Below are 57,671 nucleotides of genomic sequence, written 5' to 3'. Positions count from 1 at the left end.
TCATTATGAGTACTAGATCAATATAAGGTAGAAGAGTTTCTAAAGCAGAAACTGGAGTCCCAGGGTTCAAAGAAACTCCCACTTTCGGTCCATTCTTCTTTATTTCCTGAGCGAGACGAATCGGGAAACGAGTTGTTTCCGCATGGAAAGTAATGCAGTAAGGATTCAGTTCATAGTATTTAGGAACATGATTCTCCGGTTTCTCCACCATCAGGTGAACGTCCAGAGGGATCTGGGTCATTGCTTTGATCTCTTTATTGACCGCTTCTCCGAAGCTGATCTGAGGCACAAAATTTCCGTCCATCACGTCCATATGGACTAGATCTATTCCTTCTTTTTTAAAGTTAGGAACCGTATTTGCGAGTGCTGTAAGTTGGGTGGCTAAAATAGAAGCGGAAATTTTCAAAATTCGTTCTCGTAGTCTTTGGATTTTACTTTCGAACCTTTCTCGTCCAAAAGAACCAGTGTCACGTCCCCTGTTCTGTAAAAGACGGTCTGGATTTTTTCTCCCTCTTGGTAAGTAGTGGGAGCGCTGATTTCCATTTGTTTGGTTTCGTCGTTTTGGTCTTTTACGATTAAGGAATACGTTCCGTTTTCAGGAGCCTCATACACGAAACTTTCGTATCCGCTTTCTACCCTGTCTTCCGGCTCGAAATAAAATACCTTAAACTTGTATTCGTTTCCCACTTTTTGGACGGATTCAATTTTTCCATTATCAGGACGAAATTTGGTAATAACTACTTCTGCCTTGGAAGAAATTTTTGCTCTTACTAGGGCTCTTTGAGCGAATGCAAAAGAATCACCCGGTTTAAACTCTAATCCTGCCTGAGGCTCCCCTTCTTTTTTCTTGGTAGAAGGTTTGGTAACTAGTAAGAATACTTTTTCGCCGGCGGTGATGTTTTTACCTGCTTCCGGGATTTGATCCACTACAGTGTCAGGTTGTTCTCCTTCTTTCACTTCCACATAGGTGATCCCACCTAAAGTTAAAGAAACGTAAGTTTCTCCTGAGAGAACTTTTTCCATGGAGTTTTTAGCGGAGACCAAACTTTGGCCTTTTAGGTTAGGCATATCAATTCGATCTAAACCGATATTGACTGTAAGAGAAACTTTGGAACCTGCCTCCACTTCTCTTCCTGGACGAATGGATTGGTAGATGATAATTCCATCTGTTTTGTCCGGATAACGTTTGGACTCCAATCTGACTTTCAACTGGAGACGCATTAACTCGTTATGGACTTCGTTATACGGTTTGCCTACCACATCCGGCATTACTACCATTGTGGAGCTTTTAGTACGAACGAATACAACTAAGAAGGCGGCTATGAAGAAGACTACTAAGCCGAATGCGATGAAAAAAAAGTAACCCCCGATAGGGAGATATTTAGAGCGGAGTTCTTCCTTGGTCACTCGAAACGATCCTCGTCCGAAATACGGAAACCGTTCATGAAATCTGCCACAGTCATTCTGTTTTTATTTTCCGGTTGAACGGAAAGGATCTCTAAAAAACGGCCATCTCCACACTGGAAAAGAAGGGCCTTTTTGTCCATTCGTTTCAATTTGCCTGGTTGGATGGGTGCTTCAGAAAAATCTACCGGTCTTGTTTTCCATAAGACCATTCGTTTATCTCTAAACCGGCAATACCCGCCCAGATCCGGACTTAAAGCACGAATTCGATTATGTATATCTATGGCGGAAAGTTTTAGATCCAGGACCCTATCTTCTGCAAGGATTTTAGTACAATAAGTTGCCTTGGAATGATCTTGAGGAGAAGCCTCGAAGGCAGAAGTTCTCTCTCCTTTCAAAAGTGGGATTAGGCTTTGGATCCCTGCTTGGGTGATCTTTTCCATGAGGGTTCCGGTATCATCTTCTAAATCCACATCCACTTCTTGGATGCGGATAATATCTCCCTCATCCATTTTTTCACCCAGGTATTGGATGCTGATCCCTGATTTTGTATAACCTTTCCAAAGAGAAGTTTGGACCGGAGAAGCACCCCTTAAGTCGGGAAGAATGGAACCATGCAGATTGATAGAACCGAATTTAGGATGAGAAAAAATTTCCTTAGGTAGAATCGAACCGTAAGCAAATACAACATAAAGTTCCGCATCGAACTTGGAAAGATCTGCAAGCGCAGTTTCTTTTTCCTTCTTTATGGATTCGTATTGGAATACAGGAAGATTTGCTGCAAGTGCAATATCTTTAACAGGACTTGGGACCGGGGTTTTACTTCTTCCCTTAGGACGATCCGGATTTGTGACCACGAATTGTACTTGGATATCAGGCTCTTTTAATAATGCCTGCAAAAGTTTGGCAGAAGGTTCCGGGGTCCCAAAAAATGCGATTTTCATCAGACAAGATCCAATGGATCAAAATCCAATTCCAGGTAAACGTTTTTAGAAATTTTAAGAGGCCGGATCTCTTTTTTTAGGATCTCTCTCCATTTGTTCTGCACAGTCGTTTTGATGAGTATATGATTCCTGAAATTTGCATCTATTTTATAAAAAGGACAAGGAGCCGGACCTAAAACGACTGTGTTCGGTTCAGGAAGATGTTTTTTTAAAACCTGATGAACTTCTTCAATCGTTTTGAGAGAAAGACTTTCGTCTTTGGATCTGGATAAGATACGAACTAAACGAGAGAATGGCGGATAAAAAAGTTCTTCTCTAGTTTTGACCTCAGAATCATAAAATCGAATATAATCTTGGTCCAATGCCATTCGAATGATCGGATGATCCACAGTGTTTGTTTCGATGAGAACCTCTCCGGCAAGATCCGATCTACCAGCCCTTCCCGCTACTTGTGTTAAAAGGGAAAATACTCTTTCTCCCGCTCTAAAATCAGGAAGTCCTAAACCGATCCCTGCATTTAAAACTCCTACAAGAGTGACTCGAGCGGCATCTAAACCTTTGGAGATCATCTGTGTTCCGGTGAGAATATCTATCTCTCCGTCTACCAATCTGCCGATCACATCAGTGAGAACACTTTTATCTTGGATGGAATCCTGGTCTAGGCGCTCCACTTTTGCACCTGGGAAAGTTTCTAAAAGGAATTCTTCCAGTTTTTGGGTGCCTGTTCCCATCATGACCAGTTTTTCTCCCAGCTTGGATTCCAATCTTTGGAAAGAATCGGAAAAGCCGCAGAGGTGACAGATAACGGTACCTTTTTTATGATAACATAAATGAGATGTGCAATTCGGGCAAGGGATGTATGTTTTTTCTTTTTCGGAATAGATTAAAGGACTGTATCCTCTTCTATTTAAAAGAAGAATGACTTGTTCTTTTTTATCCAATCTCTGTTTGATCGCAAATGTAAGTTCTGAACCTATCAGTCTTGTATCTTTTTTATTTTCTTCTATCCGGACCGTAGGAGGTTTTGCAGTTCCAGGTCTTTTGGTAAGGACTTGCAATCCAATCTTTCCTGTTTTTGCAAGATGATATACTTCTAAGGAAGGAGTTGCCGATCCTAAAACTAATACCGCTTTATTCTGCCTGCATCTTTGTAATGCAACCTGTCTTGCATGGTATCTTGGTGTAGAATGTTCCTTAAAAGATCCATCATGCTCTTCATCTATGATGACTAGTCCCAAATTTGCAATGGGCGCGAATACCGCAGATCTTGTGCCAACAGCGATCCTTTTTTTGCCTTGTAGAAGGTCCGTATATGCTTTAAATCTTTCTGATACTTTCAAAGCAGAATGTAGTAATGCGATCTCTCCCGGAAACACCGCTTCTAATTTGCGTATAATATGATAGGTCAAACCTATCTCAGGAACCAGAAGTAAAACTCCCTTGTTTGAGTTTTGTAGAATGTCCCGTATCAAGTGCAGATAAACTTCCGTTTTTCCGCTTCCGGTGATCCCGAATAGAAGATGGATGGAATCTTTTCCAAAATCGGCTTTGATGTTTTGGTATGCCGCCTCTTGTTCTTCGTTTAATTGAAACGGCTCGGAGGCGGTAATATTCTCGTTCAGTTTTACTTTAGAATGTCTTCTGCCTGAGGGAATCATCTTGTGGATACATTCCCCAAGAGAAGCGAGATATTGTTCTTTTACCCAATACGCGAGTTGGATCTGTTCCTCATTGATGACTGGAGTTTTATCTATAACCCGATCTACTTGTAAGACCTCATAGCTTGGTTCATTATGATGTAAGGAGAGTACGATCCCTTCTTCTTTTCTTCCTCTTAGTTTGGCTTCTACTCTCATTCCGACTTGGGTGCCTGGAGGTACCTCGTAAGTGAATGTGTCCTCTAAGATAGGAAGATCGAAGGCTAGTTCTGCGTATTGGATCAAATTTTTTCTTTAATCTCCTGATGAAAGATCCCTAGTTGAGATAGGATACTTTCTTTGACTTCTATTTCCTTCTTCTTGGCTTCTTGGAATTCAGTAGAATCCGCCTTGCTGGATTTTCTTTTCTGTTCTGCCGCCAAGATAGCTTCAGGAGAACGTAGCACTACCATAGGAGTCCCAGGTTGGAACTCTAAAGTTTTTCCCATTTGTTTGAGTGCTTCCTCTTTTCCGAAATAAAGCGTTGCGGCAGCGCCTAAAAGTATAATTCCTTGGATACCTTCTTCCTGGACGGTTTCTTGTACTTGGACCTTGCAGTTTTGGGTCCTTCTTTTCCAATCTTCTTCATTCGATCTGTCTTGGGAAAATAAACATCCAGGAAATTCTTGGAAATAGAACTCCTTCATAGTGAAGCCGAATACTTTTTGGATCATTCTATCGAATACATCTTCCGCTTCGCTGGTCCTGAAAATTTTCAAAGGAGAAGTTTTTACATACGATTCTTTTCCGGGGACGGTTTCACCAGTATAATGTAATACTAATATTTTCTTTCTGCCTCTGATGATAAAATGGCGTACAGCGCTGAGTCTATCGGAGCAAAGTTTACAGGAAAAGTTTCGGTCCTCTTTTTTAGGAGGGATCCTCATTTGGATCCCAGGGACGGAAGTTTCTTTTTCTTTTTTAGATCCGATAGAAGACCAGGCCCAAGAGTCTTTCCATTCCAGGTCCAGATCCTGGGGATCTTTTTCTCCCTGTCTTCGTATGATCGGGAATTCTCCGTTTTGGACTAAAAATTTGAAGTCCTGAAGAATTCCTTTCAACTCTTGAAATATTCCAGGCTTAGTCATGGATGTCCTCCGCCTGTATCCCTAAGGATTTCATTTTTCTGTATAAATGGGATCTTTCTATTCCAAGTGCCTTGGAAGTTTTGGAAACATTCCCTTCGTTTGTCTGTAATGTTTTTAGAATATACTGTTTTTCGAATTCTTCTTTTGCCTTTTTGAAGTCCCCTTTTTCGACCAGATCATTCGCTTTTACGAAACCTGTCATGGAATCCTTCACATCCTGGGCACGTATAATATCGCTTACAGTCATGATACAAAGTCTTTCGATCACATTCTTAAGTTCTCTGATGTTTCCCGGCCAGAAATGGTTTTCTAAAATAGAAACCGCTTCCTTTTCGATGATCTTAGGAGTAAGATTATTTTCTGCGATTGTTTGTCTGACGTAGTGATCTACAAGTAGTGGAATATCCGATTTACGATCCCTTAATGGAGGAATTACGATCGGGATCACATTCAATCTATAATATAGATCTTCTCTGAACTTTCCTTCTTTGATTGCTTCTTCCACTGGGATATTTGTGGCAGCTATAATCCTAACATCCACAGAGACCTGTTCTGTACTTCCCAATTTTTCGAATCTTTGTTCTTGTAGGATACGAAGTACTTTTGCCTGAGTGGATAAAGACATATCGCAGATCTCGTCCAAGAATAATGTGCCTCCGTTAGCAGCCTCGAATTTTCCGATCCTTGTGTCTGTGGCGCCTGTGAATGCACCTTTTACGTAACCGAATAGTTCGGATTCTATCAATTCTTCCGGAAGTGCGGCGCAGTTTACTTCTACAAAGGGCTGGTCCTTTCTTTTAGAGTTTTTGAATATAGTTTTAGCGACCAGTTCCTTTCCTGTTCCATTCTCACCGTAAATAAAAACTCGAGCGTTTGTAGCGGCTGCTTGTGCTATGGAAAATTTAACTTTTTGGATTGCGGGAGAATTCCCTAAAATTTCATCCGATTCCAGTTTGATTTCCGGAGCTTCCGTCTTTTCCGAATATACCAATGCTTCTTCCACCGCTTCTAAAACTTTTGCGATGGATAATGGTTTTTCTAGAAAGTCTAATGCACCTTTTTTGGTGGCTTGTACTGCGAGTTCTATTGTCCCATGTCCCGAGATCATTACTACCGGGACAGTCGGATAAATTTTTTTGATCTCGTCTAGAATGAGGAGTCCGTCTTCTTTTCCGAGCCAAACATCCAGTAATACCAAACTTGGTCTTTCTATCTTCAGATGTTTTAAGAAATTTTTGCCGGAAGAAAATTGTTCCGCCTCGTAATTTTCATCTTCCAAAATATCCTGGAGGGATTTGCGGATTTCCGGTTCGTCATCTACTATGAATATTCTCATCTAAGCTACCGGAAGTTCTATCCTAAATTTACATCCGCCTAATTCGGATGAGTCCACAGAAATATGACCGTTGTGATCTATTACCGTTTTTTGAACGATTGCAAGTCCTATCCCGGAAACATGCTCGTCTTTTGTGGAATAATAAGGTTCAAAAACCTTGGACTTATATTCGGAAGAAATTCCGATCCCATTATCTTCCACAAGTAAAACCACAGAACGTCTCATGATCCTTTTTTCTAATACGGTAGAAATTCTGACTTTTCCTTGAGTGAATCCGGATTCGCCTCTTTGCCTTCTCTTTTCTATGGCTTCCACTGCATTTTTGAAAAGATTATTCATGATCCCTAAAAACAGTTTTTTGTCCAAAAAGATTTCAGGCAAATTTTTTGCGAAGTTGAGTTCTATCTGGATCCCAGGTGTATGTTCGAAAAGTTTTGCACTTTCCAAGACCACCGGCTCCAGATGTTGGTTGATCAACCTAGGTGCAGGCATTCTTGCAAATTCGGAGAATTCATTTACGAGATGTTCTAAAATTTTTACCTGACCGACTATGGTTTCACTTCCCTTCGTTACGATCTCTTGGAATTCTTCCGGAACTTCCGAGTTTAGTTTTCTCCTGATCCTTTCTGCGGAAAGTTGGATAGGAGTCAGCGGATTTTTGATCTCATGAGCCATTCTCTGAGCCACTTCTTTCCAAGCTGCTATCCTTTGTGTATGCATCAATTCTTCGTTTTTGGATTTTAGATCTTTTACCATTTGATTAAAAGATTCTACCAATGCACCTATCTCTCCGCCTTCCGTAAGTGGAAGATTGATATCCGTATCTCCTAAAGAAACTTTTTGGGTGGCGTTTGCAAGATCTATGATCGGTCTTGAAATTTTTCGGGCGAATACAAGTGAGAAAAAGATTGAAAGTAAAAAAGCGAATACGGTCAGTAATGTAATAGTAAGCCTGACCTCGTAAGGAAGTTTTTCTTTGGCTAAATCTGCGGTGATATAGTTTTTTCTAGTATTGATAAAAGAATAGGCTCTGGACTCTTCTCCCTGAAAAACACGTTTTCCTAATATCAAAAATTTAGCCGGATTAGGTGAATCAATTTTAAGTAAGTAAAACCCTAAATTTTGGTTTAAGGCAAGTTTTTCGGAAATACCTTCTTCCGTTCCAAGGTTCGTAAATTCTTCCGGCGAAATTGTCAATTTTAAGGATCTGTTTTCAAGTGTGGGAACGTTATTCTCGTACCATCCCACATAATAGTTCGGATTGGAGATCAGATCCAATTCATTTGCACGATTTGTAAGCAGGTTCGGGTTCGGATTTTGTCTTTGGACTAAATTCCTAAATAATTTAGCTTTTTCTAATAGATTATTTTTTTCAATATCCAATTCCTTTCGGACAAAATGATCCCCCGCTTCCAGGGCTTGGGCGATATCCAAACCGTAAAATCCTTCAAATACCCTCCCTATCACATTGGAAGTGAGTAAAAATACGGGAAAAGAAGGAAGCATTGCGATGAACAAAAAGGAAAGAGAAAGCCTGTATCGTATGGAACTTTTTAGCCTTCCTGTTTCTAAATTCCTGCGATTCCTATAAAAATAGGAAACGATCAAGAATAGCACGACTAATGGAACAGTATAATATACATAGATAAGTATCCGATCTACTATATCTATATTTTCAGAATTTCTAAAATGAATGAGCTCTGCTGCAAGTACTGATAGAGAGATCACTCCGGATAAGATCAGAAGATCTCGAAGATAGTATCGATTCTCCTCCTCTATCCGGAATGGGAACCATTTCATATCGCAAAATCGCCTTCCACTAATTTGGCCAAAGCATCCGCCGCTTCTTCTTCCTGGGCGCCTTCTGTCTTAATGGAAAATTCCTGACCCGGAGCTAAGGCTAACATCATGAGTCCCATGATACTTTTACCGTTCACTTCCACTCCGTCTTTGGAGACTAGAACTTCGCAGGAGTATTTTGCCGCGCAATTCACAAAGACAGAGGCGGGACGAGCATGCATCCCTGCGCCGTTTTCGTTAATTTTGAGGTGGATTTCTTTCAACTTTTCCTTGCTGTAGATAAATATTTAATTTTTGGCTGAATTCTGCCGCTGCATTTTTTCCTAGTTTTTTCAATCTTTGGTTCATTGCAGCGGTCTCTACGATGATCGGAATATTTCTACCAGGTCGAACTGGAAGTTTGATTAGAGGAATATTTACCCCAAGAACTTCTTCCGTTCTGTTTTCGAGTCCGGTTCGATCGAATTCTTTTTCTTCCGTCCATTCTTCCAAATGAATTATGAGCTCTATGAGTTTATGATCTCTTACGGATCCGATCCCGAATATATCCTTTATATTCAGAATTCCTAATCCTCTGATCTCCATATGGTGACGAAGAAGGTCGGAACAAGTCCCTATCAGATAACTCTCGGAAAGTCTTCTGATCTCCACCATATCATCCGCGACTAGACGATGGCCTCTTTCTATGAGTTCGAGTGCCGTTTCACTTTTTCCTACACCGCTTTTTCCGGATAGAAGTATCCCAATCCCGAATACTTCTATCAAAACCCCGTGCCTCATCGTCCTAGGCGCAAGACTTCTGTCTAAAATTTGGGAGATTAAAGTGATAAATTTATGCGTAGAAACATCCGAACCCAAAAGAGGAATATTCAGTCTGTCGCAATATTCCACAAAAATAGGAGGAGGAACGTTTCCGTGAGTGAATATGATACAATTTAAATGAAAATGGAAAAAATCTGCGGCGAGTTTTTCCATATCCTCACCTTCTTTAGAAGTGATGTATGCCCATTCTCCTTTTCCAAAAATTTGGATACGGTCATGCGCAAAACTTTCATAAAAACCGGTGAGTGAAAGACCGGGTCTATTGATCTCGGAACTATGGATCCGATTTTGGAGCCCATTTTCTCCCGCTATAAGTTTGAGACCTAACTCAGGATGATCTTTTAGAATATTAGAAACATTGATACCTGGAACGGACATGAGTTACCTTGCTTCCAGAGATTTTACTTTTTTTCTTTGGTTGGATGGTAAAATTTTCAGTATTTTACGGTACTTTGCCACAGTTCTTCTGGCAATCTCTATCCCTTTACTTTCTATTTTTTCCACTATGTCCTGATCGGAGAGAGGATTTTCGGGATCTTCTTCTTTTACTAGATTACGTATAATATCATGAATGGTTTTAGAGGATTCCATTCCACCTTCGGAACTTTTGGATTTTAATCCGGAGGAGAAGAACCATTTTAACTCCAGAATTCCCCAGGATGTTTGCACATACTTATTGGAAGTGATACGAGAAACTGTGGATTCATGAAGGTCCAATCTTTCCGCTATATCTTTTAAAGTGAGAGGTTTTAAAAATCGAACTCCCTTGCGGAAAAATTCGGTCTGGAGTTCTATGATCGCCGAGACTACTCTATACAAGGTTTGTCTTCTTTGGTTTACGGAGCGGATCAGCCATTCTGCGGAATTCAGTTTTGCGGAAATATATTCCTTATCCGAATCCTTAGCACCGGCTCCTTTTTTGAGCATTCCCTTATATTCTTTATTAATTTTTAATTTAGGAAGCCATTCGTCATTCAGTAATATACTGAACTCACCTTCTATTTCTCTGATAATTACGTCTGGAACTATGTAATCCGGTTTTTGGGGAGTGTATAATGTTGCGGGGAATGGTTCTAATTTTTTGATCTCAGCCGCCATTGCCTCTATGGATTCGACCGGAAGACCCATTTTTTTGGAAATTCCCTTATAATCCAGTTTTTCCAGGTCTTTTAGATAATTTAAGATTAGATCGTGTAGATTTTTATCTTCCGGTTTTAGGATCTTTGCCTGAATATATAACGTTTCTTGAATGCTTCCTGCACCAATTCCTAAGGGATCCAATTGATGGATCTGTTCCAAAACTTTTTTGATCGTTTTTGCGGAAACTCCTATCTCCGCGGCAAGCTCGGCTTGGGTCTGGGATATAAATCCTCTATCGTCCAGCATGGAGATCAAAATTTCAGCGATCTCCATTTCTTTTCCTTTTAAGGAAGAGATCCTGAGCTGCCAAAGTAAATGGTCGGAAAGGGATTGTGCGTTAGGAGATGATTCGATGTATTTTTGATTTCTGTCGGAGGCGTCGGTGCCTCTATACTGAGGTTTATCTAAGCTGAATGAATCCTGCCATCCTTGGTCGGAATTTTTAAGAAAGTCGTTTTTCTCTTTTCTTTTTAGATCGTCCACTGAATAGAGTTCAGGGCTTTTACTTCTTTCGGAGCCTGGCTCCTCTTCCAGCATCGGATTTTCCACCAGTTCTGCGCTGATCCTATCGGCGAGTTCCAGAGTAGACAAAGGCAAAAGCTCTATCGACTGACGCAAATCCTGCGTCATGACAAGCTTTTGTGTCTGCTTCTGTACTAACTGGTGGTTCAGATTCACAGCTTGAAGTCCTCTCCTAGATACATTCTTTTTGCTTCTTTATCATTCACGAGTTCTTTAGGAGTTCCCGCGATCAAGATCCTACCACTATGCATGATGTATGCTCTGTCCGTGATCTTTAATGTTTCTCGAACATTATGGTCGGTGATTAAGATGCCAAGTCCCTTCTTCTTTAAACTATTTATAACAGTTTGAATATCTTTAACAGCTATAGGGTCGACGCCTGCGAACGGCTCGTCAAGAAGGATAAAATCCGGATTTGTGACTAAGGCTCTAGCGATTTCGCATCTTCTTCTTTCTCCGCCTGAAAGAGTAAAACCTTTTTGATTGGCGACTCGCATAATTTGTAATTCTAAGAGTAGTTCGTCTCTTCTGCGAACGATTTCCGATCTAGGAATGTTCAGGGTTTCTAAAATAGCTTCCAGGTTTTCCGCAACAGTAAGTTTACGAAAGATAGAAGCTTCTTGTGCAAGATAACCTACTCCTAGTTTTGCTCTAGTATGCATAGGAGCTTCCGTCACATCTTGGTCGTCTATGAATACATGACCTGAATCAGGTTTTACAAAACCGACGGACATATAGAAGGAAGTAGTTTTTCCGGCGCCATTCGGACCTAGTAGACCTACTACTTCTCCTTTGCGAACATCGAAACTGACTCCGTCTACAACCTTGCGCTTATTATATATTTTGATTAAGTTTTGGCACCGGATCCTTTGTCCCATTATGCAAGCCTAATTTCCTAAATGGACTCCTTCTGTCAGAATTGATCTTCCTTCTCTTGGATAAAAGACGATTTTTCCCGCTCTCAGTATCTTACCACTTCGATTAATCCTAGGATTTCCTTCTAAAAGTACGGATTCGTCGTTTTCAAAATAAGTGGCGTACTCACCTTGCGCCTCTGTGGACTTGGATTTGATCCAGATATTTCCTCGGATCACTGTTTCTTTTTGGTCTAAAAAACGTTCGAATTCCTGTGCAGTGATCGTACTCGTTACCTGATCGGAGTTTTTGTCTAAAAATTCCATTTTGCCTTCGTCAGTCAGGTGAAGATAATTTTCATTTCTGAAATAATCGAATACGTTACCCGAAAGAAGAAGATTATTCTCTCTATCGTGCACTTTGATATTTTTTCTGGCCTTGATGATATGTGAATCCTTTCCCACCGACTCGATATTATCCGAAGTGATCTTCATATCTTTTCTGAGAACTGTTGCATTTCCGCTGATCAGTACTGTGCGGTCGTTCTCTTCGTTCGGACGGCTTTCTATCTTATCCCCTTTTAGGATCGTGAGAACGGTTTGTTTTTTCTCATTTCCTTCCGGATCTTTTTTAGTCTCTTCTGAAGATTGGAATAAGACTGTGTTTTCTTCCAAAAGTATCCTGCTTTCATTTGTGTAGAAGGATAATGATTTACCGCTCAAATATCTGTTCTTAGAGATAAGGATCGGGTCCGGATCCGTGGTGATCAGATGTTCCGATTCTTTAAAAATCGCCTCTGCACAAAAAATAGTAACTTCCGGATGATTTACGATCACTCCGCCATGCAGCTTTGTGATCTTAGTGCTCAATTCCCTATCTATCTGTTTTGCGGAAATGACCGTTGTTTTGCCGGTTTTGTCCCGAAAGCTAAGCCTTGGTCTTTCTTTGATATAGACCATTTCGGAGTATTTATCATATTCTCCAATTCCAGCTCGCATCACGGTCCCGTTTTCCTGGTCTTCTATATGTACTCCGTTCTTTAAAAAAGCCTTATATGCTTCTTTTCCATATACTTCGATCTTGTTTGCGCCCAATTTTACTTTTTTATGTTGGATCCAGGCGCCGCCTTCTAAACTGAATATGGTGACTTTTAATCCTTGTACTTCTTTATCTTCTTGAGTAAGCGCGTTTGCTCCCCAAAAAGTAGGAAAACTTTCCTTACGTTTCGGATCTGCCTCTCCTATTCCTTGGAAACTTTTCGGATCCAATGTTTCCGCGGAAAATAAGAGAGGGGGTCTAGAATGAGATCCCAAATATGCGGGGAGCAAAAATAATAAACAGAAAAGGACTAGGATACGTTTCATTTTTGTTTAGGAGAAGAAGAGAGTGGATTTGCACCGTCTTGGGTGACTGCACTTGGTCTTAAAATTGTAAACTTGTTCAGGTCTTTGTCAGCTCTAAGACCTACACCTCTGATATGAGTCCCGTTTGCGTCTATGACTACTTCTTCATTGGAACTGAGTTCTTTGGTTTCGTCGTTATAATCCAATGATTTTGCTCTGAGAGTCCTATGTTCTTCCGTTCTAAGAAGAATATTCCCTGTGAGTTTCATCAGCTTTGTGAGTTGGTTGATCTCTCCTTTTTCTCCTGTGAGTTTGGACTTGAACTTTCCATTCTCATATTGGTCGAAATCAATTCCGTATAGAACGTATCTTTTTTCGTCAGCGTAAAGGTAGGCTTCTTTCGCTTTCAATTTCCATAATATAGTTCCGTTCCCGTCATACTGGTCCTTTGCAAAATTCCGGAAAGATACAGTGGAACCTTTTTCTTTTTCTTCTTCTACACGGGTGTATTTAGCGTCCGATTTTCCGCCTGAATAGAAGAAAAGAACTAAGAATAAAATTCCGAGTCCTACTCCCAGGCCCGGACCGTATTTTTTGGCGGTTTCCGGGTCTATTTTGAGTAGAGTGAGTATACGGGAATACAAGGCTCTTATCTGTTAGCGGTTTAGGATTTCCTGTTTAACGTAACGGTCTAAACCGACTAATTCCTTTAATAAGGATTTAATTTCGGAAAGTGGATACTGAGTAGTAGCATCCGAAAGTGCCTTTGCAGGATCAGGATGCACTTCCATAAAGATACCTTCTATCCCGAGTGCCACTGCACTTCTTGTCATGCTCGGAATGTACTCTCTTTGTCCTCCGGTGATATTTCCTGCGGCTCCGGGCAATTGAGCGGAGTGAGTCGCATCGAATACTACTGGAATATCATAACTATGTAATATAGGAACTGTTCTTCCGTCGAATACCAAATTCCCATAGCCGAACGTGGTCCCTCTTTCGGTAACCATATACTTTTCGGAACCGGATTCTTGGATTTTTGTTTTGATATGTCTACAGTCGGAAGGAGCTAAAAACTGTCCTTTTTTGACATTCACCCATTTTCCTGTTTTAGCGGATTCTGCGATCAGATCGGTCTGTCTGCTTAGGAATGCAGGGATTTGGTACATATCGATCACATCTTTAAGAGGACCGACTTGGGAAGTTTCATGAATATCAGTCAGAACAGGAACATTAAATTTTTTCTTAATATGTTCTAGGTGTTTGATCCCTTCCGTAAGTCCGGGACCTCTATAAGAAGTAACTGAAGAACGGTTCGCTTTATCGAAACTACTTTTGAAAACATAAGGGATCCCAAGTTCTGTGGTGATCTCTAACATTTCAGCACAGACTTTTTCAAGTAAGTCTCTGTTTTCCATCACACAAGGACCGGCGATCAGGAAGAATGGATTCTTTCCTCCTATCTTTTTACCGCTTAAAAAATCCCTTTCTTGGGCAGTCTTATCGCTCATTATGCCTTCCTTGCAAATTTGACCGCAGCACGGATGAATCCGGCAAATAATGGATGCGGTTTTGTAGGTTTTCCGGTGAATTCAGGATGGAACTGAACTCCTATAAACCAAGGATGATCCGGAATTTCTACGATTTCAATCAGGTTTTCATCCGGAGAAATACCGGAAAGGATCATTCCTTTCTCTTCGAATCTTTGTTTGTATTTGTTCGTAAACTCGAATCTATGTCTATGTCTCTCATAGATCAGTTCTTGTTTGTATTCATTGAATGCTAATGTGTTTTTCTTGATCTTACATGGATAAGATCCTAAACGCATTGTTCCACCCATTTGATCTATATCCATCTGCTCTTCGATGAGAGAGATCACAGGATCCGGAGAATCAGGTCTGAACTCTGTGGAGTTCGCATCTTTCATTCCCAATACGTTTCTTGCGTATTCGATCACCGCACATTGCATTCCTAAACAGATCCCGAAGAATGGAATGCCTTTGGTCCTTGCGTATTGGATTGCCGCGATCTTACCTTCTATCCCTCTGTCTCCGAATCCGCCCGGAACTAAAACACCATGCACGGATCTTAAAACATCCTTCACATTTGTTTTATCCAGTTTTTCAGGATCTACTTTTATAAATTCTACGTTTGCTTCGTTTGCAATTCCGCCATGAGATAAACTTTCATAAACGGAACGATACGCGTCATGAAGCGAAATATATTTTCCAACCACTGCGATCTGGACTGTATGTTTTGCGGATTGAAGACTTTTTATGATCTTCTCCCATTCCGTAAAATTGGATTTTCCAAGTTCTAGTCCTAATGTTTTTAGAACCACTTGATCCAGTTTTTCTTCCTTATACATTTTAGGAATTTCGTAAATGGAAGTGCTGATATCGGAAGCAGAGATCACATTTTCCTCTTTTACGTTACAGAAGGCGGAAATTTTTCCCTTCATTTCTTTTGGCATCGGTTGATTCACACGACAGATCAAAATATCCGGTTGGATCCCGAGTGCCAAAAGTTCTTTTACGGAGTGTTGTGTAGGTTTTGTTTTTGCTTCGCCTGCTACTGTGATGGTAGGAACTAAAGTAACATGGATGAATAAAACCTGAGTAGGTCCGTGTTCGTATCTCATCTGACGGATCGCTTCTAAGAATGGAATGGACTCAATGTCGCCCACTGTTCCACCGATCTCTACGATCACAAAGTCGGTTGCATTTTCTCTTGCAAGAGTATAGATCCTATTTCGGATCTCGTTGGTGATATGAGGGACAACTTGTACAGTTCTTCCCAGATAATCCCCTTTTCTTTCTCTTTGGATTACAGTATTATAAATTTGTCCCGTAGAAACGGAATTCTTACGAGTGAACCTGGACTTGGTAAATCTTTCGTAATAACCTAGATCCAAATCAGTTTCCGCACCGTCTTCGGTCACATACACTTCGCCGTGCTGGTACGGGCTCATAGTTCCCGGATCGATATTGATATAAGGATCCATTTTTTGCAGGGAAACGGTATAACCCCTGCTTTCCAAAAGGCATCCAAGGGCTGCTGCGGACACACCCTTTCCAAGGGAGGAACAAACACCTCCGGTCACGAAAATAAATTTAGTTTTGGACAAACCGAACTCCTACCTGCTGAACAGAGTTTTCTTCAGTCTCGGAAAATCCAACTCGGAATTTCGTAGAATCGAGAAGTAAATCTAGGGTTTTTGACGAATGCGTCGGATCAGATCGGTGCTGGAGAATCCCGGAACAAAGGGTAGAATTCTGACTTCTCCGCCTAATTTGCGAACAAGTGGAGTTTCGGGAAGAGCTTCCAAATCATAATCTCCCCCTTTTACGTGAATATGGGGCGCTACCTGAGAGATGAGTTCCAAAGGAGTGTCTTCGGTAAAAACGCTGATATAGTCTACAAAGGAAAGGCAGGAAAGAAGAAGTGCCCGATCTTCTTCCGGATTTACCGGACGTTCCGGACCTTTGAGTCTTTTGACGGAAGAATCGGAATTGATCCCCACCCAAAGAACATCACCCAAGTCACGAGCCTGGGAAAGATAAGTCAAATGACCTTTATGAACTAGATCGAATACACCGTTCGTAAAAACGATCTTTTGATTGGAGCGGACCTTCTCCGAAACATTCTTAACTTCCTGAAAAGGAATGATCTTCTCTATACAAGAAGAGAAAGAAGATTTCATTCAAAACTTCCTCTTTTCTCCAGAGCTTGTAAAAGTTCTTCCAAAGAAACAGTCTCCGCACCCAGTTTTCCGACAACTACACCCGCCGCTGCGTTAGAAACGATAGCGGCTTCCAATTCTCCGAGTCCTGCTGCCAAAAAAGAAGTGTAAACAGAGATCACAGTGTCCCCTGCTCCGGTTACATCGAATACTTCTTTAGCCACAGTGGGAATATGATAGGTTTTAGATTCGGAAGAAATATAAAGGCTCATTCCTTTTTCCCCACGAGTGATCATCATAGAAGGAGAATTTAGATTTTCTGCGATCTTCTTGGCCGCTTCTTCTACTTCCGCATTTGTCTCTAATTTTTTACCTAGAGCCTTTCCCGCCTCATGATGATTGGGAGTCATGACTGTAGCTTTTTCATATTGGAAAAAATGGGACACTTGCGGATCCACTGTTACAATTTTCTTATGTTGGACTGCGATATCGATCGTTTTACGGATCAAACTAGCAGTCAAAGTTCCCTTATCATAATCGGAAAGAACAACCGCATCCGCTTCTTGGATGATCTTGGAAAAACTTTCCAGAAGTTGTTTTTCTTCCGCGTCAGTAAGAGGAAATGTTTCTTCTCTATCGATTCTGCAAACTTGCTGGTGACCTGCGATCACTCTTGTTTTTAGAATGGTCGGGACTTTTTCAGAACGTATAATCGTATTTTTAGAAGAACTTGTGTTTTCGGAAGAAAGAAGATCATCCAAAGTTTTAGCAGCTGTATCATTGCCTGCTCTACCCAGCACAAAAGATTGGACCCCAAGGCGAGAAAGATTTTTTACCACATTCCCCGCTCCACCCAAAGTGGTCTTTTCATTGCGGACCCATACCACTGGAACGGGAGCCTCCGGAGAAATTCGGTTCACTTCACCTATCAGATACTCGTCCAGGATGAGATCTCCGATGACGATTATTTTAGTGGTTTTTAATTTAGAAGCCGCTTCCAAATATCGCTTTTTATCTAAGTAGTACAATTTTAAACCGGTCTTACAATTTGATTTGCGTTTTCACTTCAACAGGTTAGGATAAATCCTAGGTGTCAAGAACTACAATTCCGATCTTTCCTCTTCCCGAAGTCATCTTATTTCCAGGCACATTTCTTCCTCTTCATATTTTCGAGCCTAGATACAGGATGATGTTGGATTATTGTTCCGAGTCCGGCGAAGAAATGGCGATCGCACCTATCAAAATGGAACCGGGCAATTTAAAAAATCCTCAGCCTGAGATCGAAACTATTTTTGGCTGGGGAACGATCGTTAGAAGAGATCCACTTCCTGACGGAAGATCCAATATTCTACTCGAAGGTAAAGGGATCGCAAAATTAGAATCTTACGATACCATGGAACCTTTCCGGATCGGTGTGATAGAAAAATTAGAACCTGATTCCAAATATATCGAAGACAAACTATTCGTAGAGATCTTCGATCGGATCTTATATCTCACCAAACGTATCCTACTTTCAGAAGGCGCCAAAGAAGAACTCATCCTTAGAATGAACGATCTTTGGTCTCATCCTTTCCCGGTAGATTTTATATCTTCTATCTTAAATTTTAATTTTAAGAAGAAACAAGAAATCCTTTCCAGCACGGATCAAATTTTGAAAGCACAGTTGTTAGTTGGGATTGTAGAAGAAATGAATCTAGGAGAATAGGAGTAAGCAGAGACTCAGAGCAAATAACTCACGCAGAGACGCAAAGCCGCAGAGAGATTTTAGAAAAAATAAATAAGGAACCTCCGCGTCTTCGCGGCTCTGCGTGCCAAAACCCCCGCGGCTCTTAATACTCCGCGCCTCAATTTACAACTTTTTTAAATACTCTTCTTGATAGCACGAAACGATCTATCCACCATTTCATTCTGATCTTGTCGATCACCACTCCGCGTGTAGAAGAAGCATGTGCGAATTCTTCTCCATTTAGGACCATTCCGACATGAGTGACTTTGGATTGGTTGGGAGAAGCGGAGAAGAAGATCAAATCACCCGATCTCATTTCATTATGAGAAACTCCAGTGCCCATTTTGGTTTGTGCGCTGGAAGCACGAGACACCATTTTTTCAGGAACACCAATCCGACCGTCCGTCAAAACTCTAAAAGTAAAACCGGAACAATCCGTTCCTGTTTTAGCGGCATTGGCCCATTTATAAGGAGTTCCTACCCATTCTTTAGCAACTTTTTGTAATGTAGGTGCGGATAATGTTTCCCAACTTTCTTTAGCGGGTTTCTCCGGTTCAGTCGGTTCTCCTGGTTCAGGTAAATTCGGAACTAAAGGAGGATCAGGCAACGGTTCTATACGAGGCCTATCTCCAATCACGATCCCGCCGACTTCTTCCAGAGAAGTTTCCACAGCACGGGCGGATGCAAATTTCTGAGCGGATGTCACCTTCTCCCCTTCATGCAATTTTTTTAAATTACCAAGAAGAATATAAGAGGCTCCATCCATTTTGGAATCCAGCACCGCTTTAAAAGAACTTTCCGTTTTTGCAAAAGGGATACTTCTTCCTTTTGCCGGGAATTGGGCCAGGATTTTGGAAGCTAAACGGTTCTCAGGAAAATCCACAAGTTTCCCTGCGATAAGCGCTCTTCCTCCTGAGAGTACGGAAAAACCGTCCCATTTTTTTTCCATGGCGGCTTCCACAAAACGATTTCGGACTTCTTCTCTGATCCCTGCTTTTTTGGTTTCTTTAAAATACAAACCTATATAACTGAAATCTTCTTTGGAGAGTTCTCTTTTAGAAACAACCGGAATTGCATCTTCTGCTTCTTCGAATGTTAATCCTTCTTTGACTGCGAAGTCCAGATTCACTATGAGTTCTGCTGTTTTTTCCGGTGTCACCCCTTCTAAGATCGCCCAAGGGATCACATTTTTAGTGATTTTCAGCACTTCTTTGCTTGCGGCTCTCTGTCCTAATTTTTGGAACACAGAATTTTTGATAAGAAGTGTTTGGGATCTATCCCAATCCGATTTGAGCAAGTCTTCGAAAGGATCTGCAAATATGGAAGAAGAGAATAAAAGAAGAAGGCTAACTAAGATCCGAACTTTCATTTTACACCATGCATCCAAGATTCTAATTTTTTACGGAAAGAAAATAAACCGATCGCAGTGATCGTTGGCAAAAAGAAGAAGATCAGGAAAAATCCAGACAAAGATTCTCTTCCTCCCATATATCTGGTGAGTTCTCCAGCAAGAACATGAGCGAAGAAGTTTGCCAAAAACCAAAATCCCATCATCATAGATGCGACTTTTACGGGTGCGAGTTTTGTAACTAGGGACAAACCAACAGGAGACAAAAACAATTCTCCGATCGTTAAGAGTAAGATGGATAGAATGATCCAAATCGAAGAAAACTTTTCCGTAGATCCAAAAGTTACCAAGGAAAGAAGAAGGTATCCTAATCCTAAAACGATCAGTCCTAAGCAAAACTTAGTTACCGTGGAAATATGCCTGCCGGACTCTTCGAATTTTTTCCACATCCAGGAAACAACAAGAGCTAAACTCACCACAAAAAGCGGATTTAGAGATTGGTAATTTGCAGCAGGGATTTCCCAACCTAAAATATTTCTATCCACATATCTATCGATAATCAGGCTCAAAGAAGAACCGATCTGTTCATAAGAAGCCCAGAAAGTGATCGTAACCGCAGAGAAAACCATGATCGCAAAAATTCTTTCTCTATTTTGTTTAGGATCTTCTGTTTCCGAATCTGACGCTCCTTGGTTTCCATTCGCTAAGAACGCGTTTGGATTCACTCTTCTTCCTAAAAATCCGAAGATAATGAGACCGATCAACATTCCGACTGCTGCGATCCCGAATCCATAATGCCAGCCTTTATACTCCGCAAGATTGGCGCATGCCCAGGTCCCCAAAATCGCTCCCAGATTGATCCCAAAATAGAATATTGTAAAACCGGAATCTTTTAGTTCAGGCTTACCTTCTAATTCGTAAATTCTTCCTACAACAGTGGAGATACAAGGTTTGAAAAAACCATTTCCTGCGATCAGAAGTCCTAGACCCAAATAAAAAGTCCAAAGGCCATTGAATGCCAAGGAAAGATGACCGAACATCATAAGCACTCCACCTAAGAAGATGGAACGTTTGTATCCTAAAAATCGATCTGCGAGTAAACCACCGAGTATCGGGGTGAGATATACGAATCCATTATAAAATCCGTATATTCTGCCCGCTTGGGCATCTTGCATCAAAAGTTCTTTTGTCAAAAACAGAACAAGAAGTGCTCTCATTCCGTAAAAAGAAAATCTCTCCCACATTTCCACGAAGAAGAGAACATACAAACCTTTAGGATGGGTTATTTGCCTTTGGCTCTGGATTTCCATTCCGGTTCCGGGATTTTAGATTCAAAATTTGCGTATCTTGCTGCTACGAATAAATGATCGGAAAGTCTATTCAGGAACCGAAGGTTTTCTGCAAAGACCTCCTGACCTTCTTCCTTATAACGAACTAAATCTCTTTCTAATCTTCTGGCTAAAGTTCTAGCTACATGTAAAAAAGAAGAAGAGGAAGATCCGCCGGGTAGTATAAAATTTTTCAAAGGAAGAAGTGAATCCTGCCAAAGATCTATCTCCTTTTCCAATTGAGAGATATCCTCTTCTAGGATACAGGAAGAGTCATCCTTCTTCTTAAATCCTGCAAGTTCAGATCCCAACTCAAAAAGTAAATTTTGGATCCTCTCTAGTGAGTCCTTTAGTTTGGAATCTTTCGTTAAGAAAGAAATTGCTACTCCGATCGCGGAGTTCAATTCGTCTGCGGTCCCGTACAATTCTACCCTGGGATCTGATTTGGAGACCCTGGTCCCGGAAGCCAAGGATGTGGTTCCGGAGTCTCCCTTTTTGGTATAAATTTTCATGATTCGGCCTGAATTTAGGGGACAGAATCCGAAAAAGTTCTGAAAATTCCCGCAAGAAAAGCAGTTTTAACGGAAAAAAAGTTGCGAAATAGCTAAAGTGAATGGTAGAATGAGAGTAGACTTTCCCTCTTTTGGATTATCGTCGATTCCGACTTTAGTCTTTAGGAAAAAATCTAAAAAAATCTCCCCAACATATATAAGGGAGTGAAATTCGCAGTGGATATCCGGGTTGCCCGGGAGGTTCTCCCCTCCTAAAAGCCCGGCCTCATGGTTCGGACGGATCCGAACTCTAGCTACAGGGAGGTTGTTGATGATTATCAATCACAACATCAGTGCTCTTCGTACAAATAATGTACTGAAGACAGTCAATAACGAGCTGGACAAAACCACAGAAAAATTGTCAACCGGGATGAGGATCAATCGTGCCGGTGATGATGCATTGGGATTTGCAGTTTCCGAAAGGATGCGTACGCAGATCCGTGGTCTTGCCCAAGCGGAAAGAAACGTAATGGATGGAGTTTCATTTATCCAAGTCACCGAAGGGAACTTGGAACAAGTGAATAATATTCTCCAAAGATTGAGAGAATTATCCATCCAAACTTCCAACGGGATTTACTCGGATGATGATCGTAAACTCGTACAATTGGAAGTGGACCAGCTTATAGAAGAAGTGGATCGTCTGGGTAAATCAGCCGAGTTCAATAAAATTCGTCCTTTAAGCGGAGCCTACTCCAAGGATTCTAAAAATCCGATCCAATTGCATGTGGGACCGAATCAAAACGAGAAGCTGGAAATTTTCGTGGATGCTATGAATGCAGGCGCGCTTCAGTTGGAGAGTAACGGGAAAAAGCAGACTTTGTCTTCTCCCGCTTCTTCTAATGCGATGATCGGTATTCTGGACAACGCGATCCAAAAGGTGAATAAACAAAGATCCGATCTAGGAGCTTATTATAACCGTTTGGAAATTACAGCAGAAGGTCTGCAGGCAAACTATATCAATATGGTTTCCGCAGAAAGCCGAGTAAGGGACGCTGATATGGCGGAACATATCGTGGACTATACCAAAAATCAGATTTTGACTAAAAGTGGTGTCGCAATGCTTGCTCAAGCAAACATGAGACCGGAACAGGTGGTTAAACTTCTGAGTGAAAGATTCGGATGATCAGGAATTCAATTTTCTGAAAATTCGAAGAGACCCGTCCGATTGGACGGGTTTTTTATTTTGTGGGCGTAAAAGATTAGAATTTGTCAGCTTGTGCTTTGTAGGCTGCCGCTTCTTTATCCGCATGGTCGGCTAATTTTTTATACTTGTCCTTATCTGCAGCGTCCGAGGTAGCTTTTCCTCCGTGGGATTGGTTCGCTAAAGATTTGTATTTATCAGCCAATTCCTTATGGTCTTTTGCTTTTTTATTAAAATACTCTTTCGCGATCTTTTTCAGATCCGGAGTGGTTGCTTCCGCGATAAGCAGATTGTCCAACTCGGTAAATGCCGAAATATTTCCTGCCAGGATCAAGGAAAATAGAATGGTTGCTAAGGTCTTTTTCATACGAACTCCTAATATGCGCCCGCTAATTTTGCGGGCACCAGGTCCTACAGTCAATATTAAATTGATAGAATTTATATTAACATTTAGTGAAATGCGAATTGATTTATATCGTAAAGATTAGGATTTTTTGAATATTCCTTTTTTTGCATCGCATTCCTTTTTCGTTAAGGAGATCCAACCCTTTCCTTTGCATGAGTTTTGCCCGGAACAGGAATTTCCATTTGTATGGCAGTCGCTTTTTCCCTTACAGGAATTGATCCCGTGACATTCTCCTTTTGTATTATCCGAACCGGCTTCCTGTTTTTCGGAATATACTTCTCCCGATAAAAATAGTCCGGAGAGAGCCGCTCCGATGATCAGTTTTTTGGTAGTGTTGTTCATATTTTTTGTTCCCTCATTTAAAATGATTTCGTTTTTCTTTTCTTAGTTAAAGGAAGGACCGGAAGAATATTTTCCAGTTTTCCTTCTTTCCAGAGCATGTAAATAGGAGGATATACCAAAAGTTCCAGAATAAAACTGGTCACGAGACCTCCTACCATTGGAGCCGCAATCCTTTTCATCACATCCGAACCCGTGCTCGCAGACCACATGATCGGAAGAAGTCCCATCATAGCAGCAAGAACAGTCATGATCTTAGGGCGGATCCTATGCACTGCGCCGTGGATGATCGCTTCTATTAGATCTTCTTTGGTCCTAAGTCTTCCTTTTTTCTTGGCGTCCTCGTAAGATAGATCTAGATACAAGAGCATAAACACTCCGGTCTCTGCATCCAATCCCATGAGTGCGATCATTCCTACCCAGACTGCGACCGAGATCTGGTAATCCAGAATGTAAAGAAGCCCAACTGCTCCTATGAGTGAGAATGGGACCGCAAGAAGCACTATCAGGGTTTTTGCATAAGATTTGGTATTGAAGTATAATAACAAAAATATAATAAACAATGTCAAAGGAAGAATGTACATCATTCTTTCCCGGACACGTATCATATTCTCATACTGGCCGCTCCAAACAATGGAATAACCGGGAGGAAGAAGAATGGATTCTACTACTTTCTTTTTCGCCTTATCCACAAAACCTCCTATATCCGAGGTAGAAGGATCCACATACACATAGCCCGCCAAAAATCCGTTCTCGTCCCGGATCATAGAAGGACCTGTTTTTGTTCCTATACTTGCGATCTCAGAGATCGGAATATGACCGAATTCTTTTGTGGGGACTAGGATTGTTTTGATCTTGTCCAAAGAATCCCGTAACTCACGAGGATAGCGCACATTCACGGAAAAACGCTCCCTGCCTTCTATGGTCTGGGTGATCGGTTCTCCTCCTATGGCAGCCACTATGATCTGCTGTGCGGTCTCCACGGATATATTATATCTCGCTAATTTTTCTCTTCTTAAATTCAGATCTAGAAAATAACCGCCTGCAGTTCTTTCCGCAAATACACTTCTGACATTTTTATCCGTTTTCAGAAGAGTTTCAATTTTGATCCCGATAGATTCTATTTCCTCCAGAGAAGATCCTAAAATTTTGATCCCGATCGGAGTTCTCATTCCGGTGCTGAGCATATCGATACGAGTTTTGATAGGCATGGTCCAAGCGTTAGTCGCTCCAGGAAATTGCATTTGCTGGTTCATCTTCTCCACTAACTCGTCCTTGGTCAGTCTTTCCGACACAAAAGGAAGAAACGGATATTGAAAGATCCTAGGCAAATTAGAATAAAATCGATCCGCTTTTCTCCATTCATTCTGGGGCTTAAGGAGTATCACTGTTTCCATCATGGAGAATGGTGCAGGATCTGTAGCCGTATCGGAACGTCCTGCTTTTCCGAAAACCCGTTTCACTTCCGGAAAACTTTTCAGCTTTTTATCCATTGAGATCATTAGTTTTTCAGCTTCCGCTACTGAGATCCCAGGTAAGGTGGTAGGCATATATAGAAAAGATTCCTCATATAGCTGGGGCATAAATTCAGAACCCAAACTGAAATACACAGGGATCGTCAAAACCACTAATGTGAATGCCGAGACTATAATGGTTTTTGGCCTATGTAGAACGTAACGGCAAGCAGGTTCATAAAATCTGAATAGAATTTTACTGACCGGATGTTTCTCTTCGGGATAATATTTTCCTACAAATAGTGTAGTTGAGATCTTAGAAAGAAGTACGTTCTTGAATCGGAAAGGTTCCATTCTAGTGAATAACATTCTAACTGCGGGATCCAGAGTGATCGCCAAGAATGCCGCCACTGCCATTGCTATATTTTTAGAATATGCTAATGGACGAAATAATCTCCCCTCTTGGTCCACGAGTGTGAATATGGGGAAGAAGGCCACAGCGATCACAAGTAAAGAGAAAAATACGGATGGTCCTACTTCGAGAAGTGCCTCTAATCGAACTATATGATAGTCTCCAATTCTTCCTCCCGCTTCCCATTCTTCTAATTTTTTGTAAGCATTTTCAACTTCTACGATCGCTCCATCCACGAGCACACCGATGGAGATTGCCATTCCGGCCAAAGACATGATATTCGCATTTATATCCAGCAGGTTCATCGGGATGAATGCAATGATCACTGAAATCGGGATCGTAAGAATTGGAATAATGGCGGAAGGAAAATGCCATAAAAAGATTAAGATCACGATGGAAACGATGATCATCTCTTCTATCAATTTGAATTTCAAATTGATAATAGCATGTTCTATCAATTCGGATCGATCATAGGTGGTGATCAGTTCCGCACCTTTCGGAAGATTCTTTTTAATCTCTTCCAACTTGGTTTTTACTCTTTCGATTACTGAAAGTGCATTTTCCCCGTGACGCATGATTATAGTGCCTGCGACCACATCCCCTTCTCCATCTAGATCGGCGATCCCTCGTCGGATATCCGGTCCGAACTGGACTGAGGCTACATTTTTAAGAAGCACAGGAGTTCCGTTCGCATCCGTAGAAAGCGGAATATTTTCAATATCAGTTAAAGAAGAAAGATATCCTCTTCCTCTAACCATATATTCCGCGCCCGAGATCTCGAGCAGCCTCCCGCCGGTTTCCTGATTACTTTCTCGGACCTTTTGGATCACCGTTTCGAAATCTACATTATAAGATCTTAATGCGTTTGGATGTATCGTGATCTGATATTGTTTTTTGAAACCTCCTATTCCTGCTACTTCCGAAACTCCCGGAACTGAATTTAATAAGTATCTTAGATGAAAATCCTGGTAGGTTCTTAGATCCGCGAGGGAATTATTACCTGTTTGGTCGATCAATGCATATTGGTATACCCAGCCGACAGCGCTTGCATCCGGGCCTAATTCTGTTTTAACACCTGCTGGTAGAAGAGGCTGAATTCTGGAAAGATATTCCAAAACCCTGGATCTGGCCCAATATATATCCGTTCCGTCTTGGAAAATCACATATACATAAGAAAAACCGAAATCTGAAAATCCACGGACCACCTTGATCTTAGGAGCGCCTAAAAGAGAAGTGATGATCGGATAAGTAACCTGATCTTCCATGATATCGGGGCTTCTGTCCCAACGAGAATATACGATTACCTGAGTGTCCGAAAGATCCGGGATTGCATCCAAAGGTATCGTTTTCATAGACACATAAGAGGCAATCAAGACGGCCAAAGTGACTAGAAGGACTAAAAACTTATTTTCTGCGGAAAAACGAATGATAGATTGGATCATATTCAGTTTTCCTTAATGAGCATGAGAGTCTGAGCCGAATCTGATCTTCGCTTCAGAATCGATCAGAAAAGTAGACTCAGTTACTACTCTTTGTTCTTCTTTCAAACCGGATAAAATTTCGACCCAGGGTTCTATATTTTTACCTGTCTGAACGGAAACCGCTTGGAATCTGTCCGGAGCGGTTTGCACATAAGCGATCTTTTGTTTTCCTGTATCTAAGATCGCAGAAGTTGGAACAGATAGTATATTCGGAAGAGAAACCTGTATCACAGTGTCTCCGAACATCTGAGGTTTTAAAAGTTGTCCCGGATCAGAAACCTCGCTTCTAAGTCTGAGTGTCCTGTTGTTCTTATCCAAGATCACATCTATACTTTTGATCTTTCCTATAAATTCCTTATCAGGATAGACATCCGTTTTGAATTTAATAGGAAGTCCAACTTTAGCCGTAGTAAAATCGGATTCATAGATCTGAGAATAGATATGTGCCCTTCCGGATTTTCCTCCTAAGATCAACTCGGAAGGATCTCTTGCACCTGAGGTCCAAACTCTAATTTGGTCCTGACTTAAACCCAATTGTCTGAGCCTGAGCTGTAGATTTCGTAAAATTTCTGGAGAAAGAAATTCTGAAGAACGAGCCGCTTCCTTGTATTCACTCAATGCGGAATACAATTCAGGATCATAAGCAACGCTGGAATATGCGCTGATTTTTTTAACAAGGTTCCTTCTGCTTACCAGCTCGGTTTTGATCCCAATGGATTGTTGTTTTTCGAAGGAAATGATAATCTCTCTGGAGTTTTTGTCGGAAGAAGTTTCGGACAAGTGAGAAGAATGATCTTCTTCTTTAGATCCGGATCCTGCTGCTTGCAAAGAATTACTTATATTTGTATGATCCTTATGGTCGGAAGGATCTTCTTTTTTGACCAAATCCATATTACAGATAGGACAATTCCCAGGACGGTCCGAGGTATAATGAGGATGCATCGGACAATAGTAGATATCCTTTTTAGAAGAACAGTCTGCTACTAAGGCCAGAACTATCAGAACGGCCAAAAGTTTTCCGATCCATCCTATCAGAGTGGAAAGATCATTTGGCTTCATGTATGATCTCTCCGCAGTTTTTCATTTTTGGGTCGTATGGGTTTCGGATCTCTTTTCCGGAAGCGAGCCATTTTTTCTTAAGCATCGGGCAATAGAAAACGGAAACTCCTGATTTATCATGATGGCCGACAATCGATTCTAATTCTTTGGATAAACGTTCGAATAGATCCCTCTTTTTAGAAAGGTCCGAAGTTTTACCTAACTCCTCCGCGATCGGAACTGCCCTTCTGAATTTTTCAGTGTCCTTTTTGTGATCTGCGTTTTCCCTTAGATATTGAACTAATTTTTGAACGTCTATGTTTCCGGGAATTTCCGAATAGATAGAAGAATGGATCTTAGCAACTTCTCTCAAAACGAAAGTTTCCTTTCCTTCGTGAGAGAATAAGTTTCCAGTAGTTAGGATTAAAATTAAAAATAGATAATGTAATTTTTTCATCGGTTTGTCCTCAATTGTGTTTCTCATGTTCCGGAGTTTTATTGTCTTTATAGATAAAACTCAGTAACTTCAAAGTATTTAAAATGGATTCGTTCTTACGTTCTTTCAGATCTTCTAAACGAATTTTTGTATTTAGGATCTCCGTTTGGGCAAGAAGTGTATCCTGCACATTTACTTTTCCGGAAGCATATTGGAAGGAACCGGCTCTTGCGGATTTTTCCAATTCGGGGATCAGTCTTTTTTCCACCAAACGGATCTGGTTGGAAACACCTTTGATATAGGACAGATTTCTATTTAGTTCGGAAAGCATTTGTACTCTTGTTTTTTCTACGGAATCCTTTCCTACTTCTGCCAGATGTTCCGTTTCCCCGGTTATAGAATTCCATTTTAGAGCGGACCAGACAGGCACCCTCATATTCATTCCGAAACTGAAAAGATCTCCTCTATATTCTGTGGTGTCCATAATCCCGTAATTTAAGGGTCCTTGGTCCAAAGCGAAAGTCTGGGATCTACGTTTCATATAAGAGAAAAAAACTTCCGTTTGGGGGGCCAGAGAATACTTAGTAAGTTTTGCCTGTTCCTTTAAACGTTTTTCTTCTTCCGCTTGTATCTTATACTCCGGAGAATTTTCGATCAACGAAGTTTGAGCGGAGATCAATGCCTCCAATTCTTCATTTTTGATTTCTAAAAAAGAATCCAAATCTATAGAATATAGATCTGCGAAGGTAATCTTATCCGAAATCTGGTAGTATTCGAGCTGAGACTTTAAGTCTTTCAACTGAGTCGAATACTCCGTTTCTTTTTCCATTGCTTCCGTTTTGGCTACTGTAGCCTTTAAAACTCCTGATAAAGTGTTCTCCCCATAGGAATATGAGTTTTCACTAATAGACTTTTGAGCGCCAAGAAGGGTTAAAATTCTCTCATTGATAGTCTTCTTCTTTTCGCCGGATTTGTATTTGTTTAATCGGCTGAAAAAATCCCCTAAGATCCGATTCACTCCGGCTATATAAGCGAAGTTTGATTCAGTCTGCATAAGTTTGGAGATCTTTTTTTCAGTGCTCAATTTTCCCGGAAAAGGAAACTCTTGGGAGACGGATAATTCTATCCCAGTCATCGTAGGTGTATCCAATGCTCGATCGGAAGTGGAATAACCTCCTCGAGTAGGATAATTTCTGAATGCCACTCCTATTTTAGGATCAGGTAATATACCTGTTGCATCGGAATGAGATTTGTGAGCCTGGGAAAGTCCAGCCAAAGATTTGGATTCAGGATGTTCTTTTACCAATACATCCAGTATCTCTTCCAAGCTCTTTTTTTCCGCGTGTATCGCGGATGAAAATAATGTATAAATTGAAATTAAGACAATAAGTCTTGTGTTCATATTTCCTCCTAAAGATTAAAGAGAGAAAATATGGATTAAATCAGGAAAACTTGGAGAGTGCTTAAGCTAAGAGAATGTGAGGACTGGATCGGTTTATAAGAACCGTCTAGGATAACGTTCTCTAATACGATCTGCGGAGAATTCAGTTCGGAAATAAACAAAAAGATCAGAATTTTATGTAATCCTAATTTTTCCCAATCCAGAAGTTTAGAAAGATCCAAAGAAGCGACACTATTCTCTTTAGGACAACATTCATTGGAGGAGGATCCGCTCTTTTGTTCCGATTTTTCGGATCTATGGCAGGGTGGAACTTTAGAAGTTTCCTTTTGTTTTTCGAGATAGGACATGCTAACCGGACAATTTCCGGTTAAGTTATAAACGGATACGCAGGCGATTTGGAGAAGAAATCCGATCGCTAGTACGGAACCGATTGCCTTTTTAAACGCTAAGCGCATGACCTTTTTCTATCTGACTATATAAATTACGGAAAAGTCAAGAAAAAAAGAAAGAAGGACCGGTGTGTTATGGTTTTTGGAAAAATGGATTACTTAGAATGATCGCTGTCGGATAGATCACCTGCACTCTCACATACAGATCCGTCGGTTTAAGTCTATAAGATCCCTTATTCTGATAAGAAGTATGAGAAAGAATCTCCGAATTTTGTCCGATGAAGTCCACGCTGATCGGAGTGTCTTCGAAATCGAAATGTATCTCATTTTCCGAATTTAGTCCCAAGGGTCCAAGTTTAGGTTCGGCTAAACTTCTTTCCATTTTACGAACGCAAAGATAATTTCCTTCTTTCAAGGAACGAAGAACTTCTTTTTCATCCAGACTATCGGTGTTTACAAGAAGATATCTCATCAAAGATTCTCCTTCTTGTTTGTAAATTTCGGAGCTTAGATCTCTCCAATTCGGAATTCCGGAGGTTCTAACTCTTAAGTATTCATCTCTCGGAAGATAATGTAGATCGTCCGACGCCATACAAAAGGAAGGATGTTTCTCGCTTAGCAGCTTATCCCAAAATTTAGGAATATCCCCGAATGGGCTCATAACTTCCAACGCATCGTAATCTTTTAGTTGAGATAAAAGTTTTATAGGAAATGATTCATTCAAAAGTGGATGGTTGATTACCACGAATCCTTTTTTGGATTCGAGTTTATTGATTAGCCATTGTAAATTTTCCGGATCTGCATAAAGAGGAAATAGATCATAACTTGCCTCTTCCAGACCTAACACGCTAAAATGTCTTTTTCTAAGATTGGTTCCCCATTCGAATCCTTTGATCTGAGCAAGTTTCGGTGAATCAGGACTGGTTACCCTTTCATAATCGGTGAACCCTAAAATTTTATAACCGTTTGCCGCATAAACAGTCTCGATCTCTTCTGGAGAATTCCTGCCGGGAGTGAACCAGGTGCGGTTTGTATGTAAATGAATTCCGGCTTTTTGGAGTTTAAGTTTGGTATTTCTTTTATATGGATTGGAATATTTTTCCCAATCCACTGAGGACCTAAGAGTATCCGCTCTGAAAATCGCCCAAGTGAACAGATTTCCGAGTAAAAGTAGTCCGAGAAAGATAAAAACTAAGAAGAAAATCCTACTTCTTTTCATTCTATTGCTAGTACAAAAACCTGCATCCAAGGGAAAACTAGAATTCTATATTTGCAATGTTACAACTTGTATACGATTTCAAATATAGAACGTTTCGGATTCATGGATCTGTAACAGAGAAGATGTGAATTCTGGATGATTCTTCACAGACCCTTGGGCGAACTCTATTTTAGAATGAAACCCTTCCCTCTTGTATTGGTCCTTCCTGCATATAATGAAGAACTTACTATCGAAAAAACCATTTTGGAATTTTACAAAGAGATCCCGAATGCATATTTTGTGATCGTAGATAATAATTCTAAGGATAGAACCTCCGAAATTTCCAAAAACGTCTTAACGGAACATTCGATCTTAGGAGAAGTTTTATTCGAACCAAGACAGGGAAAGGCAAATGCGGTTCGGACTGCATTCACAAAGGTTGATGCGGAAATTTATATCATGTGTGATGCGGATCTGACCTATCCTGCTTCTAAAATCCATTCTATGATCCAAACTTTGAAAGGAAAAGATTTGGACATGCTCGTGGGAGATCGTCTGAGCGAGGGTGATTATGGAAGAGAGAATAAAAGAAGGTTCCATTCTACCGGGAACAAACTCGTTCTCACATTGATCAATTTTTTATTCGGAACAAAACTGAAAGACCCCATGAGCGGTTATAGAGTATTATCACGCAAATTCGTAAAAAATTATCCGATCCTATCTTCCGGTTTCGAGATAGAAATAGAAATGACCTTACATGCCTTAGACAAAAGGTTCCGATTAGAAGAGATCTCCGTTCCGTATAAGGACAGGCCTGCCGGGAGTTTTTCTAAACTGAATACTATCCGAGACGGATATAAGGTAGTGAAGAATATATTATGGATCTTTAAAGATTATAAACCGATGCATTTTTTCGGATTTTTTTCCTTGGTTTCCGGGATACTTTCCTTGGTTGTAGGAACTGCTCCGATTATGGATTATGTAGAATATAGATATGTGTATCGTGTTCCTTTGGCAGTGCTTGCTACGGGACTAATGTTATTTTCCTGGATACAAATTGCGATCGGACTCGTATTACATACCGTATCTAAAATCCAGAGAACAAATTTTGAATTGAGATTAATCCGATTTGGAATGGAAATCCCATATAGAAGTCAAACGATGATTACTGCTTCGCCTCAACGATCTTCTGATAGTGAGAAAAAGATCGCGAGCGGGAATATCTAAATTTTGCACCTAAAAATTTGGAACGTGGATTCCTTATTCCACCTGCCCATCTTCCACACAGAACTTTAATTCCACACTTACTTAGGACTAGAATCCAAAAGTACAATCCCACTTTCCGCTGAAACTTCCTGAAAATTTCTTTGAGGATATGTTAATATTAATTCCAAAACACTATTTCGATTGCAGATGATAGAGAGTTTTTCCTTGGAATCCAAAAGGAATGTTTCGTCTTTAAATTTATAACTTCCCATCATATGGATTTTCTTTTCTCGATAGAACATAGGATAGAAGGAAAGATATTTATAATATACGATCTGATTTCCCGACTTCTCCGCTTTATCATAAAGACGAAGATTCCCGTCTTGCAGAAAGGAGATGATCTTAGGAGTGATCGTGGATGATAGAACTCCTACAAAGAGCAGCATGGAAATCCAGGTTGAAACCAGAAAAAGATCTTTTCCTTCTTCTTTTCCATTTTTGAAGAATTGTAGTCCTATAACTCCGATCAGAATTCCAAAAAGGAGGATTAGTCCGGAAGAAGAATCCCATAGATTGAAAGATGGTAGTAGCTCTTTCCCGACTCCCATAGATGAGCTGGAATACTCAGAAATTTGAGGAAGAAGCAGAAAGATCAAACCGACAACCAATCCGATTCCTAAAAAGGAGAATGTGAAAACGTTCGATCTTAAGATCTCGGGTTTTTCTAAGATCAGATAAGAAGCAAAAAAAGATAAAGGAAAATAGATGGATGAAGAATAATGAGGCAGTTTGGTTTGTACGATCGAGAAAATGAGTAAAACAACCCCTAACCAAACTAAGAAATATCTAGAAATCCTGGAAATTTTAGGATCAGTAAATATTCTCCAGTTCTTTGCGCTTGGAAACAAAAGTGCAGTCCAAGGAAAGAATCCTATGAACATTACGATAAAATGATAGAACCAAGGTCCTGTATGGGATTCTAAAGACTTGGTTAAAAGTTTTTTCTGGAAATCAAAAAATTGGACTAAGAACTCATTTCCGTATAATATAAAATTCGTAAGATAATAAAAGCTCAATACTAGGATTGCTGCGATCCCGAATAGAATAAAATCAAAGATCCTAATCTTGAAATTCCTATCCAAGGTCCGATTTGCTCCGAATATAAAAAGCGGGATGGCTAAACCCAAAGGCCCTTTCGTCAAAGCGGCGATGCCGCCGAAGAATGCTGCAGACAAGATCCATACTATACGAGAACAAAAGTTCTCCTTCTCCTTTGTTTCGTATAAATACAAAGAAAGAACGGATGCCAAAATGAAAGTATTGAATAGATGATCTATATAAGCGGTTCTGGAAAGAAGGAGAGGCAAAAGAGAGGCGGAATATAAAAATGCCCAAACGTATCCGAATTTTTTAGAATGTAAATTAGTTCCGAATCGAACCAAGATCAAAAAGGAAAAGATCCCGCTGAAAACGGAAGGAAGCCTGGTAGAAAATTCAGAAAGTCCGAAAACTTTATAAAAAAGATTCGCTAACCAAAAGAAGAATGGAGGTTTTTCGCTGAACGGTTGTCCGTTTACTTGGATCCTGAAATATTCTCCGGTTTCCAGCATGGACTTGGAAGCCGCTCCGTAAATATTCTCGTCCCAATCGATTAAAGAGAAACTTCCTAATCCGAAAAATAATAATAAAAGATAAACTAAAAGAGTGATCGGTAAATGGTTGTTTCGCATCGATGCAGAAGTTTCCTTAGAGAAGAGTTATTCTTCTCCCCTTCCAGAAATGCAAGAGCAGTGTCTTTCGCATTCTAAAACTTATCTCTAAGGTTCGAATTAGATTACAAATTGAATAAAATTTTAAGAACGGTATGAAACTTGCGCTTTCAATTCGGATAAAAAAAAGCCTAACTTTCGCTTACGAGAAGTTAGGCTTCAGAGTCGTACGGCGATTTATAATAAATATAAATCCGTGGTCCCGTCGAAAGAACCAACATTAGCTTAAAGCCAGCTCCCCTGCCGGAATACTACTAAAGTCAAACCGGCAGGTTAGCTATTGAATTACTTCAATAGCTGGAGCACGGTTTGCGGTTTCATGTTCGCCTGAGCGAGCATCGCAGTGGCAGCCTGAGTCAGAATTTGATATCTGGTAAAGCTGGTCATTTGCTCAGCCATATCAGTATCACGAATTCTAGATTCAGCCGCTTGGATGTTCTCATAAGCGTTCATGAGTCCCTTAGCAGCATGTTCCAGACGGTTGTAATAAGCTCCCAAGTCAGCTCTTTGTTTAGAAATTAATCTAAGAGCATCGTCAGCAAGACCGATTACGGAGTTCGCTTTTCCCGCCGTAGAAAGAGAGATGAAAGTCAGAACGGTCGGGTTTCTTAATCCCAGAGCCGCAGTGTTCATCGTTTCGATATACACTCTTTCTCTTTGGTGCATGTTAGCACCCATATGGAACCACATACTTGCGGTCGGATTCAAACGAGCGAAAGCTCCTGTAAGGAGTTTCATTTTGTTGAACTCGGCCTGAGAAGCAATCCTGTCGATCTCGTCGACCAACTGAGATACTTCTACTTGTATTTGTTGACGGTCTTCTTCGGTATAAATACCGTTCGCAGCTTGCACAGCAAGCACACGGATCCTTTGAACAACTTCATGGGTTTCTTGCAGATAACCTTCCGCTGTTTGGATCAAAGACATACCGTCTTCAGTGTTTTGTTCCGCCCTGCGCAAACCTCCAACCTGTGTCCTCATTTTTTCAGACACGGCCAAACCGGATGCATCATCACCTGCACGGTTGATTCTCATACCGGAAGACAACTTTTCGATGTCTTTGTTCATGCTTTCGCTATTGAACTTCAAAGTTCTGTGAGCGAAGATGGCACTGATATTGTGGTTAATAATCATTCGGTTCCTCCTTGAATCCGAATCTCTCCTAAGAGAGAATTTGATTTTCCTAGAGGTCTTCCTTGACCTCTTCCCCTTGAAAATCGGGAAGATCCTGAAATTGGAAGAGATACTTTTTTCTCCCAAAAATAGATAAAAGATCCCTTCCTATTATAAGTATATATGTCGCTTTCGCATCTCTGGCGCGGATTCTGGACGCGAAAATGCTTGCCTCTTTCGGGAGGCGCCAGAGTCTGAAAGCAGATGCTCGAAAAAATTTATCTAGCGAATCCCCGCGGTTTCTGTGCCGGAGTCAAATACGCAATTTCCTATGTGGAACAGGTCCAATCCAATTCAGAGGAACAGATCTATGTCCGCAAGGAGATCGTCCACAACCGAAGAGTCGTGGAAGATATGAAAAAAAGAGGCATCAAATTCATTAACGAACTGGGCGAAGCTCCCGACGGTTCCACAGTTGTATTCTCTGCTCATGGAGTTTCTCCTGAAGTGGTAGAAGAAGCAAAACGTAGAGGAATGAAGATCGGAGATGCAACCTGCCCTCTGGTAACCAGAGTTCACAGAAAAGCACGCAGGTATAAAGATTCTCATCAAATCATCTATATAGGCCACCAAGGACATGACGAAGCGATCGGAACCATGGGAGAAGCCCAGATGTTCCTTGTAGAATCACCTGAAGATGTCCAAAAATTGGCCGGAAGATTGGATATAAACAAACCGATTACCTATCTTATGCAAACCACCTTGTCCGTGGCGGACACCAAACTAGTGGTGGAAAAGATTGCGGAATTATTCCCAAGCGTAGAACATCCAGCCAAGGATGATATCTGTTACGCAACTACGGAAAGGCAAGAAGCGGTTTCTTCCATGATGGATGCAATTGATGCGATGATGGTGATCGGAGCGGATAATAGTTCTAATTCACTTAGGCTTCTACAATTGGCCCAAAAATCCAAACCTTCCTCTTTCAAAGTAAGCTCTCTTGAAGAATTAAATAAAGATTATATAGCAGACTCTGGGATCAAGATCCTGGGTATCACTGCGGGAGCGTCTACTCCTCAAATACTTGTGGACGAGATCATTTCTAAACTTATACAATTCTACCCTAAAGCGGTTTTGGATCTTTTCCCCGGTTCGAGGGAGGATTCCATGAGCTTTAAATTACCTGCGAATCTTTTAATGTAGTCACTTCGACATCCGGTTATGTCTCGGATCTTACAGATTTGAGTAATTTACAGCAGAATAAGTCATTTTTGTGGAATTTTCCGCTAAAATGGTTGAATTAAGTTTATTTTCGCTTAAATTTTCTGGCCTATATGGTCGGAGAAGATCTGCGGTTTGACACAGAAACCGGACTTTTTCAAATTATCGTTTCCCAAACTTCAGACGCAATTCTTGTTACAGACGCTGTTCTGAATGAGAACGGACCTTCTATTGTTTTTGTAAATCCTGCATTCTGTGACCTGACCGGATATAGTGCCGAAGAGTTGATCGGCGGCTCCCCTAAAATTTTATTCGGAAAAGAAACCGACAGAAGAATATTACAAAATCTTAAAAACTGCCTATTGCGCGGCGACTCTTACTCTTCTTCCACGATCAATTATAAAAAAGACGGAACCAAATACCATTCCGAATGGAAAGTCTCTCCGGTTAAGGATCAGGATGGAAATATTACGAATTTATTATCTATCCAAAGAGATATCAGCGAAAAGATCATCCGAGAGGAACTTACCGCAAAAAGACTTAGATCCGAAATGGGGCTTACTGCAGCTTCTCAGATCTTATTAAATACTACCCACGAAAGTTTTACGATAGAAAGAGCGATCGAACATTTTTTGGTATTGGTAGAAGCGGAAAGGATCTATCTGTATAAAAGAACCGCAAACCCTGATGTATTAGCATTACAGGCAGAGATCAAAAGCCCCTATTCCAGCGCTACTCTTGCAGAAACTCATCCCGAAATTTCTCTTTCCACTAAATTCTCCAGATGGAAACCGTATCTACTCAGAAATGATATAATCGAGTTCAAAGCTTCCGATCTAATAGATTCTGAAAAATCATTCTACCAAGGAAGAAGGTCGGACACGTTTTTTCTATTTCCGATCCGAATGTCCGGAGATTGGTTCGGATTTTTGGGGATGGAATTTTTTCAACGTGAATCAAGTCCGGAGGAACAATTTACTTTTAGAACATTCGTAGATCTTCTCGGGTTTTATTTGGAAAGAATGTCCATCTTAGAAGAACTAAAGATCCATAAAGAAAATCTGGAAGAAACGGTAATCAAAAGGACCAAGGAACTTTCCGTTCAGAAAGAAAAGGCAGAGGCTGCAAGCACTGCTAAAAGCGATTTTCTTGCAAATATGAGCCACGAGCTCCGTACACCTCTGAATGCGATCATAGGCCTTTCCAAACTGATCAAGATAGAAGACGAAACTTCTAATGATAAAAGGTATTTAGATCTGATCCATAAATCAGGATTACATCTATTAGGTTTAATTAATGATATTCTGGAACTTTCCAAACTGAATGCGGGAAAATCTTCCTTCTATTTTTCTGAAATGGATCTCAGAAAGGAGCTGGAGCAAGTAGTAGAATTTTTAGAACCGGAACTTATAAGAAAACATATACATTTAGTTTGGGACGATCCGGAAGAACTAATCTCAATGATCTGGGGAGATCCAAAGAGAATTCGACAGATCTTTTTGAATTTAGTCGGGAACGCGGTAAAATTCACTTCAGAACAGGGTTCTATCTATCTTTCCATCAAAAGAGAAGGAAAAGATTGGATCATAGAGATCACAGATACAGGGATCGGCATTCCCGATTCGGAACAGAAAAAAATTTTCGACGCATTCTATCAGGTCAGAAACTCCAGGTCAAGGGACACGGAAGGTACAGGCCTTGGACTTTCTATAGTCCAAAAACTGGTAGAAGCTCACGGGGGAAGTATCCGTGTCAAAAGCCAACAAGGGATCGGAACTACTTTCTACCTGAATCTTCCTATTCTGGAACAAACTCCTAAACAATTCAAACCCAGGAAAAACTTTGCAGGAGCTTATCCGGATAAATTAAAAAATTTCTGTTTTATCCAATTGGAATTATCCAACCAGAAAAATGCGGAACTACTCACTCACTTTTTTAAAAAACAAAATCAGCCTTTATTAAAGGAATTTCGAAAGGATAAGAAGATCGTCCTATTCCAGGATTCTAATTCTATCTTAAAAGATAGAATATCGGAAATTTGGAAAACAGTATTTATTCTTCCGGAAGAAACCCAAGATTTCGAAAAGAAATATTCTAAGGAGAATTTTGACTTCGTTCTTTCCCAGCCTATCTCCTTGGACGAATTAAAACTAGTATTAGAAGAATTGGCGGACCAAATCCATGACTAACTCTATAAGTTCCGTAATCAAAAATAAACAAGAGAGAAAGAGTGTAGTCCGAGATCCAATACTTCTAGTAGAGGACAAGTTGGAAAATACTCTAATGCTCGAAGCTCTTTGCGATGAGTTCGGGATACAATACCAGTCCGCTTCCAATGGAGAGGAAGCGTTGGAGATGGCAAAGTCGAATAAATATTCCTTTTATATAGTGGATCTTATGATGCCTGTGATGGACGGCCCTACTTTCATCCAGAGATTGAAGGAATTCCAACCGGACGCGACCATACTCGTTCAAACTGCATTAGATTCCACGGATACTGTGATCGAGGTGATGAAGTTAGGTGTATTCGATTATATTATCAAACCAATCCTTCCGGACCAATTCCATAAGGCACTAAACAAAGCAGTGGATTATCGTTTCTTAAAAGCAAGCGAGGCAGCGATCTTAGAAGCGGAAAGTCTTAAACTTAGAAATCAGTTGGAATGGCTGACCTATAAGGAAACCAGAAGAAAGGCGGGAGACGAATCCTGGGAAAAATCCTCCATACATTCTTTGCAGACTTCCCTGTCTCAGGGATCAGGGATAGGCGCGATCATCAGTCTTTTGGACATGATCAAGACGGAAATGAAAGAGGATGGGGATAATTATCTAATTAATAAAAGTATGATGAACCTGGTGATAGAAAATCAGGAAATCACTAAAAACTTACTCAAGGGACTTACCCAGCTATTAGAGATCATCAATCGGAATCTGGAAAAGAAAAAGATCAAGGCGTCAGAACTTGTGGAAAAGATCAAACATTCCAGTGAATTCATTCTGCCTTATCTGGAAAAGAAAGGACTTAGACTTGCGCTGCCCGTTTTGAAAAAAGAAGTGGAGCTGGATATAGAGGTGGATCTGTTCCTTCTCGCATTGGAAGAAGTGATCTTAAACGCATATAAGTACTGCGCCTCCAAAACTTCTTTAGAAGTATTCACAAGCATCAACCAAGGTTATTTCTGCGTTGTAGTGAAAAATATCGTAGATGAAAGGCCTTACGGAGGTGTGGACGAAAAACATGAAAGCCTCGTGTTACAACCGTTCTTTCGTATTCATCCTCCTGTAGAAAGTGTATCTCACTTAGAAAAATTCGGTTTAGGTCTAGGGCTCACCGCAGTGGATCAGATACTCAGAAAACACAACGGTCTATTCTTTATTCATAATGCAAAAGACCACACGGGGGAACAGGTCCGCCTTTGTGTGATGAGCGAACTATTATTACCCATTCAGTGAGAATGACAAGAAGGAGAATATGAAAAAAATCTTAATCGTGGATGATTCAGCCGTATTTAGGAAGATACTCACCCTCCATCTTTCCCAGGCGTCTTTTTCCGTAATTGAAGCGGAAGACGGACTACAAGGTTTGGAAAAGTTGAAAGAAGGCAAAGTGGATCTGGTGGTGAGCGATATGAATATGCCCAATATGAACGGCATATCTTTCGTTAAGGCTATCAAAGAAGATTCGAATCATAAATTCGTTCCTATCATTATGCTTACGACTGAATCCCAAGATGAACTCAAAAATGAAGGTTTAAAAGCAGGAGCTAAAGCTTGGCTTACTAAACCGTTTTCTCCGGAAGAACTTTTAAAAACGATCCAGGTTTTACTCGTATAATTTTATGTCTTTGGAAATTAAAGTATCTGAACTCGGCCAAAAGAATTCCAGACCGATCTTTCATTTGGATCTTTCCGGAGAGGCTTCTATTTATTATGCGGCAGATTGGAAGTCCAAGCTGCAGTTACTTTTGGATAAAAGTCCTATCCGGATAGAGATAGATACATCCGCCTTAGAAAAGGTGGATTCCAGTTTTGTTCAATCCTTAATTTTACTCAAAAAAGATTCCTTATATAGATCCTGGGACCTTGCGATCTTAAATCACCCGAATTGTTTACTAGAATTTTATGATCTGTACGGTCTGATCGGATTCTTTCAAGATCGTATCCGGATCTCTAAAAAGGATTCTTCTTCCTTTAAGTTTGCGTACGGATTGGAGAAGGTATAATGGATCTTTCAGAGATCAAAGAAGCATTTATACAGGAATCCCTGGAATTATTATCCGGAGCCGAGCTGTATCTTCTTCGTATGGAAAAAGGAGAATTTGACGAGGAAGCTATTCATTCCATGTTCCGTTCCGTTCATACTGTAAAGGGAACAGCAGGAATGTTCGGATACGAATCCATAGAAGAATGTTCACATGAGCTGGAAACCCTACTCGACCTTGCCAGATCGGGAAAAACGGAATTAGATCCGGCGAAAATAGACTTCTTATTAAGAGCGATAGATCATTTAAAACGAATTGTGGAAGATCCGGTTCCTGGGAAAAATTTAAACAGCGAATTAGAAGCTGAACAGATGAAGATCATAAAGGAAGCCCGGCAATTTACCGGAAAAACTTCCGAGAAAAAGGAAATTAAAAATCCTGCAAGTGATTCCTCCCCGGCTCGGATTGAAAAACAAGGAACAGTTAATTCCGACTGGCAGATCACATTCTTCCCTGGAGAAAATATATTTAAGGATGGAATGGATCCATTCTCTTTCTTAAAATATCTTAGGAATATCGGAGAGATCCAATATTTATATGTTTATAAAACAAAACTACCGGATTGGGATCATTGGGATTCTGAAAATTGTTATTTAGGATACGAGGTCCAGCTTAAAACTTCTTCGGAGAAGAAGGACCTGGAATCCGTTTTTTCTTTCGTAAAGGATTCTTCCTTTTTAAGAGTTGTTCCTCCAAATTCTTCCGAAGAAATATTTCATACGATCGCAAACGAGGTTCCCTGCGAAAAAAAAGAATATTTCAAGGCGTTAGAATTACAGGGCTTACGTTTTCAGGCGCCGATTTCTACTCAGTCTACGGAAACTTCTAAAGAACAATCATCTTCCAAAAAGTCTGAAGTTGAAAAATCACAAATCACTCAGATCGTCCCTAAACTAATACGTATAGACTCCGCAAAAGTAGATCAATTAGTGAATCTTGTCGGAGAGTTGATTATATCGGAAGCAAGCCTGGGTCGTTTACTTGCGGACAAGGAAGACTCGGACTTAAACGAGTCTGCGGAAATACTCTCCAGACTCGTAGGAGAGATACGAGAGACTGCAATGGCGCTTAGAATGGTCCCTATAGGAGAACTTTTCGAAAAATATAGAAGAACCGTAAGAGATATTTCCTTGGAACTCGGAAAGGAAGTGGACTTTGAAATTTTAGGCGGAGAAACGGAATTAGACCGCTCGGTGATCGAAAAAATAAACGATCCGATCGTTCATATATTAAGAAATGCTTTAGATCATGGAATAGAACCCAGCCAAGAAAGAGCAAATCTTGGAAAATCACAAAGAGGGAAATTGAAGATCCAGGCCTCTCATTCCACAGGAAGTATTTCGATAGAGATCTCGGACGATGGAAAAGGGATCAATCATGAAAAGATCAGGCAAAAGGCGATTGAAAAAGGACTGATAGATCCTGCCCAAGTATTAAACGAACAAGAAATTTTTAATCTTATTTTCCAGCCTGGATTTTCCACTGCGGAATCCGTTACGAGCCTTTCAGGTAGAGGTGTAGGAATGGATGTAGTACTTCGTAATATAGAATCCTTAAGAGGATCAGTGAATGTACAATCCGAATTCGGAAAAGGTTCCGTATTTTCGATTCGACTTCCTCTTACACTCGCGATCATAGATGGATTTTTAGTTAGATCTTGTGATTCTTACTTCGTTGTACCAATGGATTGGGTAAGAGAGACAATGGAATCTGAACTCCAACTTCTGCCGGAAGAAATTGCAGGCTCTATCAATTTAAGAGGAGAAGTTCTTCCTATTCTACACTTAGGAAGATTTTTAGGTCTGCCTGATCCCGACGAAGGAAGAAAGAACGTTCTTGTTTTAGAACATGACGGTAGGAATTTCGGGATCCTAGTCAACGATCTACTAGGTGAAATACAATCGGTAATCAAACCTTTGAATGAAATTTTCAAAGGGATACAATGTATCAGCGGGACCTCCGTTTTAGGCACAGGGAAGATCGCGTTCATCCTGGACGTACCTGGTCTTCATTCCCTATTAAAGATCCAAAGAACTAATTTGAGAGACAGGACATTCGCTCGTTGAATGAACTTAAATAATAAAGGAATAATTAATTTATAGTATAGGTAAATCGTATGGGACAGGGTAAATTAAAATTAAGCGTAATTGTTTGGTCATTATTGTTAGGAATAGTCCTGACATTCGGATCAGCCGGTTGGAGTTATCTGTATGATCATGGATTCGAGACCGGATCTACGGATAAAATTTCAGTCTCTTCCGAAACGATACATTCGGAACTAAAGGATTATGAATCCGGTCTATATTCTTTATTTCTTCCCGGTCAAAGTAAGGATTCCCTATCTTCTAAATTAGAAGATCTAAAAATGATCCAAAACAAGATCTCATCCGATCTAAAAGTATTTTTTTCAGCTTCAAAGGACACTGATGACCCGCAACAATTCCAGAATGATTTGGATTCTCTCCAAGAAAGTATCCTGGCTGCAAAAGGGATTTTGGGGATCCAGGCAAAAGATACTAGAGAGAATTTTCTAAATCAGATCTCTGAAAATTCAGTACCTAAATTAGAAAAATTGAAATCTAACTGGGAAAAATCCAAATCCTCACTTTCTATTCCTGTCCAGAAAGAAGGTCCGGCATATTATCATTTCTTGTTTGCTATATTTGGCACTCTTCTCTTGCCTGCATTGGTGATTTACCTAAAACCTTTCTCTTCCGGAAGTATAGTTACTGCCGTCAACTACGATTCCGAAGAATTCATTCGGATCAAGACTGCTTTGGACAATGTGACTACGAATATCATGATGGCCGACCAAAATTTAAAGGTCACCTACATGAACAAATCCATTCGTAAGATGTTCGGGAATGCGGAAGAGGATATCAAAAAACAACTCAGCCAATTCAGGGTGGAATCTTTGATGGGGTCGAATATAGATAGCTATCATAAAAACCCGGCTCACCAGAGAAATATCTTAAAGGATCTGAACCAAACGTTCCGTTCGAATATTGATATTGGCGGTAGAAGTTTCGATCTGATTGCCAATCCAATTTTGACGGAGTCCGGTGACAGATTGGGAGCCGTAGTGGAATGGGCGGATGTTACCGAGCAAAAGAAAATGTTGGAAGTCCGACGCCAGGAAAATGAGGAGCTTACTCGTATCAAAGTCGCCTTGGATAATACCAGCACAAACATTATGATCGCTGATACTCATCTGAATATCAAATATATGAACAAAGCGATCGTGAAGATGTTCGAGATAGGTGAGACTGATATTAGAAAACAACTCACCAATTTTCATTTGAACAAATTGCTTGGATCAAATATAGATTCTTATCACAAAAACCCGGCTCACCAAAGAGGAATACTCGGTTCCTTTACTAATACATTCAAATCCAGTATAGAAATCGGAGGAAGAACATTCGATCTGATTGCCAATCCAATTCTCACCGACAACGGAGATAGATTGGGCGCTGTGGTGGAATGGTCCGACGTGACCGAGCAGAAAAAAGTTGCGGAAGCCCGCAAACAGGAAAATGACGAGTTAACTCGTATTAAAGTGGCATTAGACAATGCTTCCACCAACGTGATGATCGCTGATAATGATTTCAACATCAAGTATATGAATAAGGCAGTATACAAGATGTTCCAAAACGGCGAAGGAGACATTAGAAAACAATTAGCCTCTTTCAATTTGCAAAGTTTGCTTGGAACTAACATTGATACTTTCCATAAAAACCCAGCACATCAAAGAAACTTATTGGCGAATTTGAATAGCACCTATGAATCTTCGATCACTATTGGAGGAAGGTCTTTCAACCTGATCGCAAATCCTATCTTAAGCTCTGAAGGACAAAGATTAGGAGCGGTGGTAGAATGGTCCGATATTACTGCAGAATTAGCGGTCCAAAAAGAGATCGAAGAGATAGTAGGCGCCGCAGCAAAAGGTGATTTCAAAACGAGAGTCAAGTTAGAAGGAAAAGACGGTTTCTTTAGAAGTTTAGGAGAAGGTATCAATTCATTCTTACAAGTCAGCGAGACCGGACTGACCGAAGTGGTGGATGCTCTAGAAAGATTGGCTAATGGAGATCTGACTTCTAAAATAGAGAACGAATATTTCGGAACATTCGGTAAACTGAAAGAATACGGAAATACCACAGTCGACAAACTGAACGAGATCATGGGCGATATAGTCATGAAAGCGGGAAGTTTAGTCGGCTCTGCGGGAGAAGTTTCCTCTACTGCAAATTCACTTAGCCAGGGTGCTTCCGAGCAGGCGGCTTCCGTGGAACAGACTACTTCTTCTTTGGAAGAAATGACAGCCTCTATTGATCAAAACGCAAGCAATTCCAAACAGACTGAACAGATAGCGAGCCAATCTTCAAAAGATGCGGAAGATGGAGGTAAATCTGTAACCGAGACAGTGACTGCAATGAAACAGATCGCAGAAAAGATCTCCATCATCGAGGACATTGCTTACCAGACCAACCTACTCGCCTTGAACGCAGCCATTGAAGCGGCGAGAGCAGGAGAACATGGAAGAGGATTTGCAGTAGTAGCTTCCGAAGTCAGAAAACTTGCGGAAAGAAGCCAAAAGTCCGCAAATGAGATCTCAAGCCTTGCAGTATCTTCTGTGGCAATCGCAGAAAAAGCTGGAAAACTCATCAGCGAGATCGTTCCGAATATTAGAAAAACTGCAGATTTGGTACAAGAGATCACTGCTTCCAGTGAAGAACAAGCTTCAGGAGTAGTCGAGATCAATAAGGCAATGGGACAGTTGGATCAGGTCTCTCAACAGAATGCTTCCGCTTCGGAAGAATTAGCTGCGATTGCTGAAGAGATGAATAGCCAGGCTGAATCCTTAAGAGAATCCGTATTATTCTTCCGATTGAGTAAGGAATCTCAGGGAAGAGAAAATTCAGGCAATGGATCCAAAAGTTTGGCGGCAGTGAGGACTGTAAGTGTTCCTGATAAACCTAAGTTCGAAAAATACTGAGGTTTGACAGTGAGCACTTTCGAAGACAACCAGTATTTGACCTTTAAGATCGGAGAGGAAACTTTCGGAATTGGACTTCTGAACGTAAAAGAGATCCTAGAATACACTCATGTGACCACGGTTCCTATGATGCCCTCTTTTATTCCCGGGGTAATCAATCTAAGAGGAAATGTGGTCCCGGTTTTGGATGTATGCGATAAGTTTTTCAGAAAGAAACATTCTCCTGATAAAAGGACCTGTATCGTAATCGTAGAAGTTCCTGAATCTGTGAATGGCGCCAGGATGGATATAGGTCTCATCGTGGAAGCTGTATACGAAGTATTGAGTATACCTTCTTCTGAAATTGAACCACCTCCTACATTCGGTTCCAGGATACGTGTGGATTTTTTAGCGGGTATGGCAAGGCAAACAAGCGGATTCATTCTTTTGCTTAACCTTCTCCGCTTATTAACCGTAGAAGAATTGACCGCATTAGAGGAAACAAAAGAAGAAGCGGCTAACGTAGTCTCCGCAGGTTAAATATGGAACCTGAAATAGTTCGGGATATTTTTCTGCAGCCCGGAGGTTTTTACTGGGGAGAGAATGGAACTAGGATCCGCACACTTTTAGGGTCCTGTGTTGCATTATGTTTTTGGCATCCTTATTCAAAGGTGGGAGGAATGGCTCATATCATGCTTCCTAAAAGGCCTTCTCATGTTCCGGAACCTCATCCAAAATATGCGGACGACGCCCTGGAATCTTTCCTAAAACAATTCCAAAAATTGGGAGAAAGACCGGGCAGATTCGTATGTAAAATTTTTGGAGGAGCTTCTATGTTCTCTCCGGAAGAGGATAAACTGGAAGAAGTAAAAAAGATCGTAGAAATAGGCGAAAAAAATGTGGAGTCCGTCCTGGATCTGGTCCGTAAAGCGAATATAGATCTAACCGCTTCCAATACCGGAGGAAAATCCCACCGAAAAATATATTTCTCACTTTGGGACGGAGAAGTATATATGGAAAATCCTAAAAATTAGTATAATATGATATACGTATATATTATAGATGATTCCGCAGTGGTCCGATCCGTACTCAAACAAGTTTTGGAAATGAATTCGGATATAAAAGTGATCGGATCTTCTCCCGATCCTATATTTGCTCTGGAAAAATTAGGTAAGTCCGAGAGATGGCCGGATGTGATCGTTCTGGATATTGAAATGCCTAGAATGGACGGAATCAGCTTTTTAAAAAAGATCATGCACACTCACCCTACCCCTGTATTGATCTGTTCTTCTCTTGCGGAAGAATCTTCGGAAACAGCTTGGGTTGCGCTAAAAGAAGGTGCGGTAGGGATTGTAACCAAACCGAAGATCGGCTTAAAAGATTTTTTAGAAGATTCTGCGGTTTATCTGGGAGAATGTATTCGTTCCGCATCCATTTCCAAGCTCAAACATCAAATTCCGGCTACTTCTACCAAAACGAACGGACTGGATTTTACAAAAATTGCAACTACCGATAGGATCGTAGCGATTGGGACTTCTACCGGTGGAACGATCGCACTAGAGGACATTCTCACTTCTCTACCTGCAAATAGTCCCGGGATAGTCATCGTGCAACATATGCCTGAAAAATTTACGGAAGCATTTGCGAATCGTTTAGATAAGATATGTAAGATCACCGTAAGAGAAGCAAAAGACGGGGATAGGATCCAGGAAGGGATGGCGCTCATCGCCCCGGGGAATAAACATATGGAAGTGGTCGGAAGTGGTGCTCAATTTATAGTTAGGATTACTGACGGGCCACTCGTAAATCGTCATAGACCTTCCGTGGATGTATTATTTCATTCCGTAGCAAAACATGTAGGACGTAATGCGAAAGCATTTTTACTCACAGGTATGGGATCCGATGGAGCCGCAGGGCTTTTAGAGATCAGGCAAGCAGGTGGAAGAACAATCGCTCAAGACGAGGCAAGTTCCGTTGTTTTTGGTATGCCTAAAGAAGCGATAGAGAGAGGAGCTGCGGAAAAAATACTTTCCTTAGGAGATGTTCCCTCCGAGATTCTCGCCGGTTAGTCACCGACGAAAATCTTAGAAGTGATAAACTTATAGAAGTGAAAAAGTAACCTTATTCTTTCTATCTTGGATCTCTTCCGGAGTTTCGATCTTAACTACTTCGTCCGGAACGATCTTGAAGATTGTCTGGCCTTTTTGGATGATCTTTCCATCACTGTCTTGCAGAACCACATTCTTAATGGTTCCGGAGAATGGAGCAGTGATCTTATTGAACATCTTCATTACTTCTACAATGAATAAAGGTTGGCCCGCTTTAAAATGCTCCCCTTCTTGCACCATCGGAGGAAGATCTGGAGCTTCCTTAGAGTAGAACATTCCACCCATAGGAGAAACGATCTCGTCGGAGCTCGCCTTAGGAGCCGGTGCCAAAAATTTAATGAATGCGTCTCTTGTGTCCGCCTTCTTAAATTCTTCAGGGATTACCGGTTCTAAGTTCTCATCTACTCCCAGTTTATAGAAACCGGATTTGTTCCCGAGGTTCGGAATGATTTTAAGCAATTCTAATCCGATTTGGAATCCTTTATGAGAAGAGATTGCATTTGCCCAAACACCAGCATCCACACCTGCAGGAGCTTTACCTGCAAATACGGAATCCCAATCGGCTGAATCCGCTTTTTTACCGGTAAGTTTTTCCAGTTCTTTATAAAATGCTAATGCAGATTGTAAAACTTGTTGGTCATGATCCCAAATCTGCTCGGATGGAGATTGGTGTAATTCTCCTTCCATATGCAGATAATAATAAAGATCGGAAAGAATATGGATCGGGTTTCGGACCCAAACCACCTGGTCTTTTTCGATCTTCCAGGAAACATTTTCATGATAACCTAAGAAGCCCGCTAAAACGTGAGCATCGGCTAATAATTCACCGAGAGGTCTTGTGATCAAAGTTAGTTTGCGGGAGAGTACCTTTTTTCCTTCTGCAGGAGCATTCGAAAGAACTTTTGTCCAAGCAACTTCCAGATCAATATCCTTGCCTAGGCTTTCCAGAGCGCCTACTGCTGCAAGATAAGAGATCATAAACGCCGTAGAAGGTTTGAATAAAGGATCTTTTCCTAAAATCCAATGGATCAGACCGTAATGAACAAGCAGGTTCGTCTGTAGATCCTGGCCTCTAAGCTCGGTCTTTCTGAGAATATTTCCAAGTTTACGAAGGTTATCTTCTCTACTGGTTCCATAAGTGATCAAAAGTGCGATGTTGGAATCGTAAGCACCAGCTACTTTATAATGTACGAATAGACCTGTATCAGGATTTCTAACGGAAATACCTTGGTCGTCTCTGATCTCTTCCGGTAGAGGTTTGGACCAATTTAAAATGACCCCGCCTGCATGAGGTTGGATTGCCTTATTGGTAGCATTGATACGAACTTCTGCGCCGGAAATATTTCTGACTACACGTTCAGGCTTAGGCAGTCTTTTTCCGTGAAGTGCAAGAAGCGCCATTGCCTCGATCAAGCTGTCTACGATAAAGAATTCGGATTTATTTTCAGGATTGATGAACTTCAAAGAGTATACCATCTCCGTAACTCTATGCTCCACCTGGATCCTGGTGTTCATCTCCATGAAGAAGTGGTTGGTCCCTTCTACAATCAACTCGAAAGTGGAAACACTATTTAAAGCGACTGCTTGTCCGAATCTTTCGGATTGTTCTTCCATTTCTTTGAGGACTTGAAGATCTGCCTTCATGATCTCCGCTTTTTTAGGAGATGTTTTTTCAAGGACTGCGATCTCGTTTTGCAGAAGTTCCTGAGTGAGAGAGATCTCCAGAAGTTTTTGCTCGTGCATCTGCACGGAACAGTCCCTTCCGCCTAAAGCCAAACACCATTCTCCGTTACCGATCAACTGGATCTCGTTGTGTCTGGTCTTTTCGATATTCAATTCTATCAAAAAGTTCCTGTTGGAACCCGGGGCGGTTACTTTAGATTCTGATAATATTTCTTGTACTGCTGTTTTTACTTCTTCCGGTTTGGAAACTACCCTTTGGCCTTTTCCACCGCCACCGCCCACGTATTTGAAACGGATACGGTTGCTTGGGTATTTTTTCCAGATCTCCGCGGTTTCAATTTCCGCCTGAGCCTGTAATTCGGGAATAGTTACTAATTCTACGATCTTCTCGTAACCGGCGTATAATAAGCTTTCCGCATTTTCTTCCAAAGAGATGGAAGAATTATAAGTATAATTCAGTCCTTTTTCCTTCGCAAGAGCAACTAACGCTTTTTCGTCTTTTGCTTTTTTGAGAAGGCAAGTCGCAGAGATAGTATCCACACCGGGAGTTACGGAAACATTCAGTTTACGTGCTAACTTTTTTGCCTCGTCTTTAGAACCGGCTTGGTGAGCCACATGAGAAGAAGGTCCCATGAAAGTAATTCCGCTCTCTTCGATTGCCTCGATGAACTCGGAATCTTCCGCCATAAATCCGTAACCGGCAAAGATATGAGTATATCCGTTATCTTTTGCGATTTGGATGATCTGTTTGATCCTTGCTGCTTTTTCTTCTGCGCCGGCTCCCATATAATCGGGAACTCTGTGGATATTAGAAGGAAATCTAAAATCTCTAAGTTCAGGAGCGAGTGCCATCGGATAAACGACTGAATCTTTTTCTGAAAGTAAGATACCGTATTCTCTGATCCCGATCTGGTCGAAAATTTCCATTGCCTCTTTTCGAACCGGTCCTCGGCAAACGATCAAACATTTGATCGTCTCTAAGGAGAAAGAATGGATCCAAGGAGAAGTAGATTCGCGAAATGTAATGCGCCGATTTTGGTAGTCGATCATCTGAGTTTACTCGAATTCCCTTTGAGGTCCGGACATTGGTCCAGGTTTGTAGTGTCGGATTAAATAATCTAAATTTTTGAATAGGATGTTTCTGGTAGTTCCAGGAAGAACGATCCTGGAAACGGAACCTAAAGACAATGCTTCCTTAGGGTTCATTAGTTCTTTCTCATATTTCTGAGAGAGTACTTGTAGTTTTTTATCCCTGGTCGCAGCAGCATCCTTTTCAGACGCGCCATTCTTCAGATTTTCCTTATATTCTTTTTGGATAGCAGTGATCTCGTCCTTGTAGACGTAGTCCTTACCTGCAGGTCCCATTACCGCAATCCTTGCGGTTGGAAGTGCAAATACCATGTCCGCACCTGTATGGTAAGAGTTGAAACTTGCGTAAGCTCCACCGAATGCGTTTCTAATGATAAGGGTCAATCTTGGAGTGCGGATATCTATGATCGAATCCAGAAGTTTTCGTCCTTCTAAAACGATACCGTTTTGTTCCTGCTCTTTTCCTGGTAAGAAACCGGTAGTATCTTCTAAGAATACTAAAGGAATATTATATACGTTACAGAAACGAATAAATCTCGTACCTTTTCTTGCGGCGCCGATATCGATCTGACCGGAAGAAACTGCAGAGTTATTCGCAACAAATCCTACCACATGTCCGCCCAATCTACCGAATGCGGTAACCAGATTTCTGGATCTTTGGGGTTGGATCTCGAAGTATTGTCCATGGTCACAAATATTTTGGATATATAAAGTGATATCGAATGGAGTATTCATCCCTGTAGGAGAATTGAATGTTTTCTTGAATAAGATCTCTTCTTCGTAGATGAATCTGTCCGTAGGATCAGAAGTAGGATGGAAAGGTGCAGCACTGGAACTATTATCAGGAAGATAAGATAGAAGTCTGAGTGCAGTTCTTAAAGCTCCTAACTCGTCGTTAGTAACTAAATCAACTACCCCGCTTTGTCCGTGGACTTTCGGTCCCCCGAGATCGTCAGCGCTGATGTCCTCACCCAAAACCGATTTAACAACTCCGGGACCTGTCAATCCGAAGAATGTATTCTCCGGTTGGATCATGAAGGAACCCTGTCTTGGAAGATAAGCTCCTCCTCCAGCGTTAAATCCGAACATTAACATTAAGCTTGGGACAACACCGCTGATTTTTCTGAGAGCGGTGAATGCTTCGGAATATCCGTCCAGACCACCAACTCCTGCAGGAACATATGCACCTGCAGAGTCGTTCATCCCGATCAGAGGAATACCATGTTCCCCCGCCATATAGATAAGTCTTGCGAGTTTGTTTCCGTTAGTAGCATCCATGGACCCCGCTCTGAGAGTGAAGTCATGTCCATAGATCGCTACGTCCCTTCCGTTAATATTTAAAATACCTGTGATTAAGGAAGCCCCATCTAAATTTTTTCCCCAGTTTTGGTAGAGAATATTAGGCTCTGAATTGGTAAGGACTTTGATCCTTTCCCAAACAGTCATTCTTCCTTTAGAATGTTGTACTAGGATCCTGTCCGTTCCACCTCCTTGCAGAGGTTTCTCCAATAACTCTTTGCCCATTGCATTGGCATCGTCGTAAATACTGGAAACGGGTTGGGATTCCGATGGATCAGAAGATTGAAACGGATTATTTATAGAGTACGCTTGTTCCGACATACGGTACACAGTTTTTAGAGAAAGGCCAGGGAGGAAAGCCAAAAACCGTGGTTCGGTAAAAGGAATTATTGGAGGCTAGAATCTACAGTATCATAGATCTTAAAAAGGGAATCCATATCTATAATCTCGAAAACCTTACGAACTGCCGGTCTTAAAGCTGCAAGTTTGAGTTGGATCTCTCTTTCCTTACAAACTCTTAAGGAACCAACAATGACTCTCAAGCCTGCGGAAGAAACGAACTCCACGTTGGACATATCTAAGACGATATTGGGCTCTGTGGCTTTGCGGATATGATCCATGAACGCCTGTTCGATCCTATGGGTATTATGAACATCCATATTCCCAATCAGATGGATTACTCTAGAGTTCCCTTTTATTTCTACCGTCAGTTCCATTTTGCCCTCATAGTTCAGCGGAAAAATTTCTGGAGGGTGAGTATGTTTCTTCCCTCTTCCATTTTATAATCCACCACGTCCATCAATGTCTCTATCAGATACACACCGAATCCGCCTTTTCTTTTTCCGGAGAGGTTTTCCTCAATGGACGGGTCTTTGACATTCGTTCTGTCGAATCCTTTTCCGGAATCAGTCAGCACGATCGTGATAGAATCTTCAGTGAACCGAATTTTACAATCGAATTTCGGATTTCTGAGCAGAGTATCTTTGTATCCGTGCATTACAATATTTGTAGCCGCCTCGTCTCCCGCCAAAAGAATATCGTCTCTTAAGAAATCAGGCAGGTTTCTGACCTTGATCGCATCATATATAAATTCCCGGAAGATCGGGATTTGACCCGTATTCGCGTCGAAAGTCCTGAAAAATTGGAAATCGTTATTGTACTTTAGAAGAAGTACGGTGAAATCATCGAAAGGTTCTTTTCCGGAGGAGAAGGAACGAATGGTGGCGTACAATTCTTCCACAATTTTTTGGGCGGGAAGATGTCTTCTGGATTTGATCTCTTCTATCATTCTTTCCAGACCGAATTCATTTCCTTGTGCGTCTTTTTCTTCTACCGCTCCGTCCGTATAGAGAACAAAAATATCTCCCGGCTTGACCGTAAAATTTCCACCCTTGTATTTTGCAGTTGGTATCACTCCAAGCGGAGGTCCCTGGCCTTTTAATAATTCGTAAGAACCGTCTTCTTTGATCCAGACCTGATCATTGTGACCTGCGGATGCATATTCAATCGTAAACAAGGAAGGATTATAATGAATGAAGAATGCGGTGACGAACATTCCGAAATGAGAATCTTCGAAGATCAGCTCATTTCCTTGTCTTAAAATTTCCTCAGGACTTAGATCATGATTTCTGGCAAGTGTTCGGATGATAGAAGAGCTCATCGCCATAAAAAGTGCCGCAGGCAGACTTTTTCCGGAAACATCCGCGATCAAAAAAGAATACTGACCGTCGCTGTACTGGTAATAATCATAAAAATCTCCGGATACATCCTTGGCCGGAACGGAAAGTATCCCCAGATCGAAATTGGAATGAAATACTTTTTCGGAAGGAAGAATATTCTGTTGGATCTTCCGGGTAATTTCCATCTCCTGTTGGATCGCTTTTTTCTCCAACATCTCGTTTCTCAAACGGAAAGCCTCGAATCCCTTCGTAAACTGGGAAGCCATTGTCTGCAATAATCGGAAGTCCGAATCCTGATAAGAAAGTTTATCCTTTCTATCGGCAACAGTCAAGGCCCCGTAAGGTTCTCCACTGGATAAGAATAATGGAACAATAATATAAGAACCTTTTAAATATCTTCTGTCCAACTCATGACGGAATGGTTGGTCTAAAATATCTCTTTTTAAGACGGGAAGACCTTCTTTTATACTAGCTAAAACTTGGGTCCCTGCAATTTCTTCTTCTATAACCCTGTCTATCTTCTCCGCTTTACCATCATAATAAGCGCAGTTGATATAATTCTCTTTAGAAAGACTGTATAAGAAGATACCGGCAACGCTAGCATCCAACTCTCGGATGATAAGTCTGATAGACTTTCGGACCAGACCCAATCGATTCGTAGAAAGACTAACCGCTTGGGATAAGTCAAATAAGGACTCTAATTCCGAGACTTTTTTACGAAGATCTTTGTTTGCATTCTCTAAGTTCTGGAGAAGCCCGGTTTTTTGGATGGCTAATGCGGAAGTCCCGGAAAAGCTTAAAAAAAGTTCTAGATCTTCTCCGGTAAACTTTTCCCTGTCTACCGTGTTGATCGCTTCGATTACACCGATTACCTCGTCGTTTGCAACTAGAGGCGCCGCCATGATATTTCGAGTAGTGAATTGAGAAGCCTTATCCACTTCCTTGTACACCCGATCATCATTCTGGGCATCGTTGATGATCATAGGTTTACGTTCTCTAACGACAAGGCCTGCAACACCTTTTCCAACGGGAACCTGCATCTTAGTAACTGCTTCACTTTTTTCTCCAAGAACAGTATGGAAATAGAGATATTCTTTGGATTCATCCAAAAGAAGAACGCTACACGCTTCCGTTCTAAATACTGTTTTAGAAGAAAGCATGATCGCTTCTAATAATTGAGAAAGGTCTAGAGAAGAATTGATCAAACCGGAGACTCGGATCACTTCCGTAAGTAAGAAGTCGAAACGTTCCGATTGCCTTTTTGCCTGAGCAGCCTCTAATACCAACTGAGTGGTGGCGAGCAAGGAAAGAGTGACTAAGGAAGCATCTCCGGATACATGAGATTCTTTTAATAATCTTCCTACTGTTTTGCAGGTTGTACGGAGAAGTTCGAAATCGGTTTTAGAAAAACGATCCGCAGTCGTTTTTCCCTGTAAAACTAAAACCGCATAACTTGCACGATTTGCTTTTAGACTGGAATCCAGATCATCTACTTTTAATCGGACCACTAAAAGCGGATAACTGCTGGGTGATTTTGACCAAGGAGGAGTTTTACCCCTTTCTAAAAGTAGATCTTTTCCGGATTGAGAGAACGCCCAGTGTGCGGCTTCGATCAGTTCTTTTTCGTTACGACCGGATATCTGTCGTATGTTTGCAGATTCTGTTGTGGAAAATATACCGCCTAAATCCGCATGAGTGAGTGCAATTGCCTCTCTCAAAAAACTATCAAAGATAGAGGAGACCCCTAAACCTTCTTCTAGAAAGAAGGAACCGTCACTTCGACTTCTGAGTAGGGTCTCCTGTTTTTTTATCTGGGTCAAGGTCGGAAATTAGGATTGGAATTTAAGGGATTCTTCCCTCAGTTTTCTGTTAGCGAGTTCAAGTTCTTTGATGCGGTTCATTGCTGAAATTAATTCGTCTCTGGATAAGTTAGTCACTACTGATGTCGCATCAAAAGCTTCTTTAACATCTTTTAATTCTTGTCCTGAGTATTGGATGATTGTCTCATACATACGAATGATCTCATCCGCATTCTCCAATTCCTGCTCATTCAATCTCAAAACTTTTTCATAACCTTTGATGATATCGTTTTGGATTTTTATTTTTTTCTGTAGTTCCTCGACGGAATCGCTCATCCGATTGCTCCTAATAATATATATTGACAGCATGCCCAAGGAGACCATATTGGAATCGAAGGGGATGTAGCTCAGTTGGGAGAGCATTTGAATGGCATTCAAAAGGTCGGGGGTTCGATTCCCCTCGTCTCCAACTCTTTAGCCGAACATAATAGATAGTTTCCTTTCCTAATCACTGTCAAGACTAATGCGAGAGAATCATTGGACTTTTACCAGCCGGGGAAATCCCAAAAAAGACGAGGTGCTTTGGCTCCGGGACCCCTTACATTCTTTCGACCGATCTTTTAGCCCGGAACTTTCTTCCGATTATTATCTTACAGTCGGGGAAGCTCCTGAAAAATTCTCAGGATTTTCAAACCAAGATATTCTGGATTTTCTGCAGAAAAGAAAGAAGAAACAAATTCTAATTGTGGAAGGATTTTCCGCTAGACTGATCTGGCCGCTTCTCACTCAACCGAACGACAAAATACTTTCCGCATTTCTGATTTTCCCAAATCCTCTGCCTGTATCCGGATACTCCGCTTCTATTCTAGAAAAAACGGATTGGTTTCTAAGGAATTTGACCCAAATCTCCAAGTTCTTTTTCGACCCTCTTGGTCTGGAAAAACTTTGGAATGGACTAGAGAAAGAGGATCTATATTCCCAAAAGGCAAAATGTATTTTGGGCCTTCTTCTTCCCAGAACCGTGGGGCCCTTGGAAACCCAGGCGGAAATATTACAAAATATTTCCGTCGGAACTTCGGTGTTCAGATGGGAAGCCCAAAATCCAAGATTTTCAGAACCGACCACTGGAATGCTGTCTAAAATCCTAGAACCATTCTTAAAATCTGGTGGGCAAAAACCGGTCAAGGATAGCTCTAGGACAAGGTTCTGAAAAATGTCAGTACGTAAAATTCTCAAAATCGGCGATCCACTTCTAAGAAAAACCAGCGACGATGTTCATCCCGACGAGCTGGGAACCAAAGAGTTCAAAAAGTTGATCCGGGACATGTTCGATACGATGAGACATGCTGACGGCGTAGGTCTTGCCGCTCCTCAGATAGGTATCATGAAGAAGATCGTGGTAGTGGGTTCCGACCCGGAAGACGATAGTCCATCCAGGGTTCCGGAAAGAATACTGATCAATCCTGAGATCAAACCCATCACAGATTCAGTGGACGGCAATTGGGAAGGTTGTCTTTCCGTTCCGGGCATGAGGGGGTATGTAGAAAGACCCAATAAGATCCAAATGAAATGGATGGATGAAAAAGGAAACACCCACGACGAGACAATCGAGGGATATTCCGCTGTCGTTTACCAGCATGAATGCGATCACCTGCACGGAGTTTTGTACGTAGATAGATTAAAGAGTACAAAAATGTTCGGGTTCAACGACTCCATGGAATTAAGCGGTCCTATCCTGGACTAAGTAAAACTTCTCCCCTAACCCTTTAAGCAGAATACCCCAATGAAAAGTATCATCGAATATTTCCTCTCGAAAAGTATCTTCGTAAATTTACTCACAGTCCTGATCATTCTTTCCGGAAGTTTTCTTGCGGTTAAGATGAATAGAGAAGCTTTCCCGAATATCAACTTCGATATAGTTTCTATCTCTACTTTGTATCTGGGGGCTTCTCCCCAAGAGGTGGAAAAGTTAGTCACTAATCCACTCGAAAAAGCGATTAAAGAAGTGGATGGGATCAAAGAATATAGATCCGCTTCTATCGAAGGTAGATCCGGGATAGTGATCACTTTGGATCCGGACACGAAAGACACCCAAAAGGTAGTGGATGATATCAAATCCGCGATTGACCGAGTGGAAGATCTTCCGGAAGAAGTAGAAGATCCGATCGTTACGGAGATCACTACCGCCAGAA

Annotated in this window: 51 protein-coding genes and 1 tRNA gene (2 of these 52 running past the window's edge); 17 read left to right on the top strand and 35 right to left on the bottom strand. The window is 41.0% G+C overall.

The genetic code is table 11. From position 1 onward, the window contains the following. The 17 genes from rpe to rfaE1 all read right to left on the bottom strand — a co-directional run. Positions 1-406, bottom strand: partial view of a ribulose-phosphate 3-epimerase gene (rpe, locus tag EHR06_RS13290; RefSeq protein ID WP_100710209.1) — the 5' portion only. The gene continues 239 nt to the left of window position 1, outside the view; 406 of the gene's 645 nt are visible here — the first part of the coding sequence; it begins with the start codon at positions 404-406; its stop codon lies beyond the left edge, outside the window. Next, positions 403-1,407 (bottom strand): PASTA domain-containing protein, encoded by a 1,005-nt coding sequence (locus tag EHR06_RS13285; RefSeq protein WP_135757439.1) that lies wholly within the window; start codon positions 1,405-1,407, stop codon positions 403-405. The genes rpe and EHR06_RS13285 overlap by 4 nt, the downstream gene beginning before the upstream one ends. After that, positions 1,404-2,348 carry a methionyl-tRNA formyltransferase gene (fmt, locus tag EHR06_RS13280; RefSeq protein ID WP_135757438.1) on the bottom strand — a complete coding sequence of 315 codons (945 nt, stop codon included), beginning with the start codon at positions 2,346-2,348 and terminating at the stop codon, positions 1,404-1,406. Before fmt ends, EHR06_RS13285 begins: the two co-directional genes overlap by 4 nt. Beyond that, positions 2,348-4,291 (bottom strand): replication restart helicase PriA, encoded by a 1,944-nt coding sequence (priA, locus tag EHR06_RS13275; protein WP_135757437.1) that lies wholly within the window; start codon positions 4,289-4,291, stop codon positions 2,348-2,350. Before priA ends, fmt begins: the two co-directional genes overlap by 1 nt. Continuing rightward, positions 4,288-5,133 carry a hypothetical protein gene (locus EHR06_RS13270; RefSeq protein ID WP_135757436.1) on the bottom strand — a complete coding sequence of 282 codons (846 nt, stop codon included), beginning with the start codon at positions 5,131-5,133 and terminating at the stop codon, positions 4,288-4,290. The genes priA and EHR06_RS13270 overlap by 4 nt, the downstream gene beginning before the upstream one ends. Beyond that, a complete protein-coding gene (locus EHR06_RS13265; protein ID WP_135757435.1) occupies positions 5,126-6,469 on the bottom strand; it encodes a sigma-54-dependent transcriptional regulator in 1,344 nt (447 codons plus the stop codon). Before EHR06_RS13265 ends, EHR06_RS13270 begins: the two co-directional genes overlap by 8 nt. Continuing rightward, a complete protein-coding gene (locus EHR06_RS13260; RefSeq protein ID WP_208757793.1) occupies positions 6,470-8,248 on the bottom strand; it encodes an LIC_11548 family sensor histidine kinase in 1,779 nt (592 codons plus the stop codon). 17 nt (positions 8,249-8,265) lie between these two features. Continuing rightward, complete coding sequence (locus EHR06_RS13255; RefSeq protein ID WP_208757788.1) at positions 8,266-8,532, bottom strand: HPr family phosphocarrier protein; 267 nt, start codon at positions 8,530-8,532, stop codon at positions 8,266-8,268. Next, complete coding sequence (gene hprK, locus EHR06_RS13250; RefSeq protein WP_086448715.1) at positions 8,507-9,469, bottom strand: HPr(Ser) kinase/phosphatase; 963 nt, start codon at positions 9,467-9,469, stop codon at positions 8,507-8,509. Before hprK ends, EHR06_RS13255 begins: the two co-directional genes overlap by 26 nt. Positions 9,470-9,472: 3 nt before the next feature. Then, a complete protein-coding gene (gene rpoN, locus EHR06_RS13245) occupies positions 9,473-10,909 on the bottom strand; it encodes an RNA polymerase factor sigma-54 (protein ID WP_135757433.1) in 1,437 nt (478 codons plus the stop codon). Beyond that, a complete protein-coding gene (gene lptB, locus EHR06_RS13240; RefSeq protein WP_135757432.1) occupies positions 10,906-11,631 on the bottom strand; it encodes an LPS export ABC transporter ATP-binding protein in 726 nt (241 codons plus the stop codon). Before lptB ends, rpoN begins: the two co-directional genes overlap by 4 nt. Positions 11,632-11,640: 9 nt before the next feature. Next, positions 11,641-12,972 carry an LptA/OstA family protein gene (locus tag EHR06_RS13235; RefSeq protein WP_135757431.1) on the bottom strand — a complete coding sequence of 444 codons (1,332 nt, stop codon included), beginning with the start codon at positions 12,970-12,972 and terminating at the stop codon, positions 11,641-11,643. Next, positions 12,969-13,565, bottom strand: a complete 597-nt coding sequence (gene lptC / locus EHR06_RS13230) for an LPS export ABC transporter periplasmic protein LptC (RefSeq protein WP_425269502.1) — start codon at positions 13,563-13,565, stop codon at positions 12,969-12,971. Before lptC ends, EHR06_RS13235 begins: the two co-directional genes overlap by 4 nt. Positions 13,566-13,607: 42 nt before the next feature. Beyond that, on the bottom strand, positions 13,608-14,459 hold the full coding sequence (gene kdsA, locus EHR06_RS13225; RefSeq protein WP_086448720.1) for a 3-deoxy-8-phosphooctulonate synthase: 852 nt from the start codon (positions 14,457-14,459) through the stop codon (positions 13,608-13,610). Beyond that, on the bottom strand, positions 14,459-16,075 hold the full coding sequence (locus EHR06_RS13220) for a CTP synthase (protein WP_135757429.1): 1,617 nt from the start codon (positions 16,073-16,075) through the stop codon (positions 14,459-14,461). Before EHR06_RS13220 ends, kdsA begins: the two co-directional genes overlap by 1 nt. An 81-nt stretch (positions 16,076-16,156) precedes the next feature. After that, positions 16,157-16,651: a D-glycero-beta-D-manno-heptose 1-phosphate adenylyltransferase gene (gene rfaE2, locus EHR06_RS13215; protein ID WP_135757428.1), complete on the bottom strand. Its 495-nt coding sequence runs from the start codon at positions 16,649-16,651 to the stop codon at positions 16,157-16,159. Next, a complete protein-coding gene (gene rfaE1 / locus EHR06_RS13210; RefSeq protein WP_167492298.1) occupies positions 16,648-17,658 on the bottom strand; it encodes a D-glycero-beta-D-manno-heptose-7-phosphate kinase in 1,011 nt (336 codons plus the stop codon). Before rfaE1 ends, rfaE2 begins: the two co-directional genes overlap by 4 nt. 62 nt (positions 17,659-17,720) lie before the next feature. Here rfaE1 and EHR06_RS13205 point away from each other — a divergent pair, with 62 nt between their 5' ends. Then, positions 17,721-18,335, top strand: coding sequence for an LON peptidase substrate-binding domain-containing protein (locus EHR06_RS13205; protein ID WP_135757427.1), 615 nt, complete (start codon positions 17,721-17,723; stop codon positions 18,333-18,335). A 139-nt stretch (positions 18,336-18,474) separates the two neighbouring features. On the opposite strand, the gene EHR06_RS13200 is transcribed toward EHR06_RS13205, so the two are convergent. Genes EHR06_RS13200 through EHR06_RS13190 form a run of 3 tightly spaced genes read right to left on the bottom strand, consistent with a single transcriptional unit; the run spans position 18,475 to position 21,544 of the window. Continuing rightward, positions 18,475-19,725 (bottom strand): C40 family peptidase, encoded by a 1,251-nt coding sequence (locus tag EHR06_RS13200; protein WP_135757426.1) that lies wholly within the window; start codon positions 19,723-19,725, stop codon positions 18,475-18,477. After that, complete coding sequence (locus EHR06_RS13195) at positions 19,722-21,014, bottom strand: peptide MFS transporter (RefSeq protein ID WP_135757425.1); 1,293 nt, start codon at positions 21,012-21,014, stop codon at positions 19,722-19,724. Before EHR06_RS13195 ends, EHR06_RS13200 begins: the two co-directional genes overlap by 4 nt. Continuing rightward, positions 20,987-21,544 carry a cob(I)yrinic acid a,c-diamide adenosyltransferase gene (locus tag EHR06_RS13190; RefSeq protein WP_135757424.1) on the bottom strand — a complete coding sequence of 186 codons (558 nt, stop codon included), beginning with the start codon at positions 21,542-21,544 and terminating at the stop codon, positions 20,987-20,989. Before EHR06_RS13190 ends, EHR06_RS13195 begins: the two co-directional genes overlap by 28 nt. Positions 21,545-21,854: 310 nt before the next feature. Between EHR06_RS13190 and EHR06_RS13185 the strand changes: the two genes are divergently transcribed. After that, the gene (locus tag EHR06_RS13185; protein ID WP_135757423.1) at positions 21,855-22,706 is read left to right on the top strand and encodes a flagellin N-terminal helical domain-containing protein; all 852 of its coding nucleotides are present in this window, start codon (positions 21,855-21,857) and stop codon (positions 22,704-22,706) included. 76 nt (positions 22,707-22,782) lie between these two features. Here EHR06_RS13185 and EHR06_RS13180 read toward each other — a convergent pair whose 3' ends face one another. The 8 genes from EHR06_RS13180 to EHR06_RS13145 all read right to left on the bottom strand — a co-directional run bounded on the left by EHR06_RS13180 (position 22,783) and on the right by EHR06_RS13145 (position 31,300). After that, a complete protein-coding gene (locus EHR06_RS13180) occupies positions 22,783-23,091 on the bottom strand; it encodes a hypothetical protein (RefSeq protein WP_135757422.1) in 309 nt (102 codons plus the stop codon). Positions 23,092-23,208: 117 nt separating this feature from the next. Next, positions 23,209-23,472 carry a BufA2 family periplasmic bufferin-type metallophore gene (gene bufA2, locus EHR06_RS13175; RefSeq protein WP_135757421.1) on the bottom strand — a complete coding sequence of 88 codons (264 nt, stop codon included), beginning with the start codon at positions 23,470-23,472 and terminating at the stop codon, positions 23,209-23,211. Between the two features lie 17 nt (positions 23,473-23,489). Continuing rightward, the gene (locus tag EHR06_RS13170; protein WP_135757420.1) at positions 23,490-26,777 is read right to left on the bottom strand and encodes an efflux RND transporter permease subunit; all 3,288 of its coding nucleotides are present in this window, start codon (positions 26,775-26,777) and stop codon (positions 23,490-23,492) included. Positions 26,778-26,789: 12 nt separating this feature from the next. After that, complete coding sequence (locus EHR06_RS13165; protein ID WP_135757419.1) at positions 26,790-27,875, bottom strand: heavy metal-binding domain-containing protein; 1,086 nt, start codon at positions 27,873-27,875, stop codon at positions 26,790-26,792. Continuing rightward, positions 27,862-28,338 carry an LIC13259/LIC11441 family protein gene (locus EHR06_RS13160; RefSeq protein ID WP_244288589.1) on the bottom strand — a complete coding sequence of 159 codons (477 nt, stop codon included), beginning with the start codon at positions 28,336-28,338 and terminating at the stop codon, positions 27,862-27,864. Before EHR06_RS13160 ends, EHR06_RS13165 begins: the two co-directional genes overlap by 14 nt. After that, positions 28,322-29,692 (bottom strand): TolC family protein, encoded by a 1,371-nt coding sequence (locus tag EHR06_RS13155; protein ID WP_135757418.1) that lies wholly within the window; start codon positions 29,690-29,692, stop codon positions 28,322-28,324. Before EHR06_RS13155 ends, EHR06_RS13160 begins: the two co-directional genes overlap by 17 nt. Before the next feature lie 35 nt (positions 29,693-29,727). Continuing rightward, positions 29,728-30,147, bottom strand: coding sequence for a hypothetical protein (locus EHR06_RS13150; protein WP_135757417.1), 420 nt, complete (start codon positions 30,145-30,147; stop codon positions 29,728-29,730). Positions 30,148-30,214: 67 nt separating this feature from the next. Further along, entirely contained in the window at positions 30,215-31,300 is a 1,086-nt protein-coding gene (locus EHR06_RS13145) for a CehA/McbA family metallohydrolase domain-containing protein (protein ID WP_135757416.1), read from the bottom strand. 174 nt (positions 31,301-31,474) lie between these two features. On the opposite strand from EHR06_RS13145, the gene EHR06_RS13140 reads away from it, so the two are divergent. Next, on the top strand, positions 31,475-32,506 hold the full coding sequence (locus EHR06_RS13140; RefSeq protein WP_208757787.1) for a glycosyltransferase family 2 protein: 1,032 nt from the start codon (positions 31,475-31,477) through the stop codon (positions 32,504-32,506). Between the two features lie 77 nt (positions 32,507-32,583). Here EHR06_RS13140 and EHR06_RS13135 read toward each other — a convergent pair whose 3' ends face one another. Together EHR06_RS13135 and EHR06_RS13130 are read right to left on the bottom strand one after the other, a co-directional pair. Then, positions 32,584-34,215, bottom strand: a complete 1,632-nt coding sequence (locus tag EHR06_RS13135; RefSeq protein ID WP_135757414.1) for an ArnT family glycosyltransferase — start codon at positions 34,213-34,215, stop codon at positions 32,584-32,586. A 324-nt stretch (positions 34,216-34,539) separates the two neighbouring features. Continuing rightward, positions 34,540-35,388, bottom strand: coding sequence for a flagellin N-terminal helical domain-containing protein (locus tag EHR06_RS13130; RefSeq protein WP_010515586.1), 849 nt, complete (start codon positions 35,386-35,388; stop codon positions 34,540-34,542). Between the two features lie 243 nt (positions 35,389-35,631). Here EHR06_RS13130 and ispH point away from each other — a divergent pair, with 243 nt between their 5' ends. From ispH to EHR06_RS13080, 10 genes are all read left to right on the top strand, one after another. Further along, complete coding sequence (ispH, locus tag EHR06_RS13125) at positions 35,632-36,570, top strand: 4-hydroxy-3-methylbut-2-enyl diphosphate reductase (protein WP_135757413.1); 939 nt, start codon at positions 35,632-35,634, stop codon at positions 36,568-36,570. Between the two features lie 131 nt (positions 36,571-36,701). After that, positions 36,702-38,777, top strand: coding sequence for a PAS domain-containing sensor histidine kinase (locus tag EHR06_RS13120; protein WP_135757412.1), 2,076 nt, complete (start codon positions 36,702-36,704; stop codon positions 38,775-38,777). Between the two features lie 4 nt (positions 38,778-38,781). Further along, the gene (locus EHR06_RS13115; protein WP_425269501.1) at positions 38,782-40,041 is read left to right on the top strand and encodes an ATP-binding response regulator; all 1,260 of its coding nucleotides are present in this window, start codon (positions 38,782-38,784) and stop codon (positions 40,039-40,041) included. A gap of 19 nt (positions 40,042-40,060) precedes the next feature. Continuing rightward, positions 40,061-40,423, top strand: a complete 363-nt coding sequence (locus EHR06_RS13110; RefSeq protein WP_008591692.1) for a response regulator — start codon at positions 40,061-40,063, stop codon at positions 40,421-40,423. A 4-nt stretch (positions 40,424-40,427) separates the two neighbouring features. Further along, positions 40,428-40,811, top strand: a complete 384-nt coding sequence (locus tag EHR06_RS13105; RefSeq protein ID WP_135757410.1) for an STAS domain-containing protein — start codon at positions 40,428-40,430, stop codon at positions 40,809-40,811. Next, complete coding sequence (locus EHR06_RS13100) at positions 40,811-42,916, top strand: chemotaxis protein CheA (protein ID WP_135757409.1); 2,106 nt, start codon at positions 40,811-40,813, stop codon at positions 42,914-42,916. The genes EHR06_RS13105 and EHR06_RS13100 overlap by 1 nt, the downstream gene beginning before the upstream one ends. Before the next feature lie 50 nt (positions 42,917-42,966). Beyond that, positions 42,967-45,843: a methyl-accepting chemotaxis protein gene (locus EHR06_RS13095; protein ID WP_244288588.1), complete on the top strand. Its 2,877-nt coding sequence runs from the start codon at positions 42,967-42,969 to the stop codon at positions 45,841-45,843. 9 nt (positions 45,844-45,852) lie between these two features. Continuing rightward, the gene (locus EHR06_RS13090) at positions 45,853-46,362 is read left to right on the top strand and encodes a chemotaxis protein CheW (protein WP_135757408.1); all 510 of its coding nucleotides are present in this window, start codon (positions 45,853-45,855) and stop codon (positions 46,360-46,362) included. A gap of 2 nt (positions 46,363-46,364) precedes the next feature. Beyond that, complete coding sequence (locus tag EHR06_RS13085) at positions 46,365-46,856, top strand: chemotaxis protein CheD (protein WP_135757407.1); 492 nt, start codon at positions 46,365-46,367, stop codon at positions 46,854-46,856. A gap of 6 nt (positions 46,857-46,862) precedes the next feature. Then, positions 46,863-47,891, top strand: coding sequence for a protein-glutamate methylesterase/protein-glutamine glutaminase (locus tag EHR06_RS13080; protein WP_135757406.1), 1,029 nt, complete (start codon positions 46,863-46,865; stop codon positions 47,889-47,891). 30 nt (positions 47,892-47,921) lie between these two features. On the opposite strand, the gene EHR06_RS13075 is transcribed toward EHR06_RS13080, so the two are convergent. The 5 genes from EHR06_RS13075 to EHR06_RS13055 form a co-directional block, all read right to left on the bottom strand. Continuing rightward, positions 47,922-50,663 carry an ATP-binding protein gene (locus EHR06_RS13075; protein ID WP_135757405.1) on the bottom strand — a complete coding sequence of 914 codons (2,742 nt, stop codon included), beginning with the start codon at positions 50,661-50,663 and terminating at the stop codon, positions 47,922-47,924. 6 nt (positions 50,664-50,669) lie between these two features. Beyond that, positions 50,670-52,322 (bottom strand): acyl-CoA carboxylase subunit beta, encoded by a 1,653-nt coding sequence (locus EHR06_RS13070; RefSeq protein WP_135757404.1) that lies wholly within the window; start codon positions 52,320-52,322, stop codon positions 50,670-50,672. Between the two features lie 65 nt (positions 52,323-52,387). Beyond that, positions 52,388-52,717, bottom strand: coding sequence for an STAS domain-containing protein (locus EHR06_RS13065; RefSeq protein WP_086448750.1), 330 nt, complete (start codon positions 52,715-52,717; stop codon positions 52,388-52,390). Positions 52,718-52,731: 14 nt separating this feature from the next. Then, positions 52,732-55,413: a SpoIIE family protein phosphatase gene (locus tag EHR06_RS13060; protein ID WP_425269500.1), complete on the bottom strand. Its 2,682-nt coding sequence runs from the start codon at positions 55,411-55,413 to the stop codon at positions 52,732-52,734. 96 nt (positions 55,414-55,509) lie between these two features. Then, positions 55,510-55,815, bottom strand: coding sequence for a hypothetical protein (locus EHR06_RS13055; protein WP_008590162.1), 306 nt, complete (start codon positions 55,813-55,815; stop codon positions 55,510-55,512). Between the two features lie 60 nt (positions 55,816-55,875). On the opposite strand from EHR06_RS13055, the gene EHR06_RS13050 reads away from it, so the two are divergent. The 4 genes from EHR06_RS13050 to EHR06_RS13035 all read left to right on the top strand — a co-directional run. Then, positions 55,876-55,948, top strand: a tRNA-Ala gene (locus tag EHR06_RS13050). Positions 55,949-56,002: 54 nt separating this feature from the next. Continuing rightward, complete coding sequence (locus tag EHR06_RS13045) at positions 56,003-56,689, top strand: hypothetical protein (protein WP_135757402.1); 687 nt, start codon at positions 56,003-56,005, stop codon at positions 56,687-56,689. A 3-nt stretch (positions 56,690-56,692) separates the two neighbouring features. Continuing rightward, a complete protein-coding gene (gene def, locus EHR06_RS13040) occupies positions 56,693-57,223 on the top strand; it encodes a peptide deformylase (protein ID WP_135757401.1) in 531 nt (176 codons plus the stop codon). Between the two features lie 39 nt (positions 57,224-57,262). Beyond that, positions 57,263-57,671 carry the 5' portion of an efflux RND transporter permease subunit gene (locus EHR06_RS13035; RefSeq protein ID WP_135757400.1) on the top strand. It continues 2,969 nt past the right edge of the window, so only the first 409 of its 3,378 coding nucleotides appear in the window; it begins with the start codon at positions 57,263-57,265; the stop codon falls past the right edge of the window.

It is taken from the genome of Leptospira dzoumogneensis (genome assembly GCF_004770895.1).
In the GTDB taxonomy this organism is placed as follows: Bacteria; Spirochaetota; Leptospiria; order Leptospirales; family Leptospiraceae; genus Leptospira_B; species Leptospira_B dzoumogneensis.
This window is presented reverse-complemented; position numbering and strand designations above follow the sequence as displayed.

Excerpts from the sequence above, each read along its gene's own strand:
- EHR06_RS13195 (WP_135757425.1), bottom strand. The coding sequence starts at position 21,014 with ATGGAAATCCAGAGCCAAAGGCAAATAACCCATCCTAAAGGTTTGTAT.
- EHR06_RS13150 (WP_135757417.1), bottom strand. The coding sequence starts at position 30,147 with ATGCGCTTAGCGTTTAAAAAGGCAATCGGTTCCGTACTAGCGATCGGA.
- ispH (WP_135757413.1), top strand. The coding sequence starts at position 35,632 with ATGCTCGAAAAAATTTATCTAGCGAATCCCCGCGGTTTCTGTGCCGGA.
- EHR06_RS13265 (WP_135757435.1), bottom strand. The coding sequence starts at position 6,469 with ATGAGAATATTCATAGTAGATGACGAACCGGAAATCCGCAAATCCCTC.
- EHR06_RS13085 (WP_135757407.1), top strand. The coding sequence starts at position 46,365 with ATGGAACCTGAAATAGTTCGGGATATTTTTCTGCAGCCCGGAGGTTTT.
- EHR06_RS13095 (WP_244288588.1), top strand. The coding sequence starts at position 42,967 with ATGGGACAGGGTAAATTAAAATTAAGCGTAATTGTTTGGTCATTATTG.
- EHR06_RS13145 (WP_135757416.1), bottom strand. The coding sequence starts at position 31,300 with ATGAAAAGAAGTAGGATTTTCTTCTTAGTTTTTATCTTTCTCGGACTA.
- EHR06_RS13080 (WP_135757406.1), top strand. The coding sequence starts at position 46,863 with ATGATATACGTATATATTATAGATGATTCCGCAGTGGTCCGATCCGTA.
- EHR06_RS13170 (WP_135757420.1), bottom strand. The coding sequence starts at position 26,777 with ATGATCCAATCTATCATTCGTTTTTCCGCAGAAAATAAGTTTTTAGTC.
- EHR06_RS13270 (WP_135757436.1), bottom strand. The coding sequence starts at position 5,133 with ATGACTAAGCCTGGAATATTTCAAGAGTTGAAAGGAATTCTTCAGGAC.
- EHR06_RS13140 (WP_208757787.1), top strand. The coding sequence starts at position 31,475 with ATGAAACCCTTCCCTCTTGTATTGGTCCTTCCTGCATATAATGAAGAA.
- EHR06_RS13160 (WP_244288589.1), bottom strand. The coding sequence starts at position 28,338 with ATGAGAAACACAATTGAGGACAAACCGATGAAAAAATTACATTATCTA.
- EHR06_RS13110 (WP_008591692.1), top strand. The coding sequence starts at position 40,061 with ATGAAAAAAATCTTAATCGTGGATGATTCAGCCGTATTTAGGAAGATA.
- EHR06_RS13130 (WP_010515586.1), bottom strand. The coding sequence starts at position 35,388 with ATGATTATTAACCACAATATCAGTGCCATCTTCGCTCACAGAACTTTG.
- EHR06_RS13105 (WP_135757410.1), top strand. The coding sequence starts at position 40,428 with ATGTCTTTGGAAATTAAAGTATCTGAACTCGGCCAAAAGAATTCCAGA.
- EHR06_RS13065 (WP_086448750.1), bottom strand. The coding sequence starts at position 52,717 with ATGGAACTGACGGTAGAAATAAAAGGGAACTCTAGAGTAATCCATCTG.
- def (WP_135757401.1), top strand. The coding sequence starts at position 56,693 with ATGTCAGTACGTAAAATTCTCAAAATCGGCGATCCACTTCTAAGAAAA.
- EHR06_RS13155 (WP_135757418.1), bottom strand. The coding sequence starts at position 29,692 with ATGAACACAAGACTTATTGTCTTAATTTCAATTTATACATTATTTTCA.
- EHR06_RS13200 (WP_135757426.1), bottom strand. The coding sequence starts at position 19,725 with ATGAAAGTTCGGATCTTAGTTAGCCTTCTTCTTTTATTCTCTTCTTCC.
- rfaE2 (WP_135757428.1), bottom strand. The coding sequence starts at position 16,651 with ATGAAATCTTCTTTCTCTTCTTGTATAGAGAAGATCATTCCTTTTCAG.
- EHR06_RS13135 (WP_135757414.1), bottom strand. The coding sequence starts at position 34,215 with ATGCGAAACAACCATTTACCGATCACTCTTTTAGTTTATCTTTTATTA.
- hprK (WP_086448715.1), bottom strand. The coding sequence starts at position 9,469 with ATGTCCGTTCCAGGTATCAATGTTTCTAATATTCTAAAAGATCATCCT.
- fmt (WP_135757438.1), bottom strand. The coding sequence starts at position 2,348 with ATGAAAATCGCATTTTTTGGGACCCCGGAACCTTCTGCCAAACTTTTG.
- EHR06_RS13185 (WP_135757423.1), top strand. The coding sequence starts at position 21,855 with ATGATTATCAATCACAACATCAGTGCTCTTCGTACAAATAATGTACTG.
- EHR06_RS13100 (WP_135757409.1), top strand. The coding sequence starts at position 40,811 with ATGGATCTTTCAGAGATCAAAGAAGCATTTATACAGGAATCCCTGGAA.
- EHR06_RS13045 (WP_135757402.1), top strand. The coding sequence starts at position 56,003 with ATGCGAGAGAATCATTGGACTTTTACCAGCCGGGGAAATCCCAAAAAA.
- kdsA (WP_086448720.1), bottom strand. The coding sequence starts at position 14,459 with ATGAGCGATAAGACTGCCCAAGAAAGGGATTTTTTAAGCGGTAAAAAG.
- bufA2 (WP_135757421.1), bottom strand. The coding sequence starts at position 23,472 with ATGAACAACACTACCAAAAAACTGATCATCGGAGCGGCTCTCTCCGGA.
- EHR06_RS13180 (WP_135757422.1), bottom strand. The coding sequence starts at position 23,091 with ATGAAAAAGACCTTAGCAACCATTCTATTTTCCTTGATCCTGGCAGGA.
- EHR06_RS13235 (WP_135757431.1), bottom strand. The coding sequence starts at position 12,972 with ATGAAACGTATCCTAGTCCTTTTCTGTTTATTATTTTTGCTCCCCGCA.
- EHR06_RS13070 (WP_135757404.1), bottom strand. The coding sequence starts at position 52,322 with ATGTCGGAACAAGCGTACTCTATAAATAATCCGTTTCAATCTTCTGAT.
- EHR06_RS13190 (WP_135757424.1), bottom strand. The coding sequence starts at position 21,544 with ATGAAAATTTATACCAAAAAGGGAGACTCCGGAACCACATCCTTGGCT.
- EHR06_RS13120 (WP_135757412.1), top strand. The coding sequence starts at position 36,702 with ATGGTCGGAGAAGATCTGCGGTTTGACACAGAAACCGGACTTTTTCAA.
- EHR06_RS13055 (WP_008590162.1), bottom strand. The coding sequence starts at position 55,815 with ATGAGCGATTCCGTCGAGGAACTACAGAAAAAAATAAAAATCCAAAAC.
- EHR06_RS13075 (WP_135757405.1), bottom strand. The coding sequence starts at position 50,663 with ATGATCGACTACCAAAATCGGCGCATTACATTTCGCGAATCTACTTCT.
- EHR06_RS13165 (WP_135757419.1), bottom strand. The coding sequence starts at position 27,875 with ATGAAGCCAAATGATCTTTCCACTCTGATAGGATGGATCGGAAAACTT.
- lptB (WP_135757432.1), bottom strand. The coding sequence starts at position 11,631 with ATGGGACAAAGGATCCGGTGCCAAAACTTAATCAAAATATATAATAAG.